The following is a 44,608-nucleotide window of genomic DNA, read 5'->3' as shown; positions in this document are numbered from 1 at the left end:
TTCAGATCGCGTTCGCTCATCAATACCCATCCCATGACCGTCCCCCGAATTGTTATTTGCTTGGCTCGTCGGGGGAGTGTGACATTCCTGCTTTGCCAATGTGGGACATTTTAGCATTGCTGCTATATCCACAATCGTAATAATCAGTATTATGGAACATAAATGCAATGTCGCCATCGAACCCTGCATGTTAGCCTGCCGGCAAATCGGAGATTCGCATGAAGCTGAAACGTCGTCGCCTGTTGCAATGCGCCGCCGCCTTGAGCCTGATCGGAACACGCAGTTGGGCCGTCACCGAAGCTGCCTTCGGTGATTTTACAGTTCACAGCGTCTCGGACGGAAAACTCGTCTTGCCCGTCGGTTTTCTAACCGTCCCGGGCGACGATCAAACCGAAGCCCGGGAAATCCTGTCAGAAGCAGGTATCAGCGGAGAAAGTTTCGACTCGCCGCTCAATCTGACGCTCATGACGCGCGGCGACGAGAAAATCCTGTTCGACACGGGCTCTGGCTCCGGTTTCATGCCGACGGCCGGGAAACTGACCGAAGCACTGGCCGCGATCGACATTTCGCCGGATCAGATCACCCATATCGTTTTCACGCATGCGCATCCCGATCATATCTGGGGTGCCCTGGATGATTTCGACGAGCCGGCATTCGCGAACGCCCGCCATATGATCGGACGTGTCGAGCGCGATTACTGGCTCGATCCAGCCACGCCCGGCCGGATCGATTCAGACCGGTTGAGTTTTGTTGCCGGCGCGAAACGGCGCATCGAGACCTTGGGTGATCTGCTCGAGGTCTTCGAGGATGGCGACGAAGTGCTGCCGGGGATCCGCGCGGTGATGACCCCCGGACACACGCCGGGCCATGCAAGCTTTGACCTGGATGGACAGTTGTTTGTCATCGGCGATGTCGTGACCAATCCGCATCTGGCTTTCCGGCGACCCGATATCTTGTCGGGCAGTGATCAGGAACCGGAAATTGCCGCAAAAACAAGGATTAAGGTGTTGAATTTTCTTTCAGAATCAAATATCAATATCCTTGGGTACCACCTGCCTGACGGTGGAATCGGCAAGGTTCGGCGTGACGGCGGCGGTTTTGCCTTCATCACCGGCTGAGATGCGGCTCCGGTTCACCCTGCGACCATTGCCCGCCTTGCTCTTGCGGCAAGGATCGGAAAGATTTGGCGCGATCATGAGAAAGGAGGGCCCGATGGCTGTTTCACCCCCCGTATGCGATTTCGGTGCGCCATGGCATGATTTCACCCTGCCCGATCCGGATGGCCGCAGCTACTCTCTGGACCAGATCAAGGGGGCCAGGGGCACGCTGGTCATGTTCATCTGCAACCACTGCCCCTATGTGCAATCGGTGATCGACCGGATCGTGCGCGACGCAAAGGACCTGCAGGCAGCCGGGATCGGTGTCGTCGCCATTTCCGCCAATGACGTGGCCGAATACCCGCAGGACAGCCCCGAGCGGATGAAGATCGAGGCCGAAAAACACGGCTTCACCTTTCCCTATCTCTATGACGAGACGCAGCGGGTCGCGCGTGCCTATGGCGCCGAATGCACCCCGGATTTCTTTGGCTACAATGCCCATGGCGAGCTGCAATATCGTGGCCGGCTCGACGCCTCGCGACGCACCGCCGGCCCCAGTGACGCGCGCAGAGAGTTGTACGAGGCCATGATCCGGATCGCAGAAACCGGAAAAGGTCCGGAAGAACAAATACCTTCGATGGGTTGCTCGATAAAATGGAAGATCGCATGAACGTTTGCATGGCCCCCTGCCCCGTGGTGTTCGATCTTGACGGCACCCTGATCGACAGCGCTCCCGATATCCATGCCTGCGTCAACGCGGTGCTTCGCGAGTTTCATGTTCCGCCCCTGACCCTGGACCAGGTGCGCAGCTTCATCGGCGGCGGGGTCGAACTATTGTGGAAAAAGATCGTCGCCGCGACGCACACGGATCCGGGCAAGCAACAGGATATGCTGGCCGCCTTCATGGCGCGATACCATACGGCGACCTCGCTCACGCGGCTATTCCCGAATGTCGAGGAAACATTGGGTATTCTGGCGGATCGTGGCCATCCCCTCGGTATCTGCACCAACAAGCCGCTGCGTCCGACCGAGGCCATTCTGGATCACTTCGGCATCCGAGCACTCTTCGGCCATATCATCGGCGGGGATTCGCTGGCCGAGAAAAAGCCCGATCCCGCACCACTGCGTGCGGCGCTCGCGGGACTGGGCGCGCATCCCGAGGCGCCGCAGGCCGTCTTTGTCGGCGACAGCGAGTTCGACGCGGCCTGCGCGGCTGCCGTGCCGGTGCCCTTCGTGATCTACAGTCACGGATACCGGCAGACTCCTATCGATCAGCTTCCGCACCTTGCCGCCTTCGATGATTTCACGGCCCTTCTCGGTCTGATCGAAACGGCCAGCGTTTCCGCATAGCGCCGTATCGCCGGAAGCTTGACATCGGCACGTCAAAAGCGGCAATCCCATGACGAAACGTCAGCCAAACCGAAAGGGCCCAACATGGATCTGCGTCAGCTCAATCCTGGCCTCGCCGTCTCTCCCCAGATCCAGCCCGAAGATGTATCCCGGCTTGCCGAGGCCGGGTTCAAGGTGCTGGTGAACAACCGGCCCGATGAAGAGGTCGAGGCCGAAATCGATCACGAGGCGATGGCGCGTGCGGCAGAGGCTGCCGGGATGAGCTATCACTATCTGCCTTTCTATCCCGGCCAGATCACCCCGGCGCTGATTTCGGATTTCGCGCTTGCGATTTCGGGACAGGCCCCGGTCATCGCCTATTGCCGTTCCGGCAATCGCTGCACAGTGCTCTGGGCCTTGACGCAGGCGGGCAAGCGCCCGGAGAATGAAATTCTCGAGACAGCGGCAAAGGCGGGCTACGATCTGTCCTCCATCCGCCCGCTTCTGGCGTCATTGGCCAATCGTCGGGAGTAAGGCGACTCCGAAGCTTCTTATCTCAGGAACCGCCTAGCCTGCCTTACACCGGAACGCCAAGGGCACGTTTGACATTGGCCGTCCATCCCTGCAGCCGCAGATCACCCGCCGCGATGGCCGGGCGCTTCATGACACTGGGTTTTTCGCCCATCATCCTGACCGGGTCGGCGGCGCGCTCCTGTTCGGACATGCCGCGCCAGGTCAGGCTTGCACGGTTGATGATCTTTTCGCCCCATTCGCTGACGAGCGTTTCGCGCTCGGCCTCGGAGAGCGGCTCTTTCTGGACATCACGGAAATGAACCGTCCAGCCCTGTTTCTCCAGTTCCGCTTGCGCCTTCTGGCAGGTCGAGCAATGGGCGAGTCCGTATAGCGTCAGGTTTCCGGCCATGAATCACACCATCGGCACGAATGGAACGCCGCAGGCGGACAGGCTCAGCAATGCGGCAATGGCGGCGAAAAGCTTCATGTTATCATCCTTCGTTGACCAGTAAGGGCGTTATCCCGTGTCGCATATGCGCGGGCAATTCACAAATCCGCGCCGTGAGGGTCATGGGAAGGATGCAGCCGTTGCTTGATACGCCGCATGCTCCACCAGACGGTCAGAACCGCCACCGGGGTCAACGCAGCGATCAGATAGGGCTTGTCCACCCCGATCTGCTGCGCCAGAGGATAGAGCGCATAGGACAAGAGCCCGACGGCGTAATAGCTGATGGCAACGACGGACAATCCCTCGACCGTATGCTGCAGGCGCAATTGCAGGTCGGCGCGGCGGTCCATGCGTTCAAGTAAAAGCTGGTTCTGGGCCGAGCGCTCGACATCCACCCGGGTGCGCAGCAATTCACCGGCGCGGTTGGCGCGTTCGATCATGGTCCGCAGCCGTTCCTCGGCCGAGTTCACGGTCCGCATGGCGGGCTGGTAGCGGCGGCGCATGAACTCGGTCAGCATCTGCCGCCCGGACAGCCTTGTTTCGCGCAGGGCATTGATGCGGTCCCTGACGATCGCCTCATATGCCTTGGTGGCGCCAAAGCGAAAGGAGTGCTGCACAGCCTGGGTTTCCAGCTCCGCCGATACCGCCAGCAGTTCCTGCAGCACCTCGTCGGCGGGGCGGCTGTCATCGATCATGCCGTCAACGATGGCCGACAGCCGCGGTTCCAGCTCATTGAGACGGCGGCTTAAGGACCGCGCCCGACCAAGTCCCAGCATCGACATGGCGCGATAGGTCTCCAACTCGACCAGCCGATGCACGATCCGGCCGATCCGGCCATCGCTGGCATCCGGACGCACGAAAAGCGCAAAGCGCATCCAGCCATCGGCATCGATGCGGAAATCACCCGCGATCATCGCCGCTTCCTCCAGCACCCAGACAGTGGTCACGCTGTCTTGTGCGAACCATGCGCCCATCCGGTCCAGCGCCTCTTGCGGGTCATCGGGCAGGATGTCGACCTGCACAATCACGGCTGCGATCCGTTTGCCCGGCGCATTCCGTTGCCATTGCTCGGGAAAAATAGAGGCGGCACTGGGATCAAAGGGGCGGATTGGCAGTCCGGACGTCATCGCCATATAGGTGACGAACTCGGTATGGCTTTCCCATTTCAGGTCATGCCGCCCCAGCCTGCCCTGATAGTGGCTGTCCTCGGGATCCGGGCGCGGCCCGCCATGGCGATTTGTCAGCTCGAGCAGATGCGCCATGTCCACAGCACGGTCGCGATTGGCCGCGTCGCGAGGCTCCTTGAAGGCCACAAAAACGCAGGTGGAGGGCGCGGTCAGGCGGGGCGAGGGCCGGGCGTGAAGTTCGTTCACCAAAGCATAACGCAAAGGATGTTCGGTTTCCGGGCTCACGCCTGCCTCCTTGCCTATTTCCGGCCGCAAAGCAGGATATACAGAATCCCGCCAAGGACCGCACCGATCAGCCAGCCGAAACCTGACAGCGCCTGCAGCGCCGGCAGCCACACCGTTCCGATAGAAAACAGCGCCGCCAATCCCACTGCCATGATTGCCCGCCTGTTCCAACCGCCATCATAGTAGTAGCGGCCCGAAGGCTCGGCCGTGAACAGCTGATCTACGACGAGCTGACGCTTTTGCACCACGTAGTAATCGGCGATCAGGATTCCGTAAAGCGGCGCGAGAATCGCTCCGAGCGTATCCACGAAACCGGCGATGCCTATCTTCGAGATCAGCGACACCCACAGCGCCCCGATGACAAAGGCGATGGCGGCGGTGATGATCCCGCCGGTTCTGGCGTTGATCCTCGACGGCGACATATTGGCGATGTCATAGGCCGCCGGGATGAAATTGGCGACCAGGTTGATCCCCACAGTGGCGGCAAAGAAGGTCACGGCGGCAATCAGCGTCAGGGCAAGGCTGTCCACCCGCTCGACAATCGCGGTGGGATCGGTCAGGCGCTCTCCGAACAGCACGACGGCGCCCGCGGTAATGAACAGCGCGATGAAGGAAAAGAATGCCATCGATACCGGCAGGCCCCAGAAATTGCCGCGGCGCATCTGGCCTTCGGTTTTCACGAAGCGCGAGAAATCGCCGAAATTGATGACCACGGCGGCGAAATAGGCGACCATCGTGCCGACCACTGCGACAAACCCGGCCAGGGTGCTGCGCTCGCTTTCCGCCGCGCCCTGGAAGATCGCGCCAATCTCGGACCAGATGCCGTTTCCGGCTTTCCACCAGATCATCAGCGCCAGAGCGATCATTACCGCATAAACGAAAGGTCCGGCCCAGTTCAGGAACTTGCCGACCCATTCGATGCCCATCAGGAATAGCCCGATCTGGAATCCGGCGACGATGATATAGGCGACCCAGTCCACCCCGGTCAGGCCAAGGAAACCCCCTGCCCCGGCCTCGATTCCGAACAGCGCCCGGATCGCCAGCGCAACGGCGGTCGAGGCGAAATAGGTTTGCACCCCGTACCAGAAGATCGCCACGATCCCGCGCACCAGCGCCGGGAACCGGGCACCACGCACGCCCATCGCGGCGCGCGCCATCACCGCATAGGGAACGCCGTAGCGAACCGAGGGGCGGCCCGACAGGTTGACCAGCCACATCACCAAAAGCCCGGCGACAACGATGGCGGCAAAGGTCAGCCAGCCGTTCAGCCCGTAGCTGAGAAACAGCGATGCAGCCAGCGTATAACCGAACAGGCTCTGAATGTCGTTGTTCCAGACATTGAATATCTCGAATGCACCCCAGTTCCGCCGTTCATGCGGGATCGGAGCGAGATCCTCGTTGTAAAGCGACGGATCGCCGCTGCCGATATGCGTGAATTCATCCGGTGTCATTATGCAGTCCCCTCGCCCATATGTGACATGGCCATGACACTGCGAACCGGCGCGGTCAGGCAAGCGCGCAATCGCCAGGACAACCTCTGGCAGCATTGAAACTGTTTTCCGGACTTATTGCTAGTCGCACTGCTCAGGCAGGTGGCAGATGCGGGCCGAATCGCATGGATGCCGGCAACAGGGGGCGCCGCGAAGCGCCCCCGGGAAGTGATCAGTCAAGCAGCGGGATCAACTTGTTCACCGATTCATTTGCATCGCCATAGAACATCCGTGTGTTCTCCTTGAAGAACAGCGGGTTCTCGATGCCGGAATAGCCGGTGCCCTGTCCGCGCTTGGAAACGAAGACCTGTTTCGCCTTCCAGACCTCCAGCACCGGCATGCCGGCGATCGGGCTGTTGGGATCCTCTTGCGCGGCCGGGTTCACGATGTCGTTCGAGCCGATGACGATCACCACGTCGGTGGAGGGGAAATCCTCGTTGATCTCGTCCATCTCCAGCACGATGTCGTAAGGCACCCGCGCCTCGGCCAGCAGCACGTTCATGTGACCGGGCAGACGGCCCGCGACCGGGTGGATGGCAAAGCGCACCTCCTTGCCCGCCGCCCGCAGCTTGCGGGTCAGCTCGCTGACCGCGGCCTGCGCTTGCGCCACCGCCATGCCATAGCCCGGCACGATGATCACGCTGTCGGCCTCGTTCAGCGCCGCCGATACACCGTCGGCATCGATGGCGATCTGCTCGCCATCGATCTCTGCCGCCGGGCCCTGCTCGCCGCCAAAGCCGCCAAGGATGACGCTGACGAAATGCCGGTTCATCGCCTTGCACATGATATAGCTGAGGATCGCACCCGAAGAGCCGACCAGCGCGCCGGTCACGATCAGCAGATCATTGCCGAGCGTAAAGCCGATGGCCGCGGCGGCCCAGCCCGAATAGCTGTTCAGCATCGACACGACCACCGGCATGTCGGCGCCGCCGATGCCCATGATCAGGTGCCAGCCGATGAAGAAGGCCAGAAGCGCGATCAGGATCAGCCAGAACACGCCCGAGCCGACGCCGCTGCAATAGAGGATGCCGAACAGGATCGACAGCCCCAATGCCCCCGCGTTCAGCATATGCCCGCCGGGCAGCTTTTTCGGCTTGCCATCGACGCGGCCCGCCAGTTTGCCGAAGGCCACGACCGAGCCGGTGAAGGTCACCGCCCCGATGAAGATGCCCAGGAAGACCTCGATCTTCAGCATCGCCAGTTCGGCGGGTGTCTTGTGCGCCAGGACGGCGGCAAAGCCCTGGAACTCATGCGCGGCGGCCTCGGCCTTGATGCGCAGCACGCGGGCCAGTTCGATCTGGGCGTTGAAGCCCACGAACACCGCGGCCAGACCGACGAGGCTGTGCATCGCGGCGACAAGCTGCGGCATCTCGGTCATCTGGACGCGCTTGGCGACCACCCAACCGACCGCGCCACCGATGGCGATCATCACGATCGACAGGAACCAGTTGCCCGCGCCGGGGCCGAACAGCGTGGCCAGCACGGCCAGCGCCATGCCGACGATACCATACCAGATCGCGCGCTTGGCGCTTTCCTGACCCGAAAGCCCACCCAGAGACAGGATGAACAGGATCGCGGCGACCACATAGGCGGCAGTGGTGAATCCGTATTCCATCATCCCCTCCTTACGACTTCTGGAACATGGCGAGCATGCGGCGGGTGACGAGGAAGCCACCGACGATGTTGACCCCCGCCATCAGCACGGCAAGCGCCGCGAGGATCAGCACCCAGGCAGAGCCCGAGCCGATCTGCATCAGCGCGCCGAGGATGATGATCGACGAGATCGCGTTGGTGACCGCCATCAGCGGCGTGTGCAACGAATGCGCGACATTCCAGATCACCTTGAAGCCCACGAAACAGGCCAGCACAAAGACGATGAAATGCGACATGAAGCTGGCCGGGGCGACAAGTCCCACCAGCAGCAACAGGATTCCGCCCCCGGCCAGCAGCGCGACCTGAGACCTGGTTTCCGCCTTGAAGGCCGCGACTTCCTGCGCCCGCTTCTCCTCGGGCGTCAGCTCCTTGGGCTTTTCCTTGGGTTTTTGCGCCGCGATCGCCGCGACCTTGGGCGGAGGCGGCGGGAAGGTGACATCATGATCATGCGCGACCGTGGCGCCGCGGATCACGTCATCTTCCATGTCATGCACGATCACACCGTCTTTCTTTGGTGTGAGGTCGCCCATGAAGTGCCGGATATTGTTACCGTAAAGCTCGGAGGCCTGCGCCCCCATCCGGCTGGCGAAATCGGTATAGCCGATGATGGTCACGCCGTTCTCGGTGACGATCCGTTCATCCGCGACGGTCAGTTCGCAATTGCCGCCCTTTTCGGCGGCCAGATCGACGATGACGCTGCCCTGCTTCATGGCCTCGACCATGTCGCGGGTCCACAGCACCGGTGCATCCCGCCCGGGAATCAGCGCGGTGGTGATGACCACGTCCATATCGGGGGCGAGTTCGCGGAATTTCTCGAGCTGCTTCTCGCGGAACTCGGGGCTTGAGGGCGCGGCATAGCCGCCCGTGGCGGCCCCGTCCTGCGCCTGCTCCTCGAAATCGAGGAACACGAATTCGGCGCCCATCGATTCGATCTGCTCGGCCACCTCGGGGCGGACATCAAATGCGAAGACCTGTGCGCCAAGGCTGGTCGCCGTGCCGATGGCGGCCAGCCCGGCCACGCCCGCACCCACGACCAGCACCTTGGCCGGAGGCACCTTGCCCGCCGCCGTCACCTGCCCGGTGAAGAAACGGCCGAAATTATTCGCAGCCTCGATGACCGAGCGGTAGCCGGCGATATTCGCCATCGAGGACAGCGCGTCCATCTTCTGCGCCCGGCTGATCCGCGGCACCATGTCCATCGCGATGGCGGTGATGCCCTGCTCTTTCGCCTTTTCCAGCAGTTCCGCGTTCTGCGCCGGGTAAAAGAACGAGATCAGCGTCTGCCCCTCGCGCATCTGCCCGATCTCGGCATCCGAGGGCTGGCGCACCTTGGCAACGACATCGACTGCCCTGATCAGGTCTGCGGCCGTCTTCTCGACCGTGACCCCGGCCTTCTCATAGTCGGAATCCATGAACCCGGCCCGCGCTCCGGCACCGGATTCGACAAAAACCTCGTGTCCAAGCTTCTGGAGATGCGCAGCCGAAGACGGCGTGATCGCCACCCGTGCCTCGCCCTCGTAGCTCTCCTTCAAAGCGCCAATCTTCATGGCGTTCTAGCCCCCCATTCTCTGAGTTCGCAACCGGCTCTGCATAGCATCGCGCAATAATCTTTCACAAGGGCGCGATGAGGCGATATCTCATGAAATATGCTTATTGTGTAGGGCAACCAAAGGTTGACAGACATTCGGCGGTGATTCTGTCGGACGCGGCATGAAAAGGCCGCGCGAAGAACTCGCGCGGCCCGTTTTCGGAAGTCCGTCCCGTAAAGAAAGACGATCAGTTCCCGGTCGTCTCACCCTCTGCAGCAGGCTCTTCAATGGTGATCGCGTTATCAAGCGCGTCAGCCGCATCCTGTGCCGCACCCTCGACAGCCGCGGCGGCATCAGAAGCGGCATCCTGCATGGTGTCGGCAGCGCTGCTCTCTTCGGCGGCCGCACCTTCCTCGGTGGTTGCGTCGTCAGTGGCTGCACCTTCGTCAGTGGTTGCCGCATCGCCGGTGCCGGTTTCGCTATCCGTCGCCGCTTCGCTGTCGGTCGCACCTTCTTCGGTGGTAGCGGCATCGTCGCCGGTGGTTTCTTCCTCGGTCGCCGTCGCATCATCGGCAGCAGCGCCATCAGCCGACTCGCCCGTCGTTTCTTCGGTCGTGGCGGCGTCATCGGAGGCTTCATCCGTCGCGGTGGCCGCATCGTCCGTAGCTTCGGCTTCGGCATCAGCGTTGTCGGCAGCAGCCTCGGCTTCGGTCGCTGCCTCATCGGTCGCGGCCTCGGTATCAGTGGCGGCGTCCGTTTCCGCCGCGGCATCGTCAGCCGGAGCCTCCTCGGTCGTTACGGTTGTCGTGTCACCTTCGGTCGCCGCTGTATCTTCACCCATGAAACGCTGCAGAACGAACCAGGCCAACGCCAGCGCAACCAGCACACCGATGATCAGCGGCAGCGGCGACGAGCGACGCTCAACCGGCTCGACATAGGTCTCTTTCGGAGCCGCCGGATCGCTGTCGACGGGATTGGTGCGGTTGGGATCGTTGGGATCGTATGTCATTGCTGGCCTCCTTAATGACTTCTTAACACCCTCTCGACATCCACCTCTGGGTCAGCAGCGCCCATGTGTCAATCGATAACCTGTCTCGCCCGGCTTGCGGCCCGGCTCACAGGCGATTAACACCTTGGGTGGTGTCCAGTTCCCTGAACCTAGACACTTTTTTATGGCGGAGAGTGAAAATGACCCGATCCGGAGACACCGATAGGCGGTTTCTTGCCGATTATCGCCCCTACCCCTTCATCCTCGAACAGACCGGGCTCAGCTTCGATCTGGCGCCCGATGCGACCCGCGTAAAGGCCGATCTGGCGCTCAAACCTCGTGGCACGGTCGAGGACCTGGAACTCGACGGGGGCAAGGATCTAAGGCTGATGTCGATCCTGATCGATGGCACCGCCCCCGATCCCGACCATGTCCGCCGCGACGGTGAATGCCTGATCATCGCCGCCGCCGCCCTGCCCGACGGCCCGTTCACCCTCACCACCGAGGTAGAGATCGACCCTTCCGCCAATACCGCCTTCGAGGGGCTGTATATCTCGGGCGGGATGTTCTGCACGCAATGCGAGGCCGAGGGTTTCCGCCACATTACCTTCTATCCCGACCGTCCCGACGTGATGGCCCCCTTCCACGTCACCATCCGCTCGGACCAGCCGGTGCTGCTGTCGAACGGCAACCCGGTCCGGCAGGAGGAAGGGCTGGCCGAATGGCATGACCCATGGCCCAAGCCCGCCTATCTCTTCGCGCTGGTGGCGGGCGATCTCGTCGCCATCAGCGACCGTTTCACCACGAAATCCGGGCGCGATGTCGCGCTGAATGTCTGGGTGCGCCCAGGGGACGAGGACCGCGCCGGTTTCGCCATGGAATCGCTGATCAAGTCGATGAAATGGGACGAGGATGTTTACGGGCGCGAATATGACCTGGACGTGTTCAACATCGTCGCCGTGGATGATTTCAACATGGGCGCGATGGAGAACAAGGGGCTGAACATTTTCAACTCCAAGCTGGTGCTTGCCTCGCCCGAAACCGCGACCGACGCCGATTACGAGCGTATCGAGGGTGTGATCGCGCATGAATATTTCCACAACTGGACCGGCAACCGCATCACCTGCCGCGACTGGTTCCAGCTTTGCCTCAAGGAAGGGCTGACGGTGTTCCGCGACCAGCAGTTCACCTCGGACATGCGCAGCGCGCCGGTCAAGCGGATCGGCGATGTCCAGGCCCTGCGCGCCCGGCAGTTCCGCGAGGATCAGGGACCGCTGGCCCATCCGGTGCGGCCCGAGGAATACGAAGAGATCAACAATTTCTACACCGCCACCGTCTATGAAAAGGGCGCCGAGGTGATCGGCATGCTCAGGCGGCTGGTCGGCGATGACGGCTATGCCAAGGCACTGGATCTCTATTTCGAGCGCCATGACGGTGACGCGGCGACGATCGAGGATTGGCTTAAGGTCTTCGAGGACGCCACCGGCCGCGACCTGACGCAGTTCAAGCGCTGGTATACCGATGCCGGCACCCCGCATCTGAAGATGACCGAGGAATGGAGCGGCGAAGGCCGGCTGGTCCTCAATTTCAGCCAGCACACGCCGCCCACGCCGGGACAGGATGAAAAGCCGCCGCGCGTCATCCCCATCGCCGTCGGGCTGATCGGCCCGAACGGAGACGAGGTCGCCGCGACCCGCATGCTGGAAATGACCAAGGCCGAGCAAAGCTTTACCTTCGATGATCTCGGTGCCCGCCCGGTCGTGTCGGCGCTGCGCGGCTTTTCGGCCCCGGTGATCCTGGAACGGCAGATCGACAACGCGACCCGCGCCTTCCTGTTGGCTCATGACACCGATCCATTCGCAAGATGGGAGGCCGGGCGCGACCTCGCCCTGTCGGCCCTGACCGCATTGGCGCAGGGACAGGAGGGCGGCGGCGAATATGTCGATGCCATCGGCCAGCTGGCCGCCGATGCCTCTGCCGACCCGGCCTTCCGTGCGCTCTGCCTGAACCTGCCCGGCGAGGAAGAGATCGCGACCCGCCTGTCCGCCTCCGGGATCACCCCCGATCCCGACGCGATCCATACGGCGCGAAACGGGCTTGCCCGGCGCGTAGCCGAGGCTCATGCCGATCTGCTGTCCTCGCTTTACGACGAGATGACGGTCCCCGGCCCCTATTCCCCCGATGCCGAGGCGGCTGCGCGGCGGGCACTGCGCATCGCGGCGCTTGGATTACTCAACCGCATCGATCGCGGCGACCGGGCCGAGGTCCTGTTCGGCACCGCCGGCAACATGACCGAGCGCATGGCCGCGCTGACCTGCCTGATCCGCCGAGGCCGTGGACAGGCGGCCCTGCAGGCGCTGCACCAGCAATTCGGTGACAACCGGCTGGTGATGGACAAGTGGTTCGCCGTCCAGCCCATGGCCGCCCCCCCCGAGCAGGCGGCTGAAGTCGCGCGCCGGCTGTCGGGGCGCAAGGATTTCGACTGGAAGAACCCCAATCGTTTCCGGTCGCTTCTGGGCGGGCTGGCCGCGAACCATGCCGGTTTCCATGCCCCGGACGGCGCAGGATACGACTTCACCGCCGACTGGCTGATGAAGATGGATGCCGTCAATCCGCAGATCGCCGCCCGCCTGTCCACCGCCTTCGAGACCTGGCCCCGCTATGATGCCGGTCGCCGCGCCAAGGCCAGGGCTGCCCTGGAGCGGATGGCCGCGATGGAGGGGATCAGCCGCAACATGCGCGAGATGGTGTCGCGGATGATTGCCGCCGGTGAATGAGCCCGCTTGTGGTTGCGCGTGGAGCGGGGCAAGATACCCGGAATGAGTGAGCATGACCTTGATGCAAGGGCCGAGATGCAGGCCCGCCTGGACCCGCTGATCGCCGAGCGGGCTCCGTGGCTTTATTCGCCGAAAGCCCATCATCGGCTGGTGCGCCGGTTGATGATGAGGCTTCTGCAATATCCACGCACGATCGAACTTGGCGCAGAGTTCCGCGACCTGCCCACCCCCGAGATCATGCGCCGGATGACGCAGCTGATTGTGCGCGATGTCCGCGTCGAGGGGATGGAGCATCTGCCCGCGACCGGTCCCGCGCTGATCGTCTCGAACCATCCGACGGGCATCGCCGACGGTATCATCATGCATGCGCTGATCTCGCCCTTGCGCGACGACCTGTTCATCTATGCCAATCACGACATGATCCGGGTGCTGCCGCAGACAGTGGATCTGATCGCGCCCGTCGAATGGCGGCAGGAAAAGCGCAGCCATGCCAAGACCAAGGCGACGATGGATTACACCCGCCAGGCACTGGAAGCCGGGCGTATCGGCCTGATCTTTCCGTCGGGACGCCTTGCCAAGCGGCGCGGGACGGTGCTGCACGAGCGGCCATGGATGGCCAGCGCCGCGATGATAGCCCGCAAGTTCGGCGTGCCGGTCATTCCGCTGAATATCCGTGCCCGCAACTCGTTGCTGTTCTATCTGCTGGACGCGATTCACCCCACTTTGCGCGATGTGACCCTGTTCAACGAGGTTCTGAACAAGGCCGGCCAGTCCTATCGCATCACCATCGGCCAACCGATCGACCCGGCCAGCTTGCCCCGCAGCAGCGAGGAGGCAATCGCGGTGCTGCGCGATGCGGCGCTGAGCCTGCCCGCGCCGGGCTCCGACGCCGCAAGGCTGATGCATGAACGTGGCCGGGGCCGTTTCGTGCGCTCGCGTCAGCGCGTGGCCTGATTGGGTTCCGTGATGGCCGGGGCTCTGTCCGTCGCCACTGGTTTCCGAACCGGTGGCGCAGCATCCGGCGCCCCCGGGGCATTTTCATGAAGAAGAACAGTTAAGACGTGATCGAGTTCAAGCCACCCGGATGGGCATGGCAGCGCCCGTGAGATTGGCTTGGGCGGCGGATGAGACCCATGCCGCATGAGCCATCATCGCCGCGATGGCTATCGGTCCAGATGTCCGAGCGATTGTTCGGGCGAGATCCGGTCGCGGATGCGCTGCTTCAATGTCCTGATATCGGGAAAGCCGCCATCGCGCTTGCGTTCCCACAGCATTTCTCCGTCGAGCGTGATGTGGAACACCCCGCCGGAATCGTCGGGGACAAGCGTGACATTCAGATCGGTTCCGAAGGTGGACAGGCATTCCTGCGCATACCAGCCCGCGCGCAGTAACCAGTTGCATCCCGTGCAATAGGTAATCACCAAACTGGCCATCCGTTCTCCCTTTCTTCACAACGCCATATCGTCTCGATGAACCAGTGCCGCGCGGCCCGGATAGCCGAGGATCGTCTCGATCTCGGCCGAGTGGTGTCCCCTGATGCGGCGTGCCTCGTCGGCGGTATAGCGGGACAGGCCGGTGGCCAATGTCTCTCCGGAGGGGCCGGAAATCGCTACCGGATCGCCGCGCCCGAAATCGCCGGCAACCGCGCGCACCCCGGCAGGCAACAGGGATTTGCCGCGGCGCAAGGCATCTGCTGCACCCCGGTCGATGGTCAGGACGCCCTTGGGTTTCATCGCCGCGATCCAGCGTTTGCGGGCGGTTTGCGGATCGGCTTCGGGCAGGAACCAGCTTGCGCGCGCGCCTTGGGCCACAGCCGTCAGCGGGCGCATGACCGAGCCTTCTGCGATCGCCATGGCGCATCCCCCGGCGATGGCGGTGCGGGCCGCCATCAGCTTGGTCTTCATGCCGCCCTTGGACAGGCCCGAGACGGGATCGCCGCCCATCGCCTCGATCTCGGGGGTCAGATGCGCGATGACCGGTAAATGCCGTGCGGCCGGATCGGTCTTGGGATTGGCGGTATAGAGCCCGTCCACATCCGACAGCAACAGCAATTGATCGGCCCCGCAGGTCACCGCGATCTGCGCGGCCAGCCGGTCATTGTCACCATAGCGGATCTCGTCGGTGGCGATGGTGTCGTTCTCGTTCACGATCGGCACGACGCCAAGCGACAGCAACGTCTGCATCGTCGCCCGGCTGTTCAGGTAACGCCGCCGCTCGGCGCTGTCCTCCAGCGTCAGCAGGACCTGCGCCGTCGTCACCCCATGCGGGGCGAGCGCCTCTTCATAGGCGCGGGCAAGGCGGATCTGGCCGACAGCCGCCGCCGCCTGCGCCTGTTCCAGCGGCAGGGCACCCGGCGCAAGGCCCAGGACCCGGCGGCCAAGCGCGATGGATCCGGACGAGACCAGCACGACATCGGTTCCGCGCCGCCGCCATTCTGCCACATCGTCGCACAGGCCCCGCAACCAGTCGCCGCGCAGCCCGTCGGGGCCGACCAGCAAGGCCGAGCCAATCTTGATGACCAGCCGGCGGGCCGAGCCAAGGGAAGGGGCTAGGGCTGCCATGGCGTGTCGGGCTCGTCATCTTCGGTTTGCCGGGTCGGTGCGATCCCGGTCCAGAGCGCGCGCAGCACCTCGGTCACACCCTGCCGTGCGACACCGGACATCAGATGCACCGTCTCGCCGATCTCCGCCTCCAGCGCGGCGCGGCGTTCGGCGATGGTATCATCGTCCAGCGCATCGATCTTGTTCAGCGCGGTGATGCGCGGCTTCGACATCAGCACCGGGGAATAGGCGGTAAGCTCGGTCAGGATCGTGCGGGCATCGGCAGCGACATCCTCGGACGTGCCGTCGACCAGGTGCAGCAAGACTGCGCAGCGCTCGACATGGCCGAGGAAGCGGTCACCGATCCCCCTGCCCTCGCTGGCGCCCTCGATCAATCCCGGAATATCGGCCATAACGAATTCGCGGCCATCCACCCCGACCACGCCAAGATTTGGGTGCAGCGTGGTGAAGGGATAATCGGCGATCTTGGGCCGGGCATTGGATACCGCGGCAAGGAAGGTCGATTTGCCCGCATTCGGCAGGCCGACCAGCCCGGCATCGGCGATCAACTTGAGCCGCAGCCAGATGGTCCGCTCCACTCCCGGCTGACCGGGATTGGCATTGCGCGGCGCACGGTTGGTCGAGGTCTTGAAATGCAGGTTGCCCCAACCGCCATTGCCGCCCCTTGCCAGCAATACCCGCTGGCCCGGCTCGGTCAGATCGGCGATGACGGTTTCCTCGTCCTCTTCGAGGATTTCGGTTCCGACCGGCACTTTCAGCACAATGTCGTCGCCGGATTTTCCGGTCATCTGGCTGCCCATGCCGTGCTGGCCGGACTTGGCAAAGAAATGCTGTTGATAGCGGAAATCGATCAGGGTGTTCAGCCCCTGCACCGCTTCGGCCCAGACATCGCCGCCCCGCCCGCCATCGCCGCCATCAGGGCCGCCATATTCGATGAATTTCTCGCGCCGGAACGAGACGCAGCCGGCGCCGCCGCCACCCGAGCGGATATAAACGCGTGCCAGATCGAGAAATTTCATCGGCTTTGCTCCTTTGATGTCCGCCCGGACGGTTATGCACTGGCCTGGAAACGCAGCAGGTATCCGTCAGGATCCTGAACCAGGAATTCGCGGGTAACCGACCAGCCACAACCCACGCGATACTTTTTCTCCTCGACCGGACGGAACAACGGCCATCCGGCTTTTTCCAAAGTGGCGGCAATCGGTTCGACCGCATCGACGCTCATCTGGAAATTCACACCTCGGCCAAAGGGACGTTCCAGAGAACCAGTGGCCCATTCCCCATTGAATTGGCACAACATGATCTGCAATGCGCCTCTCTGAAGATAAGCAAATCCCGAATCGGGCCGCGAATAGGCGATGGAAAAGCCCAGCAGGTCGCACCAGAAGCGCAGGCTTTCATCGAGATCACTTACGTCAAGTTCGGGAACCAGCGAGGCGAAACCGCCCTCGGGCTTTCCGCCATCCGACGCGGCGCTGTTCCGCTCAGCCTGATCCATATCCACCGATGCTCCTTTTCCAGCAGGCGATACGCGGATGCGGCGACTCGTGCAAGGGATGGCAAATCGCGCTGGCCTGCTTATCTAGAGGAAAAGGAGTCCCACATGATCCATTTCGACAACAGCTATGCGCGGCTGCCCAAGGGGTTCTTCGCCCGCATCGACCCGACTCCGGTCTCTGACGCGCGGCTGGTCGCCCTGAACACGGATCTCGCAGAGCGGTTGGGGTTGGAGGTGGACTGGCTGCGTGGCCCCGAGGGCGTGGCGATGCTGGCCGGAAATGCGCTGCCCGACGGGGCGGAACCGATCGCGCAGGCCTATGCCGGGCATCAGTTCGGGGGCTTCGTGCCACAGCTTGGCGATGGCCGGGCCGTGCTGCTGGGCGAGGTGGTGGCGCCGGACGGGGCGCGCTTCGACATCCAGCTCAAGGGCAGCGGCAAGACCCCGTTCTCGCGGATGGGCGACGGGAGGGCCTGGCTGGGGCCGGTGCTGCGCGAATATGTGGTCAGCGAGTTCATGGCGGCCATGGGCGTGCCGACGACGCGGGCACTGGCGGCAGTGACCACGGGCGAAACCGTCTGGCGCGAGACCGCCCTGCCCGGAGCGTTGCTGACACGGGTGGCGGCCAGCCATATCCGGGTCGGGACGTTCCAGTATTTCGCCGTCAGGGGGCGCGAGGACGCGCTGGCGGCGCTGACCGAACATGTCGTCGCGCGGCATTATCCCGATGCGTCCTGCCCGCTGGACATGCTCGACAAGGTGGTGGAGCGGCAGGCGGAAACCATCGCGCGATGGATGGCGCTCGGCTTTATCCACGGGGTGATGAATACCGATAACATGGCTGTCTCGGGCGAGACGATAGATTACGGTCCATGCGCGTTTATGGATGCATATCATCCGGATACGGTATTTTCCTCGATAGATCAGATGGGCCGCTATGCCTGGGCGCAGCAACCGCAGGTCGCGGTCTGGAACCTGGCGCAACTGGCTACCTGCCTGATTCCACTGATGGGCGAACGCGAAGCCGCGATCAAGGCGGCAACCCGTTCGGTGCATCGTTTCGCGCCGCTTTACCAATCGGCATGGCTGCGGCGCTTTGGTGAAAAGCTGGGGCTGCGGGATGCGGGCGAGAATATCCAGCCGCTGGTTGAGCGCCTGCTGACCATCATGGCCCGGCAGCGTGCTGATTTCACCCGCGTCTTTTGCGGGCTGTGCGACGACTCGGCGCGCGACGAGTTCGCCGATCCAACGAAATTCGACGAATGGGCCGAGGACTGGCGGTCCTTCTGCCCGGATGACGAGGTCATGGCGAAAGCCAATCCGCTGCGCATTCCCCGCAACCACCGCGTCGAACAAGCGATCGCATCGGCTGTAGCAGACGACCTGACCCCGTTCGAGCGGCTGTTCGATGCCGTGACCCATCCGCATGAGGGCCGCCCGGAATGGAGCGATCTCGCCGCCCCTCCCCGTCCCGAAGAGATGGTCCGGCAGACCTTTTGCGGAACCTGAAGATGATGCGCCCCGGCCTTTGCAACGGCCCGATCCCGGCATAACCTGCGCATAGTCAAGAGGGACACAGCGGCGTGTTGAGGCTGGCCAGTTACAATCTGCACAAATGCCGCGGCCTGACCGGTCCGCATGCGCCGGAACGCAATCTCGCCGTCATCCGCGATCTCGCCCCCGACATCATCGCCTTGCAAGAGGTCGATTTCCGCTTTGGTGCCCGTCCCGAGGCCCTGCCCCGTGCGCTGATCGAACGGGAAACGGGGCTGGTTCCGGCCGATATCACCGGAACGAGCGAAAGTTCCCTGGGCTGGCATGGCCAGACGATCCTGATGCGCCCTGATCTGGCCCGGTCGGCCGTCTTGCGGCGCCTGCCGCTGCCGGGGCTGGAGCCGCGCGGAGCCGTCGCGTTGCGCCTGCCCCGACTGACGGTGATCGGCCTGCATCTGGGATTGACGCGATCCTCGCGCCGGGCGCAGCTTGCCCGGATCGCGGCCAAGGCCGGGCGGATCGGCAACGGCCACGTCGTCATGATGGGCGATTTCAACGAATGGCGGGATGACCGGGGGCTGGAAATCCTGTCGGATTTCAGGACCGTGGCGCCGGGGCCATCCTATCCCGCGCCGCTGCCGCGGCTGAAACTGGATCGTTTCGCCATCTCGCCCGGGCTGGAACTTGTCGCCGCCGGTGTGTTCGCCGGAGCGCGGGCGCGCGAGGCTTCGGATCACCTCCCGATCTGGGCCGATATCCGGTTGCCGTGACAATTGTTGCTTTCGACTTCGCGCCGTGCCGGTTATGTAGGCGCTGACGATGACCAACGGAGGCTATCCATGACCGCCATCTTCGATATTTTCGCCCGCGAGATCCTCGACAGCCGCGGCAATCCGACCGTCGAGGTCGATGTAACCCTGGAAGACGGCACGATGGGCCGCGCGGCAGTTCCCTCCGGCGCCTCGACCGGCGCGCATGAGGCGGTGGAACGGCGCGATGGCGACAAATCGCGCTATCTGGGCAAGGGCGTGCTGGAAGCCGTCGCCGCCGTGAATGGCGAGATTGCCGAGATGCTTGTCGGCGAAGACGCCACCGAACAGCGGGCCATCGACGCGCTGATGATCGATGTGGACGGCACCCCGAACAAGGGCCGCCTAGGTGCGAATGCGATCCTGGGCGTGTCGCTGGCCGTGGCCAAGGCCGCCGCCGAGAGCTGCGCTCAGCCGCTTTACCGCTATGTCGGCGGGACGGGCGCGCATGTGCTGCCGGTGCCCATGATGAACATCATCAATGGCGGTGAGCATGCCGACAATCCCATCGATATCCAGGAGTTCATGATCATGCCGGTCAGCGCGGAAAACATCCGCGACGCCGTGCGCATGGGCTCCGAAGTGTTCCACACGCTGAAGAAAGAGCTGTCCGCGGCGGGGCTGGCCACCGGCGTCGGCGACGAGGGCGGTTTCGCCCCCAATCTGTCAAGCACGCGGGACGCGCTGGATTTCATCCTGAAAGCCGTCGAGAAGGCCGGCTACAAGCCCGGCGACGACATCATGCTGGCGCTGGATTGCGCCTCGACCGAGTATTTCAGGAATGGCAAATACGAGCTTGCCGGAGAAGGAAAGTCCCTCTCTCCGGAAGAGAATGTCGCCTATCTTGCCGCGCTCTGCGGTGACTACCCGATCCTGTCGATCGAGGATGGCTGCGCCGAGGATGACTGGGACGGCTGGAAGCTGCTGACCGACAAGCTGGGCGACAAGGTGCAACTGGTCGGCGACGACCTGTTTGTGACCAATCCCACCCGCCTTGCCGACGGTATCGCCAGGGGCTGCGGCAACAGCCTGCTGGTCAAGGTCAACCAGATCGGCACCCTGTCGGAAACGCTTGACGCCGTGCGCATGGCCGACCGCGCCCGCTATACCAGCGTGATGAGCCACCGCTCGGGCGAGACCGAGGACGCCACGATTGCTGATCTCGCCGTCGCCACCAATTGCGGCCAGATCAAGACCGGCAGCCTCGCCCGCTCGGACCGGCTGGCGAAATACAATCAGCTGATCCGGATCGAGGAAATGCTGGGCGCGACCGCCGTCTATGCGGGCCGCTCGATCCTGCGCTGACAGGCTCCGGCCCCTGCCCGAACAGGCAGGGGTCATCTGATCCGGCGCATCTTTGCAAGTGAATTTCTTTAATTATTATGCGCTTGCACTAGAAATCTCGAAGATGAGTGGATGCATCCGGATTTTTCGCGCCCGATAGTCTTATGCCCCTCGACAGCCGCCGATCACCGGCTAAACTGCGGCCGGTGACAGGCGGCAAAACCAAGGGGGCGATACCCCCACCGCCCAACTCGGAGGAGAATAGATGAAAGATTCCAAGAAACTGGACCGCCGGTCCTTCCTTGCACGCGCCTCGGTCGGCGGTGCCGCCGCCGCCGCCGGATCGACATTGGCCGCCCCGGCGATCGCACAGGAATCCCCAACGATCAACTGGCGCATGGCGTCATCCTTTCCGAAATCGCTCGACACCATTTATGGCGGCGGAGAAGAGCTCTCTACGCGGCTGAAGGAAGCCACCGACGGAAAGTTCAACATCCAGGTTTTCGCCGCTGGCGAGATCGTCCCGGGCCTCGACGCGATCAACGCGGCGACCGACGGGACCGTGGAATCGGCGCATTCCGTGGGCTATTACAACTGGGGCAAGGACCCGGCCTTTGCCTGCGGCGCCGACCTTCCCTTCACCTTCAGTGCGCGGGCCAAGGCCGCCTATAACTATCATGGTGGCGGGATCGAGAATTACAACGAATTCCTCGACCAATACAGCCTCGTCGCCTATCCCGGCGGCAATACCGGTGTGCAGATGGGTGGCTGGTATCGCAAGGAAATCAAATCCCTGGAGGATATGAAGGGCCTGAAGATGCGGATCGCGGGCCTTGCCGGGCGCGTAGTCGAGAAACTGGGCGTGGTGCCGCAGCAGGTTGCCGGAGGCGATGTCTATCCCTCGCTGGAAAAGGGCACCATCGACGCCGCCGAATGGGTTGGCCCCTATGACGACAGCAAGCTGGGCTTCCAGAAGGTCGCACCCTATTACTATTATCCGGGTTTCTGGGAAGGCGGGCCAACGGTCAGCTTCTTCCTAAACAAGGCAAAATTCGAGGAATTGCCCGAGAATTACAAGTCGCTCCTGCGCACCTGCTGTCAGGCAGTGGACCAGAACATGCTTGCCAAATACGACATCAAGAACCCGACGGCACTCAAGGAACTGGTCGGATCGGGGGCTCAGCTTCGCTCTTTCAGCGAGGATATCCTGACTGCCGCATTCGAGGCATCGAACGAAGTCTATGCAGAGCTTTCGGGCGAGAATGAATGGTTCAAGAAGCAGTATGAAGCGATGCTGCAATATCGCGACGACTGGTATCTCTATGCCCAAACCGCGGAATATTCATTCGATACCTTCATGATGATCCAGCAGCGTAACGGTAAGCTGGCAGTGAATGGTGGTGAATAAGGGCGTGTAACGGCCAGTTGCCGGGGATTCATACCCCGGCAACCGGAGTGATTTTGCAAAGGACCTCGCAGAGCTATCGGCTGGCAGCCGGATATAATACATCGCGAGGCTTGGGCGGCGGCTGCGTCCGGGCATGAAATTGCCCGATTAATACAAGGTCAAATCGAAAACCACCCTTTCTCGGGCGATACGTGCCTCCTCCTATGAGTAGGATTCTGCCATGTCGCTTGCTCTTTCCAGTGATATACGACATCGCCTTGAAAACCTCTGCCGGGAGGGTTGAATGGAAGAGAAATCCGGACAGGCCGGCTTTCGGCATCGCCTGCCGGCAATGCATATATGTCACGGCATTGCCGGCAGGCACATTCATAATACAATATCGGGTGGGTAACGGCTTTTGCATACCTTCATAAGATTGGCGATGTGAAATCGGCCACGTCGCCATTCTGCAGCAATATTACTTGACCGTATCGTTACTTGAAATATTCCCACGAAGACGCTCATTCGGAACCGGAATGCAGACCGTCCAAATGGCAATCTATGGCATACATAGTTGGTACAATCACCCGCGAGTGAAATTTACGTGCTCAAGATTCAGGCTTCAGCTTTCTCACTTCGGAGATTGCAAGAAGTGTTGGAAATATCATACCCAATTTCATCAATGATGAATGATGGGACAGATTTGATAATATGATCGAGGTCATCATTATCGAAATTTTTCATATATTCTTCTGGTTCGACTGCAGCCTTGTTGAATTTTTCATTCGTGAAAAAATTCTCTGAGTTATGAGTGTTTTCGTGCAACTTTTTTAATCTTTTTTCCGGCACAACAAAATCCGATCGGGTAGAAGGTAAAGAAAAGTTCTTCGCTACCAATAAAGTGACATGCTCTGGCGATGAAATTAGATCTTCATATTTAATAAAAATTGCTCGTTCCGGCATCGACTTTGCGGAAGTCACAGCGTTGTGGTTTATTTGCGCCCACATGACAACCGGATTCGGAAACCAAAGCCTTGGGCTCGATTTATTCCCACCGTCGTGAATTATAATATCTTCCCTTATGAAGCTTTTGAATGAAGAGGTGTCAACCTTCTCCGCATTTCTCTTGTTGGATTCGAAATAATTGTACAAAGATGTTAATGATAGAAATGGATTTCTGGCAATAAACACGCATGGCTGATTCGGGTAAATAACTGTCGTCTTTTCATTGATTGCCGGGAAGAAGTAATGTTTCCACCCATATGAATCGTACTTGACTTTGACGTCATAGTTTATTTCGAGAAGCGATTTCAGAAAATTCGTACCGCTTCTGAAGATCCCTCGAACACAGACTTGAGTCATTTCCATCTCCTATGGTTCCCATTATGCTTGAGCATCATGTTTTTTGTTCAGCCAGCACTCACCGTCTTTCTGGGTGCCTTCAGTGATTGAGTTTATTGCTTTCCTGATGCTCTTTATGTTCTGAAAGCAAGTGTATTCAGCCAAAAGATCTCGCAAGTAGTTTTTAAATTTAAAACGACTCATATGTTGATGGTGATGGTAATGAATAATTATCGGGTCGTCCTGATTTACTCGATTTATCGCATTCTTATCTCTGATTAAATTTACTCCTAAATTCCATCGCTCATCCAGGGGATTGAATTGCCACCCCGCACGTTCAATGGAGATCGGAAGTGCGATTTGATCTAGCCACGGGCGCTTGTCCAGTATCGCGCTCTCATTGTCCAGTGCAATCGCCGTATCCAGCCAGATTTTACCAAAGCTCTGAAATCCATCAGCTTCGGTGTTCTTGTATGCTATCATGCCTGCATTAAAATAGGGAACTGAAGTTTGCCTTGACCTAACCGTTGTAATCCTCCGATCAGGAAGTCGTAATCCAAAAAGATTGTAAGCTTCACGCCATTCCTCGTCGGACTTCCCCCAGGATTTCAAATCCGCAGGAACCGCATAAAGGGTATCACTCTTGATAATGCCGGAAGGTGAAAATTTGGAGTATATCACCGTATCGCTATCAAGAAATATAACATTCCCCTTCTTATTATGTGCTGCGCAGGCAATTATTTTGTTCCCATGAGGGTATTCCGGATTGAACAAGTTGCGATTTGAAATCGGAGCAACAATTACACCTAGATATTCAAATATTCCGCGAACCGATTCAGGAATTTTTGCTACTTTATCCTCCGGACAATATGCGTAGATACTTTCACTGGCAAAATGCTTTCTTATTGACATCGCCAAGATCAAGGAATCAAGCATTATCTTGGGGGGGTCGATCATAAAAATGAACGAAGTGGTGTCAGCGTCGCTTCGCGCGTTCGTTTCCATATTTATGAATTCCCATTTATCAAATTTTACCGAAGTCTCGTAACATGCCCTGTAGTTCGAAGTCGAGACCCGAACACCAGCCACTCACGCGGTCAGCATTTTTATGCTCTTTCGCGGCGCTCCTGCAGCCCTGCCAACATAACACATATATTTCAATTATTTACTTTGGATCATTGTTTGGCAATCACGGAACGGTATGAGCGAACCTGTCGCTGAAAGACGGGTGACCGTGCATTGTTGCACAGTTCGAGCAATTTAGGCGCATGTTACGAAGACCACCCGTCAATGGCCATGCATGAGCAAGCCTCCGCCCGCCCGCTATCGAATGACGAGCCGGAAACCCTGCAGCAATGCCTTCACAGAGTCGGATCGGCTACCGTCTTTCAAGACTGACGGCGCCTCTTGAGAGTGCCGTCGCTATACCGCCTGAACGAGTTTCGCAGGAAGGCGGACCGGCGGGCCCGCCCCGGATCATCGCCCGAAGCCCGCCGAATAGGGCAGCCAGGTTGCAAGCCCCGGCACCATGAGCACGATGAGCAGGCCAAGGATCATCAGCATGACATAGGGCAATGCGCCGCGAACGACCTCGGTCAGCGGAGCGTCCGAGATGCCCTTGATCACGAACAGGTTCATTCCCACCGGCGGTGTGATCATGGCCAGTTCGAGGTTGATCATCAGCAGGACACCGTACCAGATCAAGTCGATATCCAGCGCGATCATGGTCGGCAGCAATATCGGTGTGGTGATCAGGATGATGGCGATGGATTCGAAGAACATCCCCATCACGAAAATCAGCGCCATGACGATCAGCATGAAGCCAAGCGGACCGAGCCCCATCTGCGATACCATCTCGGTGACACCGACGGGCAGCCGGATGATCGTGATCGCGTGACCGAACATGGCGGCCCCGGCAATGATCATGAACACCATCATCGAAGTGCGCATGGACTCGTAGGCGCAGTCCCACAGGTCGCGCCACCCGAAATTGCGATATGCCAATGTCGCGACCAGAAGCGCATAGATCGAGCCTGCGGCCGCTGCCTCGGCAGCGGTGAAGACGCCCAGATAGATCCCGCCCATCACCACCGGCGGTGCCATGATGGCCCAGATCGACTTGCGAATGGAGCGTATGATTGCCGGGGTTCCCGCATAGGGAGGGCTCTTCGCTCCACGGCGCTTGGCGCTGAATACCGAATAGGCCGCGAAGATCAGCGCCAGCAGGATACCCGGTATGATGCCCGCAAGAAACAATGCCCCGATCGATGCCTCCGAAACGATTGCATAGAGGATCATCGGCCCTGAGGGGGGAATCAGGATTCCCAGGGTGCCGCCTGCCGCAACCACACCGAGCGCTTCACGCTTCGGATAGCCGTAGCGCTGCATCTGCGGAATCGCACTGGAGCCGACAGACAGCGCCGTCGCCACGGAGGAGCCAGAAATGGCGGCGAATATCGTGCAGGCCAACACGGTCGCAACGCCCAGCCCGCCACGGATATGCCCGATAATTGTATGTGCAGTTTCATAGAGATCGTCGATGACCTTCGCCCGGATCATGATCTGTGCCATGAATACGAAAAGCGGGATGGTCGTCAGGATCGGCTTGTTCAAATGCGCGTAAACAGTGTCCGCGACCGATCCGATACCGCCCTCGAAGATCAGCAGGATAACGGTTGCCGTCAGGCCGAGAGCCGCGAAGATCGGGATGCCGGTGAGCAGCAGAACGATCAGACCGGAAAAAATCAGGAAGGCGGTCATTGATCGCCTCTTTTCTGCAAATGTCCGATCAGGCGCGCAACTGCGAAAAGACCCAGAAGCACGCCGCCGATCAGTAGTGGCAGTTGCGGGATCCAGGAGGCGATCTGGATCGAGCCGGCTGTGTAGGAACCGAAGGCCATGGCAAACTCGACCGCCTCCCAGGTGCTGAGAACCAGCACGACTGAGAACGCCAATACGCACAGATCGCTCCAGATCCAGCGCAGCTTCCGCATCCGCGGCGGCAGATCCTCCGTCAGCAGGTCAATCGCGATATGATTGCCGTGCCGATAGGCCTCGCCGACACCGAACATGATCAGCGCCACCAGCAGGAATCCGGTCAACTGGTCAATCCAGACCGGTGGGCTCCCGATCACGTAACGCATGAACACCGAATAGGTTGTCAGGCCGAGAGCCGCGAGAATAAGAAGCGTACTGATCGCGCCCCCAAGGCTGACGATCGGCGTCGCGATACGCTCGGCGAGGGGGGCGGCCCTTTCCGCCCCGTCATCGTCAGGCAAGCCGGACATGGCCTCACGACCCCGAACGAAGTTGATCGATCAGGCCCAGCAGCTTCTGACTATCCGGGTCATCGGCCTGGAATGCCTCGTCGAAAGCCGGCCGCATCACCGCCTCCATCGCCGCGTTCTCTTCTTCGGTGGCGATGTGAACCTGTGCGCCCTTGGCTTCGAGTTCTGCCGGAGCCGCCGCAAGAACCTCTTCGGCGGATTCGACCGCCCAGACTGCGGCTTCGCTGCCGGCCTGATCCAGCGCGGCCCTGGCCTTGTCGGACAAGCCGTCATGGAATTGCGGATTCACATAGCCGTGGAAAAAGACCGAGATCACCGGAGACACCACGAAATGATCCTGCACCTCGTAATATTTGCGCGAAACGGCAGCATCGGTGCCGGTCATCGCACCGTCGATAATGCCGGTGGCCAGTGCCTGGTAAACTTCCGATCCGGGCAGGGCCGTGGGTGCCGCGCCCAGGGCAGCCAGTCCCGCATCGAAGGCGGGGGTCAGGCCGCGCAGCTTCATGGCCTTGAAATCTTCCGGCACCTTCAGGAACTTGCCGTTCGACGAAAAAACCGAGCTGTTGGTCTGGAACAACCAGGCGACATTCTCGACGCCCTTCTCGCGCAGTTTTTCCTCCAGAAGCTTTGCCGCATCAGAACCATCCCAGTTCCGCCAGATACTCACGTCCGAAAACGCGTAGGGCGCGGTGGTCACGGTCATGATGGGCAGGGTCTTGCCCCATTGGAACTGCACCGAAAAGGCGCATTCGATATCGCCCTTGGCGACCGCGACGATATTTTCACCCGCACCAACAAGACTGTCGGCACCGAATATCTGAACATCGATCTCGCCCTCCGACAGCGCCTCGACCCTTTCGGCCCAACGGTCGATGACTTTCGCAACCTGATGGGCCGGTGGCAACTGGTGACTGCAGCGCATCGCGGTTTGGGCGCTGGCCGGTCCGGCCACCGCACCCATGGCCATCAACGCCGCCGATGCGGCCGAAAGAAGCCTGATATTCATTGCGTGTTTCCTCCCGTTGAAATCATGTAATCCCATGAACCGGCGCCGTCTCTCCCGCGACAGCGATGATGTCAGGCCGTCGCCGCTCGCCAGTTCAACGTTTTCGGCGGCCCGGCTTTCGCCAGTGCGCCGTAAAGCTCTTCCTCCGGCATTGCGTCCTGCAGAATGGAGCGTATCGCGATGATTTGTTCGACATCGATCCCGGTGTCGAACCCCTTGGTTTCAGCCAGAAAGATCAGGTCCTCCAATACAACGTTCCCGGTCGCACCGGGCGCGAAGGGACAACCGCCCAGGCCCGCCAGCGAAGCATCGAATACCCGGCAACCGGAATCGAGCGCAGCGGAGGCGTTGGCGATGCCCATGCCACGCGTATCGTGCAGATGGATCACGTAAGGAAGCCCGGTCACACGCTGCTCCATCCGCCTGCACAGGGAAGCAATCTGGCGCGGCCCGGCATAGCCGACCGTATCGGCCAGCCCGACCATGTCCACCCCGGCCTCGAAGCAGCGATCCACCATTCGCATCACGTCATCCTCGGGCACCTCGCCCGACAGCGAACAGCCGAAGGCCATGGCAATGCCGGCATTGATGATGGTCGTTTTGCCCGCCGCGTCGCGCAGTTTCACGACATTGGCGATCTCGGAGAGGCTTTCCTCCTGGCTGCGCCGGACATTTGCCCTGTTATGCGCCTCGCTGGCAGAGACGACCACGGTGATCTCCCCCACCGGCGTCGCCAGCGCATCGGTCGCACCCCGCTGATTCAACGCCAGGGCGATGCCATGCGCACCTTCATGCCGGTCAACGGCGGAAATCACGTCGCGCACATCCGCGAAGCGCGGCATCTTGTCGGCAGGCAGGAAGGAACCGATCTCGAAATAGCGCACACCCGCAGCATATCCACGGTCGATCCATTCGGTTTTCTGCCCGGTCGAGGGCCAGGACTTCGTCAGTTGCAACCCGTCGCGAAGCCCGACCTCTCGAATGGCGATGCGGTCCCCGGGGTAAATACTGTTCGGATCGGCCATATCAGTCTGCGGCCTCCATATTCAGCCCGGCCAGAATCTCGTCATTGTGCTGACCGATCGACGGAATATCGACGTTTCGCGACACGACCGGGCGGCCCTCGATCTCGACCGGCACACCGGGAGCCCGGAAGCCCTTTTTCTCTTCGTAGCGGGATTCGAACAGCCCCCCGGGACGATTCACATGCGGATCGTCATACATTTCGGCGGGGCGTGCGACCGGCGCATATAACAGCCCGTTTTGCTCCATGATCTTCAGTGTTTCGTCATAGGAGCGCGAGGCCACGACCTCCGCGATCTGCGGCAATGTCCAGTCACGCGCTGCGATCTGGTCCGGGCGGGTCTGCAGGCGCGGATCTTCCAGCAGATGATCAAGGCCAAGCCCCTTGCACAGCTTCTGCCACTGCCCGTCCGTTGCGGCGCCAACGAATATCTGGCGGCCATCGCTGGTCGGAAACAGGTCATAAACCGGCCAGGAGAATACGCGTTCCGGCATCGGCGGCGATTCCGTGCCTTCTATATCGAACTGCACCATGTGCTGGGCGACCAGCAGCAGGCAGTTCTCGAACAGGCCGGAACGGACCGCGGCGCCCTCGCCCGTCTTTTGGCGCTGGATCAGGGCACCCAGCACACCGTAAGCGGCAAACAGCCCGCCCATGATGTCATTGGCCGAAGATCCGATGCGCAGCGGGCGGCCGGTCGGGCCGGTCATATAGGCCATGCCCGTCATCATCTGCACGACCTCATCCATCGCCGCGCGTTGTTCATAGGGTCCTTTCAGGAACCCCTTGCAGGAGGCGACGATCAGCGACGGATGCGACTGGCGCAACTGATCCGGTGCCAGCCCCATTCTGGCCAGCGTTTCATCGCGAAAATTCTCCACGAATACATCGGCGGTCTTCAACAGCGCATGCAGCCTGGCAAGATCGCCTGCATCCTTGATATTCAATGTCACCGATTTCTTGCCGCGATTGAAGGTCGGGAAGAAACCGGCACCCATTCCGGTCAGGTTACGCGTCTTGTCGCCCTGCGGGGGTTCGACCTTGATCACCTCGGCGCCGAGGAAGCCCAGAAACATCCCGGCGGACGGCCCCATGACCATATGGCTCATCTCGACAACACGCACATCTTCGAGCGGCAGGGTCCCGGCCATCGCATCCTCCCAATAAATCCGTTGGACGGGACAATGGCGCAATTGCAGAGATCAGAAAATAATATCCTTTAGAACCATACGTTCTGTTATATAGAATGAATCATGGATACGCGACAGCTCAGGTATTTCGTGGCCATCTGCGAGTTCAGGAATCTCTCGCATGCGGCCGATCACTGCAATATTGCCGCTTCGGCGCTGAGCCATCATGTCACGGCGCTTGAAATCGAACTGGACACGAAGCTTTTCACGCGCAAACCCAGGGGCATGGAGCCCACCGCGGCCGGTCTGAAATTGCTGGAGCATGCACGCTCCATTCTGGCGGCGATTGAAACCGCAGTTTCCGATCTGAGGCACGGTCAGGCGGAAATATCCGGCAACATCTCGATCGGAATGTCGTTTTCGATCATCAAGGTGATCGGTGGGGCCCTGATGCGCACCGTCCTCACTGACCTGCCGAAAGTCCGGCTCCTGATCCGCGAAAGCCTTTCCGGCGTAACCTATAATTCGCTGCAATCGGGCGAAATCGAAGCAGCGCTGATATTCAACCCGCCTCAGGACGCCCGGACATCCCGCATGCCGCTATTGGAAGAAGAGCTTTTCTGTATCGGACACAAGGATATCGTCGGCGACACGCAAGAGCCGATCCGGCTGGAGGAGATGGCCGAATTACCGCTTGCCCTGCTGCAAAGCGGCTCATTGTCCCGCGCGCTGGTTGATCGCCCTGCCGAACTGGCGAGGCTGGAGGCGCGGGCGCGCATACAGTTGGCGTCGATCGCCGGCACGCTCAGCGCACTGAATGAAGGGCTGGCCTGCACCTTGGCCCCCAAGGTTCTGGTCAGCGAAGAGCTGCGCAACGGTCAGCTGATCGCCCGCCCCGTGACCGAGCCCCGCCCGATCCGGACACTGCATCTCGTCTCGCCGCTGGATACGCGGCCGACTTTTCTGCGCGAGCGTATCTCTGCGCTGATCACGAAGCTGGTCCATCAGGCCGTGGAATCCGGGCGATGGGAAGGTGCGCGACTTGTCGTGCCGTAAGGTCGACTTGGAGCCGTTGCGATTGACGTGGAAGCTTCGCCATGCTGGTTTGCCCGGAAATTCTCTCTCCCGAACCGGGGCTTTCGAGTAGTCTCCCATGCGATCGCCTCGCCGGGTTAAAGCATTTCCAGCAAAAGTGGATACCGGTTTTGCGTCCGGAAATGGGTAAAAACAAAAAGTTACATCGTTTCGGTGTTTCAACGAAAAACCGAAACGATGTAGGTTATCAAATCCAAGCCAGGAAGGCATCGCAATGCGGCGCGAAACGCGGGATTCTCATTCATTGCGGCCACTGTCTTTCATCCGGCTGATGTGATCCTGCCGAAGCTATCGCACTTTCAAGAGCGGCAGTGTAAAACCGCTCCACCGGAGCGGCGGCTTGGTGCCGATGCGGGTGGCGGCGTCATCCACTACGAATAGTAACTCCGTGCTCGGAGCGGACCGTCATTCCTTAATCGATCCGCTGCGGCTTTTCTGTCAGGAACCGCAGAAATTCATGGCGAGCCCGCGCTCGGCATATCCTGCGAGCAAAACGCCTCACCATGCCCCAAACGGCAGGCAGTGCCTCTGCATTCGTTTGGATTTCCTGATTTTACTGGTGGAGCCAAGGGGAGTCGAACCCCTGACCTCTTGAATGCCATTCAAGCGCTCTACCAACTGAGCTATGGCCCCACCGGAGGTCTCGCAAGGTATCTCGATCACCCTGCGTGGAGGGTCGTATAGGGGGCTGACAGCCGGGGTGCAAGCGGAAAATTTGTGATCCGGGGGTGATTTTTCGCCGTTGCGATCCGCGGCCGATCCGACACCGGGCAGCATATGAAAAACGGGGCACGAAGCCCCGTTTCCCAGCTGTATGGATGATTTCCGTCAGGCCCGGCCCGCCCGGGCATCGAGACTGACCGGACCGGGGCCGGCAAAGAACAGGTAGAGGAAAACGAAACAGTAAAGGATAGACGCATCGCCATCATTGAGAACCGGGAACGGGCTGCGCGGGGCATGCACCATCCAATAGGCAAAGGCCATCTGGCCCGACAGCAGGAACGCCACAGGGCGGGTGAAGAGACCCAGTATCAGCAGCGGGCCGCCGACAAGCTCCATGACCCCGGCGATCCATGGCAGGGACATCACGCCCGGGTTCATGTCACTGGCGGGAAAGCCGAGGATTTTCTGCGTGCCATGCGCCATGAAAATCAGCGCCGCGACAACGCGCAGCAGGCTCAGCGCATAGGGCGCATAGCGGGAAAGAAACTTCAGAGACATCGCGGTATTTTCCTTTCAATGGTGAAAATATCACAGAGCCCGCCTATACGGACCGCCGGGCCCGGTATCATTCCTCTTCGTCGTCCGACACATCGGCGATGTCGTCCAGCGAAACATCGCCGTCGTCATCATCGTCTTCCAGCAGATCGTCGTCCAGATCTCCGCCATCGGTATCCAGATCATCGTCGTCATCGACCAGATCGTCGTCATCCTTGTCCGACGAGGTCTTTTCGCTGACCAGCGCCTTGGTGCGCCCTTCGCTCAGGCTTTCGATGGTCATCTGGCTGCCGCAGGCCGGGCAGGTCATCGGATCGTTGTTCAGGTCATAGAACCGGGTCGCACAATGCGGGCACAGGCGTTTCGTGCCCCATTCCTCTTTGGGCATGGTAATCTCCTTCCGCCGCGATTAGGGAATTTCGCGATCCCCTGCCACAAGGTCCGGGGGGTGTCAAAGGCTTTCTTCTTGACCGCGGGTATGAGGCAGTTGCGGTGACCGAGACCATCACGACCTCCAGCGGCTTCCGTATCGCGTTGCGCCGTTCGGCGCGGGCGCGGCGGATGACCCTGCGCGTGCCCCGCGCAGGCGGAGATCCGGTGCTGACATTGCCGCGCCGGGTCAGCCTGAGCGAGGGCCGCGCCTTTGCCGAAGCGCAGGCCGAATGGCTGCGCCGGGCCACCTCCCGCCAGATCGTGGCGCAGCCTGTCGATGCCGGAGTGCTGTTGCCCGTCGAGGGGCGCCCGATGCGGGTCACGCCCTTTCCGATACGCGGTGCCCGGATAGAGGGTAACTCCCTGCTGATCCCCGGGAACCGGCCCGCCGCGCCTGTCATACAGGCATTCCTGAGGCACCTGGCCCTGCAGCGCCTGCACAGCGCCTGCGACGGTTTCGCCGCGGATCTCGGGCGCGAATACCGCGCGATCACCTTGCGCGACACCCGGTCCCGATGGGGAAGTTGCACCTCCGATGGGCGGCTGATGTTTTCCTGGCGGCTGGCCATGGCACCGCCCGGAGTGCTGACCTATGTCGCCGCCCACGAGGTCGCGCATCTGGCGCATATGGATCACTCGCCACGCTTCTGGGCGCAGGTCGAGGCATTGATGCCCGGCCACAAGCCATATCGCGACTGGCTGCGCCGGCACGGCAATGAATTGCTGGCATGGCAATTCCGCGATTGACGGGGCGGGTGCTTGTGATCACATATCGGCCATGAATTCCGCCCGCCCCGCCGATCCCGCCGCGCATGAACGGCTTTACCGCAGCCTTCGCAGCCGCATCATGCTGGGGGAACTGCCGCCCGGCCATGCGATGACGCTGCGTGGACTGGCGCGCGAATATCACATGTCGATGACCCCCGCGCGCGAGGCCGTGCGGCGGCTGGTGGCCGAGGGGGCGCTGACCCTGTCGGGCTCGGGCCGGATCTCCACGCCGGAACTGTCGGATGAGCGGATCGAGGAACTGGCCGCCATGCGCGCCCTGATCGAGCCGGAACTGGCTGCCCGCGCCCTGCCCCGCGCCCATTTCGCATTGATCGACCGGCTGGCCACGGTGAATGCGCAGATCGGTGACGCGGTCGAGCGTCACGATGCGGTCGGCTATATCCGCTGCAACCTGGATTTTCACCGGATGCTTTACCTGCGGGCGCAGGCGCCGCTGATGCTGGCCATGCTGGAAACGATCTGGCTGCAGCTCGGCCCGACGATGCGGCAGCTTTACGGCCGCGTCCGCCGAAACGAGCCGCCCCGCCATCACCGGATGATCCTGGCGGCGCTGCGCGCCGGGGACGAACCCGCCCTGCGCCTTGCCATCCGCGCCGATGTGACCCATGGATTGCGGCACCTGACGGCGGCATGAGCAAACGGGCGAAACCGCCGGGGATACAGATATCACGATGAAAGGCGAAAACATCATGGCAGAGGCGGATATCGGGCTGATCGGGCTTGGAACCATGGGATCGGCGCTGGCGCTGAATATCGCGGAGAAGGGCTTTCCCATCGCGGTCTATAACCGCACCGCGCAGGTGACGCGCGATTTCCATGCCGGGGCGGGCGAACTCGCCACCCGCGTGATCCCGACGGAAAGCCTTGAGGAACTGGTCGCCGCGATCAAACCTCCCCGCGCGATCATCCTGATGGTGCCGGCGGGTAGCCCGGTGGATCAGCAGATCGAGGCATTGGCGCCGCTGCTCGACCCGCAGGACCTGGTGATCGATGCGGGCAATGCCAATTTCCACGACACCAACCGCCGCGCCGAGGCCGGCCTGCCGATGCGCTTTCTGGGCGTGGGCGTCTCTGGCGGCGAGGATGGCGCGCGGCACGGCCCCTCGATCATGGGCGGCGGCGCGCAGCAGGACTGGGACCGCATCGCCCCGATCCTGACCGCCATCGCCGCCAGGGCCGAGGACGGCACCCCCTGCGCCACCCGCATGGGCGAGGCCGGGGCCGGGCATTTCGTCAAGGCGGTCCATAACGGCATCGAATATGCCGATATGCAGATGATCGCCGAGATCTACGGCCTGATGCGCGACGGCATGGGTCTGCCCGCCGACCGCATCGCCGGGATTTTCGAGCGCTGGAATGACGGCCCGCTGCAATCCTACCTGATCGAGATCTCGGGCAAGGTCGCGCACGCCCCGGATCCGCATTCCGGCCAGCCGATGCTCGACGTGATCCTCGACCGCGCCGGCCAGAAGGGCACCGGCCGCTGGACCGCCATCGAGGCGCAGCATCTTGCCGCCCCTATCCCGGTGATCGAGGCCGCCGTGATGGCGCGCAACGTCTCGGCCCGGCTTGCAGAGCGGAAGGCAGCCGAGGAACGCTTCGGCCCCGCCCCCCAGCCTTGCGATCTTGACGAGGACCTGCTGGAACGCGCCCTGATCGCGGGCAAGATCCTGTGCTATGCGCAAGGCTTCGCGATGATCTCGGCAGCTTCCGAAGCATTCGGCTGGTCCCTGCCCCTGCCCGATATCGCCCGCGTCTGGCGCGCCGGCTGCATCATCCGCTCGACGATGCTGAACGACATGGCCGAGGCGCTGACCGAGAATCCCGGGCGTAACCTGATCATGGCGCCCGGCTTCGCCTCGCGCATCGAAGAGGCCCTGCCCGCTCTGCGCCGGGTCGTGTCAGAGGGGCTGGCACAGGGCCACCCGCTGCCCGCGCTGGCGCAGGGCCTGACATGGTTCGACATGATGCGCACGGCGCGCGGCACCGCCAACATGATCCAGGCGCAGCGCGATTTCTTTGGCGCGCATGGGTTCGAACGGCTCGACGGGCGCGACGATCCGCACGGGCCCTGGGGCGCATAACGGGCGTTTGCGCGGGGCCGCCGATTGCGCGGCCCTGCTTGTCACGGCCGGTTCTCTTTCCCCGAAGGACCGGCATTGTCACCATCGGGACCGCGTTGAAAAAGGAGCATGATCATGATTCCACAATATATGCGCGCAATGGTTCTGACAGGTCACGGCGGGATCGATGCCCTGGAATGGCGGACCGATATCCCGGTGCCGCACCCGGGACCGGGCGAGGTATTGCTGCGCATCACCGCCACCGCCAAGAACAATACCGACCGCAAGGTCCGCGAGGGGCTTTACGCCACGCATGAAACCGGCGAGGCGACCAGTTTCCGGATGGCAGGCGAAACGCTGCGATTTCCGCGTATCCAGGGGGCGGATGTCGTGGGCCATGTGGTGGCCGTAGGCGAGGGCGTGCCGCCCACGCGGATCGGCGAGCGCTGCCTGCTGGATTTCAACATTTATCGCGGCGACGACCCGCATCTGAACCTGACGCCGGATTATTACGGTCATGGCGCGGATGGCGGCTTTGCCGAATACGGTGTTTTCCCGTCCGATCAGGTCCATCATGTCCCGAATCCCGATCTTTCGGATGCGGAACTTGCCAGCCTTGGCATGTGTTCTTGGCAGACGGGCTATCACATGCTGACCTCTGCCGGGATACGCGAGGGCGAGCATGTCCTGATCACCGGCGCGTCTGGCGGGGTCGGCACGGCGCTGATCCAGCTTTGCCGGGTGATCGGGGCGGTGCCGCATGCGGTCTCGGGTCCCGGCAAGGCCGAGGCACTGCGCGCCCTCGGGGCAGAGACGGTGATCGACCGCAAGCAGGTGACGGACTGGCCTGCCGATATCACGTGGGCGACCGGCGGACGTATCGTCGACGCGGTAATGGATCTGGTTGGCGGAGACATCACTCCGGGGCTGATCGACGCGATGTGCCGTGACCTGGGCGCGCGCAGGACTCCTCCACGTCTGGCCATCGCCGGGGCTTCGGCGGGCAATGTGACGCAAGTCCTCTGGACCCAGATCTACCTGAACCAGGTGCAGATCTTCGGCGTCTCGCATGGCACCCGGGCCGAGGCGCAACAACTGATCGAATGGATCCGCGCAGGACGGCTGCGCCCGGTGCTGGCCGGGACCATGAAGCTGTCGGAACTGCACGAGGCCGAGCGTCTTTTCGTGGAGCGCGGAGCGGATTTCCTGGGCAAGCTGGTGATCGTGCCGGATGGAGAATGGGAACAGCATGGCGCGGGCCACGCGCTGAAACGCTGACCTATTTCCACAGCACCGGCAGCATCGAGGCCACCAGCAGCACCGCCATGGTGATGTTGAACAGCCGCAGCCGCACCGGTGTGGTCAGAAGGCGGCGCAGCCCCTGCCCCGATATGGCCCAGATCGACACGCTGGACAGGTTGATGACCGCAAAGACCGCTCCGACGACCAGCGCCCCGCCGACCCCCGCCGCATAGGCCGACAGCGCCCCCAATGCCATTGCCCAGGCCTTGGGGTTCACCCATTGGAAGGCGGCAGCCTGCAGAAAGGTGAAGGGACGTGCCTGCTGTGTCCCGGACGCTTGTTGTGGTGGGGCGGCATTGGCGATTTTCCATGCCAGCCACAGCATATAGGCCAGGCTGATCCATTTCAGCGCGGATTCCAGCGCCGGGTTCGCGGCGATCAGCCGGTCGATCCCCAGCCCGACCAGCACGATCATCAGCGCGAAACCCCATGCAACGCCCAGCATATGCGGTATCGTCCGCCGGACCCCGAAATTTGCGCCCGAGGCCATCAGCATCATGTTGTTGGGTCCCGGCGTGGCCGAGGTCACAAAGGCAAAGCCCGCAAGGGCCAGAAGCAGATCGGTATTCATTGCATCACCCCGCTCATTGACGCAATAATAACGCGAAACAGGCGCAATTATCATGCAAAGATGGTTCCGCTAAAGGTTTATACACAATCCATGCATATCGAAGATCATATCAACGACAGGATATTGCGCGAGCTGCGCCGCGATGGCCGCCTGCCCAATACCGAACTGGCGGCGCGGGTCGGACTGTCGCCCTCTGCCTGCCTGCGCCGGGTTCAGGATCTGGAGCGACGCGGGATCATCTCGGGTTACCGGGCGATCATCAATCCGCAGGCGCGGGGCGTGGGCTTTACGGCCTATGTTACGGTCGGGTTGTCGAAACACTCGACCGGGACGCAAAAGGCATTCGAACAGCTATGCCTTGCCGCGCCCGCAGTGCGCGAATGCCATAACATCACCGGCACGGTGGAATACCTGCTTCGGGTCGAGGTCGCGGATCTGGTCGCCTATAAACAGTTTCACGCCGATGTGCTGGGCAATTTTCCGTGGATCGCTACCATGACCACCCATGTCGTGATGGACAGCCCCAAGGACGAGCGGGCCTGACCTATGGCCATTTCGCAAGCGGCGGCAGGCTCATCAGCACGGCATCGGGATTATGGCCGGTCTCGAGTCCGAATTTTGTTCCCCGGTCATAGACCAGGTTGTATTCGGCATAGAGCCCGCGATGGATCAGTTGCGCCTCCCGGTCGGCTTCGCTCCATGTCTGCGCCATGCGTTTCTCGGCCAGGGGCAGGAAGGCGGGCAGGAAAGCCTCGCCCACGGCCCGGGTAAAGGCGAAATCGGCCTCCCAGTCACCGCTGTTCAGATCGTCGTAGAAAATACCGCCGACACCGCGTGCGCGGCCGCGATGGGGAATGTAGAAGTATTCGTCCGCCCATGCCTTGAAACGCGCGTAGTAATCGGCGCCGTGAGGCATGCAGGCGGCACGAAGTGTATCATGGAAATGCGCGGTATCCTCGGGATATTCGATGCAGGGATTCAGGTCAGAGCCACCGCCGAACCACCATGCGCCCGGGGTCCAGAACATCCGGGTGTTCATGTGGACGGCGGGGGCATGAGGGTTCTGCATATGTGCCACGAGGCTGATACCGCTTGCCCAGAAACGCGGATCGGTTTCCATTCCCGGCACACCACGCGCGGCCATCGCGGATTGCGCCTTGGGTGACAGCGTGCCATGGACCTCGGACCAGTTCACGCCGACCTTCTCGAAGACGCGCCCGCCGCGCATGACCGCCATCAGTCCCCCGCCGCCGCCTTCCCCGCGCTCGGTCGGGTTGACCGTGAAGCGGCCGGCGGCGGCATCTTCCGGTCCGCGATCCTCCAGCGCCTCGAAGGCTTGCGTGATCCGCTGCTGCAATTCGCGGAACCAATCGGCGGCGCGGCGGCGTTGATCGTCCATGTGACCCTCGATAGTGAATTGTCAAACCCATGTCCGGGCGGTTAGCATTGTCTCATTCGCTGTAATGAGACCGGTCATGCCACGCAACTCCGCCCTTTTCCTGATCGCCTCCCTGCCATTCCTGCTTGCGGCCTGCGGCACACCGCAAGAGCGCTGTATCAGCAAGCATACCCGGGAATATCGCAATGTCAGCCGCCTGCTGGAAAAGGTCGAGGGCAATCTGGCACGAGGATATGCATGGGAAGAGCGGCAGGTGATACGCGACAGGCTGACGCAGTGCCGTGATTTCTATCGCGACAAGGACGGCAATGTTCATGCCACCTATACCCCGTGCTGGCGGGATTACGTGGATACCGAGCGTTACCGGGTGCCCATCGATCCCGCAGCCGAATCCCGCAAGCGCGACGGTCTTGCCGCGCGCAAGGCCGAGCTGGCCGATCAGGCGAAGGCCTATGTCCAGGCTTGCAAGAAGGCCTTTCCCGAAGAGGAAGGCTGAAATTCCACGGCATTCCGGGTTTCCTTAAGGCACCGGAAAAGCACAGGCACGTTACGGTTCACGCAAAAGCCCCGGCACTTGGCCGGGGCTATGGAAACACTGCTGCCAAAGCGCGTTCGGACAGGAATCAATCAGGCACAGAGGCCTGATTGGGATCCAGTCCGATATGGGTGCCCAGGGCCTCCATATCCGCCAGCAGCTTGATAGCGGCGGTGACGAATTCTTCGCCGGCCGAATGGGTTTCGGCCTTCTTCTCGGCAGCCTTCTTCTTGCGAAGCGCCTCGGTCATCATCTCGTTGAAGATCTCCTGGGTGATCTCTTCACGGGGATGTCCGCGCTCGGCCAGAAGGCTGACGGATTCGCCATTGATCTCGGCAAATCCGCCGGTCACGGCGAATTCGCTGCTGGCACCATCATCGGCGACCACGGTCACAAGGCCGGGGCGCAAGGTGACGATGACGGGCGCGTGGCCGGGCATGGCGGTCAGATCGCCCTCGGTGCCCGGCAGGCGCACCTCGCGCACCGGGACGGAAATCAGCTTCCGCTCCGGCGAGACGAGGTCGAACTGCATGCTATCGGCCATTTTGCCTCCTTAAGCGGCTTCGGCCGCGAGACGCTCGGCCTTGGCCTTCACCTCTTCGATATCGCCGACCATGTAGAAGGCCGCCTCGGGCAGATGATCATATTCACCGGCAACCACGGCCTTGAAGGAGGCGATGGTTTTCTCCAGCGGCACCTGAACACCGTCGGAACCGGTAAAGACCTTCGCCACGTCGAAAGGCTGCGAAAGGAAACGCTGGATCTTCCGGGCGCGGGCCACGGTCAGCTTGTCCTCTTCCGACAGTTCGTCCATGCCGAGAATGGCGATGATGTCCTGCAGCGACTTGTATTTCTGCAGGATCCCCTGAACGTCGCGGGCCACCTGGTAATGCTCTTCGCCGACGACGGCCGGGTCGAGAATACGCGAGGACGAGTCCAGCGGGTCAACGGCCGGGTAGATGCCAAGCTCCGAGATCGCGCGCGACAGCGTGGTCGTGGCGTCCAGGTGGGCGAATGTCGTGGCCGGGGCCGGGTCGGTCAGGTCGTCGGCAGGCACGTAGACGGCCTGGATCGAGGTGATCGAGCCCTGCTTGGTCGAGGTGATGCGTTCCTGCATCGCACCCATGTCGGTGGCCAGCGTCGGCTGATAGCCCACCGCCGAAGGAATGCGGCCCAGAAGCGCCGACACCTCGGAACCCGCCTGCGTGAAGCGGAAGATGTTGTCGACGAAGAACAGAACATCGGTTCCCGAAGTGTCGCGGAACTGTTCGGCCAGGGTCAGGCCGGTCAGGGCGACGCGCATGCGGGCTCCCGGAGGCTCGTTCATCTGGCCGTAAACCAGGGCCACCTGCGACTCGGGCAGGTTGTCCGGCTTGATGACGCCCGACTCGACCATCTCGTGGTAAAGGTCGTTGCCCTCGCGGGTCCGTTCGCCGACACCGGCGAAAACCGAGTAACCCGAGTGCACCTTGGCGATGTTGTTGATCAGTTCCATGATCAGAACGGTCTTGCCAACGCCGGCGCCGCCGAACAGGCCGATCTTGCCGCCCTTGGAATAAGGCGCGAGCAGGTCGATGACCTTGATGCCGGTGACCAGGATTTCCGAGCTGGTCGCCTGCGCGGCAAAATCAGGCGCGGGCTGGTGGATGGCGCGGGTCTCGGCGGCGCTGATCGGACCGCCCTCGTCCACGGGCTCGCCCACGACATTGATGATCCGGCCCAGGGTCGCGTCGCCCACCGGAACCGAGATCGGGCCGCCAGTGTCGCTGACCGGCTCGCCGCGGACCAGCCCTTCGGTCGAGTCCATGGCGATAGCGCGGACGGTGTTTTCGCCCAGATGCTGCGCCACTTCCAGGATCAGTTTCTTGCCATTATTCTCGGTCACCAGCGCGTTCAGGATCGCCGGCAGTTGGTCTTCGAACTGCACGTCCACGACGGCGCCGATGACCTGGGTAATTTTTCCGTTGGCCTCAGCCATATTATCACCTCTGCGTTACGGTCAGAGCGCCTCTGCGCCCGAAATGATTTCGATGAGTTCCTTGGTGATCGCAGCCTGGCGCGAGCGGTTATACTCGGTTGTCAGGCGGTCGATCATGTCGCCGGCATTGCGCGTGGCATTGTCCATGGCGCTCATCCGCGCGCCCTGCTCGGACGCCGCGTTCTCCAGAAGCGCCGCAAAGATCTGCGTCGCCACCGAGCGCGGCAGGAGTTCGGCCAGAATGGCCTCTTCCTCGGGCTCGTAATCGTAAAGCGCCGATGCCTCGGCCACGTCCTCGCCTTCGGGCGGTTCGGCCGGAATGATCTGGCGGGCGGTCGGCACCTGGCTGATCACCGATTCGAACCGGTTGTAGAAGATCGTGGCGACATCGAATTCGCCGCTTTCGAACCGGTCCAGAACCTCGTCGGCGATGCCGCGGGCATTTTCGTAGCCGACGCGCTTGACCTCGGACAGGTCGACGTGATGAACGATCCGGTCGCCATATTCACGCTTGAGCTGTTCGCGGCCCTTCTTGCCGACAGTCAGGATGGTGACATCCTTGCCCTGCCCGCGCAGGTTTTCCGCATGCGTCCGGGCCAGCTTGACGATCGAGCTGTTGAAGCCGCCGGCAAGACCGCGCTCGGCGGTCATCACGACCAGCAGATGCCGCTGGTCGCTGCCGGTGCCCGACAGCAACCGGGGCGCGTTTTCCGATCCCGCCGAATTTGCCGTCAGGCCGGCCATGACGGCGGCCATCCGGTCGGCATAGGGACGGGCGGCTTCGGCAGCGTCCTGCGCGCGGCGAAGTTTCGCCGCGGCGACCATCTGCATCGCCTTGGTGATCTTCCGCGTGTTCTTGACGCTTTCGATCCGGGTTTTGAGATCCTTGAGGCTGGGCATCTATTCCCCCTCTCAGGCGCGGGTCTTGTTGTATTCGTCCAGCGCCGCCTTGATCGCATCCTCGAGATCACCGGCAACCTTGCGGTCATTCGTGGTGATATCGTCCAGCAGGGCTTTCTTCTGGTTCCGCAGGAACTGGATCAGCCCCTCTTCCCAGGCCACGACCTCGCGCACGGGCACGTTGTCGACATAGCCCTTGGTGCCGGCATAGATCACGATGACGATCTCGGCATTGGTCAGCGGGCGATATTGCGGCTGCTTCATCAGTTCGGTCAGGCGCGCACCACGGTTCAGCAGGCGCTGCGTCGCGGCGTCGAGGTCGGAACCGAACTGCGCGAAAGCCGCCATCTCGCGATACTGGGCCAGTTCCAGCTTGACCGGACCGGCGACCGATTTCATCGCCTTGGTCTGGGCCGAGGAGCCGACGCGGGACACCGACAGACCGGTGTTCACGGCCGGGCGGACCCCCTGGAAGAACAGATCGGTTTCAAGGAAGATCTGGCCATCGGTGATCGAGATCACGTTGGTCGGGATATAGGCCGACACGTCGCCAGCCTGCGTTTCGATGATCGGCAGGGCGGTCAGCGAACCGGAGCCATGCTCCTCGTTCAGCTTGGCCGAACGCTCCAGCAACCGGCTGTGCAGGTAGAAAACGTCGCCCGGGAAGGCTTCGCGTCCGGGCGGGCGGCGCAGCAGCAGCGACATCTGGCGATAGGCGACAGCCTGCTTGGACAGGTCGTCATAGATGATCAGCGCATCCATGCCGTTGTCGCGGAAATATTCGCCGATCGCGGTGCCCGAATAGGGGGCAAGGAACTGCATCGGCGCGGGGTCCGAAGCGGTCGCGGCGACGACGGTGGTATAGGCCATCGCGCCGGTCTCTTCCAGTTTCTGGACAAGCTGGGCAACGGTCGAACGCTTCTGGCCGACGGCCACATAGACGCAATGCAGCGTCTTCATACCTTCGGCTTCGCGGCCATTATAGCTAAGCTGGTTCAGGATGGTGTCCAGCGCGATGGCGGTCTTGCCGGTCTGGCGGTCGCCGATGATCAGCTCGCGCTGGCCGCGGCCAATCGGGATCATCGCGTCAACCGATTTCAGGCCGGTCGCCATCGGCTCGTGCACCGATTTGCGCGGCATGATGCCCGGTGCCTTGACGTCTGCCACGCTGCGGGCCTCGGCCTCGATCGGACCCTTGCCATCGATTGGATTGCCAAGCCCGTCAACGACGCGGCCAAGCAGGGCCTTGCCCACCGGGACGTCCACGATCGAGCGGGTGCGCTTGACGGTGTCGCCTTCCTTGATCGAACGGTCGTCGCCGAAGATCACGATACCGACATTGTCGGTCTCCAGGTTCAGCACCATGCCCCGGATACCGCCGGGGAACTCGACCATCTCGCCGGCCTGCACTTTGTCGAGGCCATAGACACGGGCGATACCGTCACCGACCGACAGCACTTGCCCGACCTCGGCCACCTCGGCCTCTTGTCCGAAATTCTTGATCTGATCCTTGAGGATCGCCGAAATCTCGGCTGCCTGGATTCCCATTATCCGACCTCTTTCATAGCATTCTGCAGGGAGGCGAGCTTCGAGCGGACCGAACTGTCGATCATCTGCGAGCCCAGCTTGACAATCATACCGCCGATGAGCCCCTCATCCACGCGGGTATTCAATTTGACCTTTTTGCCCGATTTATCGGCGAGCGTCTGCGTCAGGCGCTGCTGCTGTTCGTCGGACAGGGCAATGGCGCTGGTCACATCGGCCGTCACCTCGCCGCGCGCTTCCGCGATCAGGTCGCGCAGGCGTCCGATCAGTTGCGGCAGCACGAAAAGGCGGCGGTTGCGCGCCATCAGTTGCAATGTGTTCGACAGCACCTCCGACAATCCCATCTTCGCGGCCAGAGCGGAAATGGCCCCGCCCTGCTGCTGCCGGGAATAAAGCGGAGAGGCGATCAGGTCGCGCAGATCGGCGCTCTCGTCCAGCGCGTTCTGCAGCTCATCGGTCTGGCGGGCCAGGTCATCCAGCCCCCCTTCTTCTTTCACGATGTCGAAGACGGCCTGCGCATAGCGCCCGGCGATGCTCTGGGACATGGAAACAGAGTTGGCCACGGTCATCCTTTACGTTTGCGCAGCCCCGCTGGCGGGCCGGATCTTCGTCCGGTCTGTCGCGGGGGTGCGGGTCGCGGTCGCACGGCTTTTGGAGGGCCGTCCGTAAAATCTGCGCAGTCTCTAGCAGGTCGTTTACCGACCGGCAACCACTTAGCACA

43 protein-coding genes and 1 tRNA gene are annotated in these 44,608 nt (G+C 61.7%); 17 read left to right on the top strand and 27 right to left on the bottom strand.

The window, feature by feature from the left end:
- The first annotated feature begins 218 nt into the window (after positions 1–218).
- The 4 genes from C9E81_RS18340 (at position 219) to C9E81_RS18325 (ending at position 2,960) form a co-directional block, all read left to right on the top strand.
- Complete coding sequence (locus tag C9E81_RS18340; protein WP_122113801.1) at positions 219–1,118, top strand: MBL fold metallo-hydrolase; 900 nt, start codon at positions 219–221, stop codon at positions 1,116–1,118.
- A 94-nt stretch (positions 1,119–1,212) separates the two neighbouring features.
- Entirely contained in the window at positions 1,213–1,767 is a 555-nt protein-coding gene (locus tag C9E81_RS18335; RefSeq protein WP_122113800.1) for a thioredoxin family protein, read from the top strand.
- Positions 1,764–2,447, top strand: coding sequence for a phosphoglycolate phosphatase (gene gph, locus C9E81_RS18330; RefSeq protein ID WP_122113799.1), 684 nt, complete (start codon positions 1,764–1,766; stop codon positions 2,445–2,447). Before C9E81_RS18335 ends, gph begins: the two co-directional genes overlap by 4 nt.
- 84 nt (positions 2,448–2,531) lie before the next feature.
- Entirely contained in the window at positions 2,532–2,960 is a 429-nt protein-coding gene (locus C9E81_RS18325; RefSeq protein WP_122113798.1) for a TIGR01244 family sulfur transferase, read from the top strand.
- Positions 2,961–3,003: 43 nt separating this feature from the next.
- Here C9E81_RS18325 and C9E81_RS18320 read toward each other — a convergent pair whose 3' ends face one another.
- From C9E81_RS18320 to C9E81_RS18295, 6 genes are all read right to left on the bottom strand, one after another.
- Positions 3,004–3,348 carry an arsenate reductase family protein gene (locus C9E81_RS18320; protein WP_122113797.1) on the bottom strand — a complete coding sequence of 115 codons (345 nt, stop codon included), beginning with the start codon at positions 3,346–3,348 and terminating at the stop codon, positions 3,004–3,006.
- A gap of 137 nt (positions 3,349–3,485) precedes the next feature.
- The gene (locus C9E81_RS18315) at positions 3,486–4,799 is read right to left on the bottom strand and encodes a DUF3422 family protein (RefSeq protein WP_122113796.1); all 1,314 of its coding nucleotides are present in this window, start codon (positions 4,797–4,799) and stop codon (positions 3,486–3,488) included.
- A 14-nt stretch (positions 4,800–4,813) separates the two neighbouring features.
- The gene (locus C9E81_RS18310; RefSeq protein WP_122113815.1) at positions 4,814–6,250 is read right to left on the bottom strand and encodes an NCS1 family nucleobase:cation symporter-1; all 1,437 of its coding nucleotides are present in this window, start codon (positions 6,248–6,250) and stop codon (positions 4,814–4,816) included.
- A gap of 211 nt (positions 6,251–6,461) precedes the next feature.
- A complete protein-coding gene (locus C9E81_RS18305) occupies positions 6,462–7,904 on the bottom strand; it encodes an NAD(P)(+) transhydrogenase (Re/Si-specific) subunit beta (protein WP_122113795.1) in 1,443 nt (480 codons plus the stop codon).
- Positions 7,905–7,914: 10 nt separating this feature from the next.
- Positions 7,915–9,489, bottom strand: a complete 1,575-nt coding sequence (locus C9E81_RS18300; RefSeq protein ID WP_122113794.1) for a Re/Si-specific NAD(P)(+) transhydrogenase subunit alpha — start codon at positions 9,487–9,489, stop codon at positions 7,915–7,917.
- A 229-nt stretch (positions 9,490–9,718) separates the two neighbouring features.
- Positions 9,719–10,480 (bottom strand): hypothetical protein, encoded by a 762-nt coding sequence (locus C9E81_RS18295; protein WP_122113793.1) that lies wholly within the window; start codon positions 10,478–10,480, stop codon positions 9,719–9,721.
- Between the two features lie 179 nt (positions 10,481–10,659).
- Here C9E81_RS18295 and pepN point away from each other — a divergent pair, with 179 nt between their 5' ends.
- Together pepN and C9E81_RS18285 are read left to right on the top strand one after the other, a co-directional pair.
- Entirely contained in the window at positions 10,660–13,236 is a 2,577-nt protein-coding gene (gene pepN / locus C9E81_RS18290) for an aminopeptidase N (protein WP_122113792.1), read from the top strand.
- 42 nt (positions 13,237–13,278) lie between these two features.
- Positions 13,279–14,190 carry a lysophospholipid acyltransferase family protein gene (locus tag C9E81_RS18285; RefSeq protein ID WP_243698718.1) on the top strand — a complete coding sequence of 304 codons (912 nt, stop codon included), beginning with the start codon at positions 13,279–13,281 and terminating at the stop codon, positions 14,188–14,190.
- 209 nt (positions 14,191–14,399) lie between these two features.
- On the opposite strand, the gene C9E81_RS18280 is transcribed toward C9E81_RS18285, so the two are convergent.
- Genes C9E81_RS18280 through C9E81_RS18265 form a run of 4 tightly spaced genes read right to left on the bottom strand, consistent with a single transcriptional unit; the run spans position 14,400 to position 17,295 of the window.
- Positions 14,400–14,669, bottom strand: a complete 270-nt coding sequence (locus C9E81_RS18280) for an Rdx family protein (RefSeq protein WP_122113791.1) — start codon at positions 14,667–14,669, stop codon at positions 14,400–14,402.
- A 15-nt stretch (positions 14,670–14,684) separates the two neighbouring features.
- Positions 14,685–15,797: a glutamate 5-kinase gene (gene proB, locus C9E81_RS18275; protein WP_122113790.1), complete on the bottom strand. Its 1,113-nt coding sequence runs from the start codon at positions 15,795–15,797 to the stop codon at positions 14,685–14,687.
- Entirely contained in the window at positions 15,785–16,816 is a 1,032-nt protein-coding gene (gene obgE / locus C9E81_RS18270) for a GTPase ObgE (RefSeq protein ID WP_122113789.1), read from the bottom strand. Before obgE ends, proB begins: the two co-directional genes overlap by 13 nt.
- Before the next feature lie 32 nt (positions 16,817–16,848).
- Positions 16,849–17,295: a bleomycin resistance protein gene (locus tag C9E81_RS18265; protein WP_122113788.1), complete on the bottom strand. Its 447-nt coding sequence runs from the start codon at positions 17,293–17,295 to the stop codon at positions 16,849–16,851.
- 105 nt (positions 17,296–17,400) lie between these two features.
- On the opposite strand from C9E81_RS18265, the gene C9E81_RS18260 reads away from it, so the two are divergent.
- The 4 genes from C9E81_RS18260 to C9E81_RS18245 all read left to right on the top strand — a co-directional run bounded on the left by C9E81_RS18260 (position 17,401) and on the right by C9E81_RS18245 (position 22,290).
- Positions 17,401–18,804 carry a protein adenylyltransferase SelO gene (locus tag C9E81_RS18260; protein WP_122113787.1) on the top strand — a complete coding sequence of 468 codons (1,404 nt, stop codon included), beginning with the start codon at positions 17,401–17,403 and terminating at the stop codon, positions 18,802–18,804.
- 74 nt (positions 18,805–18,878) lie between these two features.
- Positions 18,879–19,559 (top strand): endonuclease/exonuclease/phosphatase family protein, encoded by a 681-nt coding sequence (locus C9E81_RS18255; protein WP_122113786.1) that lies wholly within the window; start codon positions 18,879–18,881, stop codon positions 19,557–19,559.
- 69 nt (positions 19,560–19,628) lie between these two features.
- Positions 19,629–20,903 (top strand): phosphopyruvate hydratase, encoded by a 1,275-nt coding sequence (gene eno / locus C9E81_RS18250; RefSeq protein ID WP_122113785.1) that lies wholly within the window; start codon positions 19,629–19,631, stop codon positions 20,901–20,903.
- A 262-nt stretch (positions 20,904–21,165) separates the two neighbouring features.
- On the top strand, positions 21,166–22,290 hold the full coding sequence (locus C9E81_RS18245; RefSeq protein WP_122113813.1) for a TRAP transporter substrate-binding protein: 1,125 nt from the start codon (positions 21,166–21,168) through the stop codon (positions 22,288–22,290).
- Positions 22,291–22,884: 594 nt separating this feature from the next.
- Here C9E81_RS18245 and C9E81_RS22760 read toward each other — a convergent pair.
- From C9E81_RS22760 to C9E81_RS18215, 7 genes are all read right to left on the bottom strand, one after another.
- Positions 22,885–23,631 (bottom strand): hypothetical protein, encoded by a 747-nt coding sequence (locus C9E81_RS22760; protein WP_147457627.1) that lies wholly within the window; start codon positions 23,629–23,631, stop codon positions 22,885–22,887.
- 21 nt (positions 23,632–23,652) lie between these two features.
- Entirely contained in the window at positions 23,653–24,615 is a 963-nt protein-coding gene (locus C9E81_RS22755) for a hypothetical protein (RefSeq protein WP_147457626.1), read from the bottom strand.
- 471 nt (positions 24,616–25,086) lie between these two features.
- Entirely contained in the window at positions 25,087–26,370 is a 1,284-nt protein-coding gene (locus tag C9E81_RS18235) for a TRAP transporter large permease (protein WP_122113783.1), read from the bottom strand.
- Positions 26,367–26,897, bottom strand: coding sequence for a TRAP transporter small permease (locus tag C9E81_RS18230; protein ID WP_122113782.1), 531 nt, complete (start codon positions 26,895–26,897; stop codon positions 26,367–26,369). Before C9E81_RS18230 ends, C9E81_RS18235 begins: the two co-directional genes overlap by 4 nt.
- A gap of 4 nt (positions 26,898–26,901) precedes the next feature.
- On the bottom strand, positions 26,902–27,906 hold the full coding sequence (gene dctP / locus C9E81_RS18225; RefSeq protein WP_122113781.1) for a TRAP transporter substrate-binding protein DctP: 1,005 nt from the start codon (positions 27,904–27,906) through the stop codon (positions 26,902–26,904).
- Between the two features lie 71 nt (positions 27,907–27,977).
- On the bottom strand, positions 27,978–28,931 hold the full coding sequence (locus C9E81_RS18220; RefSeq protein WP_122113780.1) for a hydroxymethylglutaryl-CoA lyase: 954 nt from the start codon (positions 28,929–28,931) through the stop codon (positions 27,978–27,980).
- Between the two features lies 1 nt (position 28,932).
- On the bottom strand, positions 28,933–30,081 hold the full coding sequence (locus tag C9E81_RS18215; protein WP_122113779.1) for a CaiB/BaiF CoA transferase family protein: 1,149 nt from the start codon (positions 30,079–30,081) through the stop codon (positions 28,933–28,935).
- Positions 30,082–30,183: 102 nt separating this feature from the next.
- Between C9E81_RS18215 and C9E81_RS18210 the strand changes: the two genes are divergently transcribed.
- A complete protein-coding gene (locus C9E81_RS18210; RefSeq protein WP_122113778.1) occupies positions 30,184–31,116 on the top strand; it encodes a LysR family transcriptional regulator in 933 nt (310 codons plus the stop codon).
- 596 nt (positions 31,117–31,712) lie between these two features.
- Here C9E81_RS18210 and C9E81_RS18205 read toward each other — a convergent pair.
- The 3 genes from C9E81_RS18205 to C9E81_RS18195 form a co-directional block, all read right to left on the bottom strand.
- Positions 31,713–31,788 (bottom strand) — tRNA-Ala (locus C9E81_RS18205).
- A 195-nt stretch (positions 31,789–31,983) separates the two neighbouring features.
- Complete coding sequence (locus tag C9E81_RS18200; protein WP_122113777.1) at positions 31,984–32,376, bottom strand: DoxX family protein; 393 nt, start codon at positions 32,374–32,376, stop codon at positions 31,984–31,986.
- Positions 32,377–32,443: 67 nt separating this feature from the next.
- Positions 32,444–32,761 (bottom strand): TIGR02300 family protein, encoded by a 318-nt coding sequence (locus C9E81_RS18195; protein ID WP_122113776.1) that lies wholly within the window; start codon positions 32,759–32,761, stop codon positions 32,444–32,446.
- A 104-nt stretch (positions 32,762–32,865) separates the two neighbouring features.
- Here C9E81_RS18195 and C9E81_RS18190 point away from each other — a divergent pair, with 104 nt between their 5' ends.
- The 4 genes from C9E81_RS18190 (at position 32,866) to C9E81_RS18175 (ending at position 36,935) form a co-directional block, all read left to right on the top strand.
- Positions 32,866–33,552: a M48 family metallopeptidase gene (locus C9E81_RS18190; RefSeq protein ID WP_243698717.1), complete on the top strand. Its 687-nt coding sequence runs from the start codon at positions 32,866–32,868 to the stop codon at positions 33,550–33,552.
- A 31-nt stretch (positions 33,553–33,583) separates the two neighbouring features.
- Positions 33,584–34,228, top strand: coding sequence for a GntR family transcriptional regulator (locus C9E81_RS18185; RefSeq protein WP_122113775.1), 645 nt, complete (start codon positions 33,584–33,586; stop codon positions 34,226–34,228).
- A 55-nt stretch (positions 34,229–34,283) separates the two neighbouring features.
- On the top strand, positions 34,284–35,678 hold the full coding sequence (gene gndA, locus C9E81_RS18180; protein WP_122113811.1) for an NADP-dependent phosphogluconate dehydrogenase: 1,395 nt from the start codon (positions 34,284–34,286) through the stop codon (positions 35,676–35,678).
- 114 nt (positions 35,679–35,792) lie between these two features.
- Complete coding sequence (locus tag C9E81_RS18175) at positions 35,793–36,935, top strand: alcohol dehydrogenase family protein (RefSeq protein WP_243698716.1); 1,143 nt, start codon at positions 35,793–35,795, stop codon at positions 36,933–36,935.
- A 1-nt stretch (position 36,936) separates the two neighbouring features.
- On the opposite strand, the gene C9E81_RS18170 is transcribed toward C9E81_RS18175, so the two are convergent.
- Entirely contained in the window at positions 36,937–37,530 is a 594-nt protein-coding gene (locus C9E81_RS18170; protein ID WP_122113810.1) for a LysE family translocator, read from the bottom strand.
- A 90-nt stretch (positions 37,531–37,620) separates the two neighbouring features.
- On the opposite strand from C9E81_RS18170, the gene C9E81_RS18165 reads away from it, so the two are divergent.
- Positions 37,621–38,073 carry an Lrp/AsnC family transcriptional regulator gene (locus C9E81_RS18165; protein WP_122113773.1) on the top strand — a complete coding sequence of 151 codons (453 nt, stop codon included), beginning with the start codon at positions 37,621–37,623 and terminating at the stop codon, positions 38,071–38,073.
- A gap of 1 nt (position 38,074) precedes the next feature.
- On the opposite strand, the gene hemF is transcribed toward C9E81_RS18165, so the two are convergent.
- Positions 38,075–38,929 (bottom strand): oxygen-dependent coproporphyrinogen oxidase, encoded by an 855-nt coding sequence (gene hemF / locus C9E81_RS18160; RefSeq protein WP_166461971.1) that lies wholly within the window; start codon positions 38,927–38,929, stop codon positions 38,075–38,077.
- A 76-nt stretch (positions 38,930–39,005) separates the two neighbouring features.
- Between hemF and C9E81_RS18155 the strand changes: the two genes are divergently transcribed.
- On the top strand, positions 39,006–39,425 hold the full coding sequence (locus C9E81_RS18155; RefSeq protein ID WP_122113771.1) for a hypothetical protein: 420 nt from the start codon (positions 39,006–39,008) through the stop codon (positions 39,423–39,425).
- A gap of 127 nt (positions 39,426–39,552) precedes the next feature.
- Here the strand turns inward: C9E81_RS18155 and C9E81_RS18150 are convergent, their stop codons facing one another.
- From C9E81_RS18150 to C9E81_RS18130, 5 genes are read right to left on the bottom strand one after another with little or no spacing between them, the layout of a single operon-like run.
- Entirely contained in the window at positions 39,553–40,008 is a 456-nt protein-coding gene (locus C9E81_RS18150) for a F0F1 ATP synthase subunit epsilon (RefSeq protein ID WP_122113770.1), read from the bottom strand.
- Positions 40,009–40,017: 9 nt separating this feature from the next.
- Positions 40,018–41,442 carry a F0F1 ATP synthase subunit beta gene (gene atpD / locus C9E81_RS18145; protein WP_122113769.1) on the bottom strand — a complete coding sequence of 475 codons (1,425 nt, stop codon included), beginning with the start codon at positions 41,440–41,442 and terminating at the stop codon, positions 40,018–40,020.
- A 21-nt stretch (positions 41,443–41,463) separates the two neighbouring features.
- On the bottom strand, positions 41,464–42,342 hold the full coding sequence (locus C9E81_RS18140) for a F0F1 ATP synthase subunit gamma (protein ID WP_122113768.1): 879 nt from the start codon (positions 42,340–42,342) through the stop codon (positions 41,464–41,466).
- Between the two features lie 12 nt (positions 42,343–42,354).
- Entirely contained in the window at positions 42,355–43,890 is a 1,536-nt protein-coding gene (gene atpA / locus C9E81_RS18135; protein ID WP_122113767.1) for a F0F1 ATP synthase subunit alpha, read from the bottom strand.
- A complete protein-coding gene (locus tag C9E81_RS18130; protein WP_122113766.1) occupies positions 43,890–44,456 on the bottom strand; it encodes a F0F1 ATP synthase subunit delta in 567 nt (188 codons plus the stop codon). Before C9E81_RS18130 ends, atpA begins: the two co-directional genes overlap by 1 nt.
- Positions 44,457–44,608 lie beyond the last annotated feature (152 nt).

Origin of the sequence: Paracoccus alkanivorans (assembly GCF_003697785.1) — a bacterium.
GTDB lineage: Bacteria > Pseudomonadota > Alphaproteobacteria > Rhodobacterales > Rhodobacteraceae > Paracoccus > Paracoccus alkanivorans.
This window is presented reverse-complemented; position numbering and strand designations above follow the sequence as displayed.

Coding starts and splice junctions, on each gene's coding strand:
- C9E81_RS18340 (WP_122113801.1), top strand. CDS start 219: ATGAAGCTGAAACGTCGTCGCCTGTTGCAATGCGCCGCCGCCTTGAGC.
- C9E81_RS18335 (WP_122113800.1), top strand. CDS start 1,213: ATGGCTGTTTCACCCCCCGTATGCGATTTCGGTGCGCCATGGCATGAT.
- gph (WP_122113799.1), top strand. CDS start 1,764: ATGAACGTTTGCATGGCCCCCTGCCCCGTGGTGTTCGATCTTGACGGC.
- C9E81_RS18325 (WP_122113798.1), top strand. CDS start 2,532: ATGGATCTGCGTCAGCTCAATCCTGGCCTCGCCGTCTCTCCCCAGATC.
- C9E81_RS18320 (WP_122113797.1), bottom strand. CDS start 3,348: ATGGCCGGAAACCTGACGCTATACGGACTCGCCCATTGCTCGACCTGC.
- C9E81_RS18310 (WP_122113815.1), bottom strand. CDS start 6,250: ATGACACCGGATGAATTCACGCATATCGGCAGCGGCGATCCGTCGCTT.
- C9E81_RS18305 (WP_122113795.1), bottom strand. CDS start 7,904: ATGGAATACGGATTCACCACTGCCGCCTATGTGGTCGCCGCGATCCTG.
- C9E81_RS18300 (WP_122113794.1), bottom strand. CDS start 9,489: ATGAAGATTGGCGCTTTGAAGGAGAGCTACGAGGGCGAGGCACGGGTG.
- C9E81_RS18295 (WP_122113793.1), bottom strand. CDS start 10,480: ATGACATACGATCCCAACGATCCCAACCGCACCAATCCCGTCGACAGC.
- pepN (WP_122113792.1), top strand. CDS start 10,660: ATGACCCGATCCGGAGACACCGATAGGCGGTTTCTTGCCGATTATCGC.
- C9E81_RS18285 (WP_243698718.1), top strand. CDS start 13,279: ATGAGTGAGCATGACCTTGATGCAAGGGCCGAGATGCAGGCCCGCCTG.
- C9E81_RS18280 (WP_122113791.1), bottom strand. CDS start 14,669: ATGGCCAGTTTGGTGATTACCTATTGCACGGGATGCAACTGGTTACTG.
- proB (WP_122113790.1), bottom strand. CDS start 15,797: ATGGCAGCCCTAGCCCCTTCCCTTGGCTCGGCCCGCCGGCTGGTCATC.
- obgE (WP_122113789.1), bottom strand. CDS start 16,816: ATGAAATTTCTCGATCTGGCACGCGTTTATATCCGCTCGGGTGGCGGC.
- C9E81_RS18265 (WP_122113788.1), bottom strand. CDS start 17,295: ATGGATCAGGCTGAGCGGAACAGCGCCGCGTCGGATGGCGGAAAGCCC.
- C9E81_RS18260 (WP_122113787.1), top strand. CDS start 17,401: ATGATCCATTTCGACAACAGCTATGCGCGGCTGCCCAAGGGGTTCTTC.
- eno (WP_122113785.1), top strand. CDS start 19,629: ATGACCGCCATCTTCGATATTTTCGCCCGCGAGATCCTCGACAGCCGC.
- C9E81_RS22760 (WP_147457627.1), bottom strand. CDS start 23,631: ATGACTCAAGTCTGTGTTCGAGGGATCTTCAGAAGCGGTACGAATTTT.
- C9E81_RS22755 (WP_147457626.1), bottom strand. CDS start 24,615: ATGGAAACGAACGCGCGAAGCGACGCTGACACCACTTCGTTCATTTTT.
- C9E81_RS18235 (WP_122113783.1), bottom strand. CDS start 26,370: ATGACCGCCTTCCTGATTTTTTCCGGTCTGATCGTTCTGCTGCTCACC.
- C9E81_RS18230 (WP_122113782.1), bottom strand. CDS start 26,897: ATGTCCGGCTTGCCTGACGATGACGGGGCGGAAAGGGCCGCCCCCCTC.
- dctP (WP_122113781.1), bottom strand. CDS start 27,906: ATGAATATCAGGCTTCTTTCGGCCGCATCGGCGGCGTTGATGGCCATG.
- C9E81_RS18220 (WP_122113780.1), bottom strand. CDS start 28,931: ATGGCCGATCCGAACAGTATTTACCCCGGGGACCGCATCGCCATTCGA.
- C9E81_RS18215 (WP_122113779.1), bottom strand. CDS start 30,081: ATGGCCGGGACCCTGCCGCTCGAAGATGTGCGTGTTGTCGAGATGAGC.
- C9E81_RS18210 (WP_122113778.1), top strand. CDS start 30,184: ATGGATACGCGACAGCTCAGGTATTTCGTGGCCATCTGCGAGTTCAGG.
- C9E81_RS18200 (WP_122113777.1), bottom strand. CDS start 32,376: ATGTCTCTGAAGTTTCTTTCCCGCTATGCGCCCTATGCGCTGAGCCTG.
- C9E81_RS18195 (WP_122113776.1), bottom strand. CDS start 32,761: ATGCCCAAAGAGGAATGGGGCACGAAACGCCTGTGCCCGCATTGTGCG.
- C9E81_RS18185 (WP_122113775.1), top strand. CDS start 33,584: ATGAATTCCGCCCGCCCCGCCGATCCCGCCGCGCATGAACGGCTTTAC.
- gndA (WP_122113811.1), top strand. CDS start 34,284: ATGGCAGAGGCGGATATCGGGCTGATCGGGCTTGGAACCATGGGATCG.
- C9E81_RS18175 (WP_243698716.1), top strand. CDS start 35,793: ATGATTCCACAATATATGCGCGCAATGGTTCTGACAGGTCACGGCGGG.
- C9E81_RS18170 (WP_122113810.1), bottom strand. CDS start 37,530: ATGAATACCGATCTGCTTCTGGCCCTTGCGGGCTTTGCCTTTGTGACC.
- C9E81_RS18165 (WP_122113773.1), top strand. CDS start 37,621: ATGCATATCGAAGATCATATCAACGACAGGATATTGCGCGAGCTGCGC.
- hemF (WP_166461971.1), bottom strand. CDS start 38,929: ATGGACGATCAACGCCGCCGCGCCGCCGATTGGTTCCGCGAATTGCAG.
- C9E81_RS18155 (WP_122113771.1), top strand. CDS start 39,006: ATGCCACGCAACTCCGCCCTTTTCCTGATCGCCTCCCTGCCATTCCTG.
- C9E81_RS18150 (WP_122113770.1), bottom strand. CDS start 40,008: ATGGCCGATAGCATGCAGTTCGACCTCGTCTCGCCGGAGCGGAAGCTG.
- atpD (WP_122113769.1), bottom strand. CDS start 41,442: ATGGCTGAGGCCAACGGAAAAATTACCCAGGTCATCGGCGCCGTCGTG.
- C9E81_RS18140 (WP_122113768.1), bottom strand. CDS start 42,342: ATGCCCAGCCTCAAGGATCTCAAAACCCGGATCGAAAGCGTCAAGAAC.
- atpA (WP_122113767.1), bottom strand. CDS start 43,890: ATGGGAATCCAGGCAGCCGAGATTTCGGCGATCCTCAAGGATCAGATC.
- C9E81_RS18130 (WP_122113766.1), bottom strand. CDS start 44,456: ATGACCGTGGCCAACTCTGTTTCCATGTCCCAGAGCATCGCCGGGCGC.